61 protein-coding genes, 3 tRNA genes and 2 pseudogenes (1 of these 66 running past the window's edge) are annotated in these 57,671 nt (G+C 39.0%); 46 read left to right on the plus strand and 20 right to left on the minus strand.

What is annotated here, in order from left to right:
- Positions 1–44: 44 nt before the first annotated feature.
- The 19 genes from murJ to CYP05_RS02055 all read left to right on the plus strand — a co-directional run bounded on the left by murJ (position 45) and on the right by CYP05_RS02055 (position 20,414).
- A complete protein-coding gene (gene murJ, locus CYP05_RS01965; protein WP_103641872.1) occupies positions 45–1,445 on the plus strand; it encodes a murein biosynthesis integral membrane protein MurJ in 1,401 nt (466 codons plus the stop codon).
- A complete protein-coding gene (gene cysS, locus CYP05_RS01970; RefSeq protein ID WP_103641837.1) occupies positions 1,432–2,826 on the plus strand; it encodes a cysteine--tRNA ligase in 1,395 nt (464 codons plus the stop codon). Before murJ ends, cysS begins: the two co-directional genes overlap by 14 nt.
- Positions 2,819–4,543 (plus strand): ABC transporter ATP-binding protein, encoded by a 1,725-nt coding sequence (locus tag CYP05_RS01975; RefSeq protein WP_103641838.1) that lies wholly within the window; start codon positions 2,819–2,821, stop codon positions 4,541–4,543. The genes cysS and CYP05_RS01975 overlap by 8 nt, the downstream gene beginning before the upstream one ends.
- 52 nt (positions 4,544–4,595) lie before the next feature.
- Complete coding sequence (locus tag CYP05_RS01980; RefSeq protein WP_103641839.1) at positions 4,596–5,669, plus strand: quinone-dependent dihydroorotate dehydrogenase; 1,074 nt, start codon at positions 4,596–4,598, stop codon at positions 5,667–5,669.
- A gap of 11 nt (positions 5,670–5,680) precedes the next feature.
- Complete coding sequence (locus CYP05_RS01985; RefSeq protein WP_103641840.1) at positions 5,681–6,922, plus strand: M16 family metallopeptidase; 1,242 nt, start codon at positions 5,681–5,683, stop codon at positions 6,920–6,922.
- Between the two features lie 26 nt (positions 6,923–6,948).
- The gene (dapA, locus tag CYP05_RS01990; protein ID WP_196779711.1) at positions 6,949–7,818 is read left to right on the plus strand and encodes a 4-hydroxy-tetrahydrodipicolinate synthase; all 870 of its coding nucleotides are present in this window, start codon (positions 6,949–6,951) and stop codon (positions 7,816–7,818) included.
- The gene (locus CYP05_RS01995) at positions 7,818–8,606 is read left to right on the plus strand and encodes an enoyl-ACP reductase (protein ID WP_103641841.1); all 789 of its coding nucleotides are present in this window, start codon (positions 7,818–7,820) and stop codon (positions 8,604–8,606) included. The genes dapA and CYP05_RS01995 overlap by 1 nt, the downstream gene beginning before the upstream one ends.
- Positions 8,584–9,183, plus strand: coding sequence for a CDP-diacylglycerol--glycerol-3-phosphate 3-phosphatidyltransferase (gene pgsA / locus CYP05_RS02000; RefSeq protein WP_258031491.1), 600 nt, complete (start codon positions 8,584–8,586; stop codon positions 9,181–9,183). The genes CYP05_RS01995 and pgsA overlap by 23 nt, the downstream gene beginning before the upstream one ends.
- A gap of 2 nt (positions 9,184–9,185) precedes the next feature.
- Positions 9,186–10,082, plus strand: coding sequence for a hypothetical protein (locus CYP05_RS02005; RefSeq protein ID WP_103641842.1), 897 nt, complete (start codon positions 9,186–9,188; stop codon positions 10,080–10,082).
- 75 nt (positions 10,083–10,157) lie between these two features.
- Positions 10,158–11,267 carry an RIP metalloprotease RseP gene (gene rseP, locus CYP05_RS02010; RefSeq protein WP_103641843.1) on the plus strand — a complete coding sequence of 370 codons (1,110 nt, stop codon included), beginning with the start codon at positions 10,158–10,160 and terminating at the stop codon, positions 11,265–11,267.
- Entirely contained in the window at positions 11,264–11,902 is a 639-nt protein-coding gene (locus CYP05_RS02015) for a YggS family pyridoxal phosphate-dependent enzyme (RefSeq protein ID WP_181001151.1), read from the plus strand. Before rseP ends, CYP05_RS02015 begins: the two co-directional genes overlap by 4 nt.
- Before the next feature lie 95 nt (positions 11,903–11,997).
- The gene (locus CYP05_RS02020; RefSeq protein ID WP_103641844.1) at positions 11,998–13,758 is read left to right on the plus strand and encodes a response regulator; all 1,761 of its coding nucleotides are present in this window, start codon (positions 11,998–12,000) and stop codon (positions 13,756–13,758) included.
- 94 nt (positions 13,759–13,852) lie between these two features.
- Entirely contained in the window at positions 13,853–14,758 is a 906-nt protein-coding gene (locus tag CYP05_RS02025) for an AEC family transporter (RefSeq protein ID WP_009293909.1), read from the plus strand.
- 63 nt (positions 14,759–14,821) lie between these two features.
- On the plus strand, positions 14,822–15,118 hold the full coding sequence (locus tag CYP05_RS02030) for a pyruvate kinase (RefSeq protein WP_103641845.1): 297 nt from the start codon (positions 14,822–14,824) through the stop codon (positions 15,116–15,118).
- A gap of 9 nt (positions 15,119–15,127) precedes the next feature.
- Positions 15,128–15,790 carry a response regulator transcription factor gene (locus CYP05_RS02035; protein WP_103641846.1) on the plus strand — a complete coding sequence of 221 codons (663 nt, stop codon included), beginning with the start codon at positions 15,128–15,130 and terminating at the stop codon, positions 15,788–15,790.
- On the plus strand, positions 15,783–16,952 hold the full coding sequence (locus CYP05_RS02040; RefSeq protein ID WP_103641847.1) for a sensor histidine kinase: 1,170 nt from the start codon (positions 15,783–15,785) through the stop codon (positions 16,950–16,952). Before CYP05_RS02035 ends, CYP05_RS02040 begins: the two co-directional genes overlap by 8 nt.
- Positions 16,953–17,078: 126 nt before the next feature.
- Complete coding sequence (locus CYP05_RS02045; RefSeq protein ID WP_103641848.1) at positions 17,079–18,554, plus strand: aldehyde dehydrogenase family protein; 1,476 nt, start codon at positions 17,079–17,081, stop codon at positions 18,552–18,554.
- Positions 18,555–18,682: 128 nt separating this feature from the next.
- Positions 18,683–19,405: a metallophosphoesterase gene (locus CYP05_RS02050; protein ID WP_103641849.1), complete on the plus strand. Its 723-nt coding sequence runs from the start codon at positions 18,683–18,685 to the stop codon at positions 19,403–19,405.
- Positions 19,386–20,414 (plus strand): hypothetical protein, encoded by a 1,029-nt coding sequence (locus CYP05_RS02055; protein ID WP_103641850.1) that lies wholly within the window; start codon positions 19,386–19,388, stop codon positions 20,412–20,414. Before CYP05_RS02050 ends, CYP05_RS02055 begins: the two co-directional genes overlap by 20 nt.
- 74 nt (positions 20,415–20,488) lie before the next feature.
- Here the strand turns inward: CYP05_RS02055 and CYP05_RS02060 are convergent, their stop codons facing one another.
- Entirely contained in the window at positions 20,489–21,310 is an 822-nt protein-coding gene (locus CYP05_RS02060; RefSeq protein ID WP_002942744.1) for a YihY family inner membrane protein, read from the minus strand.
- Positions 21,311–21,313: 3 nt separating this feature from the next.
- Positions 21,314–22,036, minus strand: coding sequence for a plasminogen-binding N-terminal domain-containing protein (locus CYP05_RS02065; RefSeq protein ID WP_002942758.1), 723 nt, complete (start codon positions 22,034–22,036; stop codon positions 21,314–21,316).
- A 114-nt stretch (positions 22,037–22,150) separates the two neighbouring features.
- Between CYP05_RS02065 and CYP05_RS02070 the strand changes: the two genes are divergently transcribed.
- The 7 genes from CYP05_RS02070 to CYP05_RS02100 all read left to right on the plus strand — a co-directional run bounded on the left by CYP05_RS02070 (position 22,151) and on the right by CYP05_RS02100 (position 30,024).
- Positions 22,151–23,320 (plus strand): peptidoglycan DD-metalloendopeptidase family protein, encoded by a 1,170-nt coding sequence (locus tag CYP05_RS02070; protein ID WP_087581705.1) that lies wholly within the window; start codon positions 22,151–22,153, stop codon positions 23,318–23,320.
- Positions 23,321–23,329: 9 nt separating this feature from the next.
- The gene (gene mgtE / locus CYP05_RS02075) at positions 23,330–24,697 is read left to right on the plus strand and encodes a magnesium transporter (protein ID WP_103641851.1); all 1,368 of its coding nucleotides are present in this window, start codon (positions 23,330–23,332) and stop codon (positions 24,695–24,697) included.
- Complete coding sequence (locus tag CYP05_RS02080; protein ID WP_103641852.1) at positions 24,682–25,266, plus strand: NUDIX domain-containing protein; 585 nt, start codon at positions 24,682–24,684, stop codon at positions 25,264–25,266. The genes mgtE and CYP05_RS02080 overlap by 16 nt, the downstream gene beginning before the upstream one ends.
- A gap of 163 nt (positions 25,267–25,429) precedes the next feature.
- Positions 25,430–27,547 (plus strand): RNA degradosome polyphosphate kinase, encoded by a 2,118-nt coding sequence (locus CYP05_RS02085; RefSeq protein WP_256372124.1) that lies wholly within the window; start codon positions 25,430–25,432, stop codon positions 27,545–27,547.
- A 257-nt stretch (positions 27,548–27,804) separates the two neighbouring features.
- Positions 27,805–28,437, plus strand: a complete 633-nt coding sequence (locus CYP05_RS02090; protein WP_009293921.1) for a nucleoside recognition domain-containing protein — start codon at positions 27,805–27,807, stop codon at positions 28,435–28,437.
- A 3-nt stretch (positions 28,438–28,440) separates the two neighbouring features.
- Positions 28,441–28,896 carry a YjiG family protein gene (locus CYP05_RS02095; protein WP_103641853.1) on the plus strand — a complete coding sequence of 152 codons (456 nt, stop codon included), beginning with the start codon at positions 28,441–28,443 and terminating at the stop codon, positions 28,894–28,896.
- A 9-nt stretch (positions 28,897–28,905) separates the two neighbouring features.
- On the plus strand, positions 28,906–30,024 hold the full coding sequence (locus tag CYP05_RS02100; RefSeq protein ID WP_103641854.1) for a M20/M25/M40 family metallo-hydrolase: 1,119 nt from the start codon (positions 28,906–28,908) through the stop codon (positions 30,022–30,024).
- 59 nt (positions 30,025–30,083) lie between these two features.
- On the opposite strand, the gene CYP05_RS02105 is transcribed toward CYP05_RS02100, so the two are convergent.
- From CYP05_RS02105 to CYP05_RS02125, 5 genes are all read right to left on the minus strand, one after another.
- The gene (locus tag CYP05_RS02105) at positions 30,084–30,542 is read right to left on the minus strand and encodes a hypothetical protein (RefSeq protein WP_258031493.1); all 459 of its coding nucleotides are present in this window, start codon (positions 30,540–30,542) and stop codon (positions 30,084–30,086) included.
- 309 nt (positions 30,543–30,851) lie between these two features.
- Complete coding sequence (locus CYP05_RS02110; protein WP_103641855.1) at positions 30,852–31,655, minus strand: 3'-5' exonuclease; 804 nt, start codon at positions 31,653–31,655, stop codon at positions 30,852–30,854.
- Positions 31,652–32,299, minus strand: a complete 648-nt coding sequence (gene rpe, locus CYP05_RS02115; RefSeq protein ID WP_103641856.1) for a ribulose-phosphate 3-epimerase — start codon at positions 32,297–32,299, stop codon at positions 31,652–31,654. Before rpe ends, CYP05_RS02110 begins: the two co-directional genes overlap by 4 nt.
- Before the next feature lie 9 nt (positions 32,300–32,308).
- Positions 32,309–33,682, minus strand: a complete 1,374-nt coding sequence (locus CYP05_RS02120) for a prephenate dehydrogenase (protein WP_103641857.1) — start codon at positions 33,680–33,682, stop codon at positions 32,309–32,311.
- Positions 33,679–34,425 carry a hypothetical protein gene (locus CYP05_RS02125; protein WP_103641858.1) on the minus strand — a complete coding sequence of 249 codons (747 nt, stop codon included), beginning with the start codon at positions 34,423–34,425 and terminating at the stop codon, positions 33,679–33,681. The genes CYP05_RS02120 and CYP05_RS02125 overlap by 4 nt, the downstream gene beginning before the upstream one ends.
- A gap of 189 nt (positions 34,426–34,614) precedes the next feature.
- Between CYP05_RS02125 and rpmB the strand changes: the two genes are divergently transcribed.
- The 5 genes from rpmB (at position 34,615) to CYP05_RS02150 (ending at position 36,603) form a co-directional block, all read left to right on the plus strand.
- The gene (rpmB, locus tag CYP05_RS02130; RefSeq protein WP_002942221.1) at positions 34,615–34,806 is read left to right on the plus strand and encodes a 50S ribosomal protein L28; all 192 of its coding nucleotides are present in this window, start codon (positions 34,615–34,617) and stop codon (positions 34,804–34,806) included.
- A gap of 22 nt (positions 34,807–34,828) precedes the next feature.
- Positions 34,829–35,959: a potassium channel family protein gene (locus CYP05_RS02135; protein ID WP_009293929.1), complete on the plus strand. Its 1,131-nt coding sequence runs from the start codon at positions 34,829–34,831 to the stop codon at positions 35,957–35,959.
- A 126-nt stretch (positions 35,960–36,085) separates the two neighbouring features.
- Positions 36,086–36,292, plus strand: coding sequence for a DUF465 domain-containing protein (locus tag CYP05_RS02140; protein WP_103641859.1), 207 nt, complete (start codon positions 36,086–36,088; stop codon positions 36,290–36,292).
- A 134-nt stretch (positions 36,293–36,426) separates the two neighbouring features.
- Positions 36,427–36,501: transfer RNA gene (locus CYP05_RS02145), tRNA-Gln, on the plus strand.
- A 27-nt stretch (positions 36,502–36,528) separates the two neighbouring features.
- A tRNA-Met gene (locus tag CYP05_RS02150) sits at positions 36,529–36,603 on the plus strand.
- A 28-nt stretch (positions 36,604–36,631) separates the two neighbouring features.
- On the opposite strand, the gene CYP05_RS02155 is transcribed toward CYP05_RS02150, so the two are convergent.
- The 6 genes and pseudogenes from CYP05_RS02155 to CYP05_RS02175 form a co-directional block, all read right to left on the minus strand.
- Positions 36,632–36,886 (minus strand): site-specific integrase, encoded by a 255-nt coding sequence (locus CYP05_RS02155; RefSeq protein WP_258031497.1) that lies wholly within the window; start codon positions 36,884–36,886, stop codon positions 36,632–36,634.
- Between the two features lie 282 nt (positions 36,887–37,168).
- Complete coding sequence (locus CYP05_RS02160) at positions 37,169–37,531, minus strand: hypothetical protein (RefSeq protein WP_103641861.1); 363 nt, start codon at positions 37,529–37,531, stop codon at positions 37,169–37,171.
- Positions 37,532–37,646: 115 nt separating this feature from the next.
- Positions 37,647–38,162 (minus strand): hypothetical protein, encoded by a 516-nt coding sequence (locus tag CYP05_RS02165; protein WP_103641862.1) that lies wholly within the window; start codon positions 38,160–38,162, stop codon positions 37,647–37,649.
- 20 nt (positions 38,163–38,182) lie between these two features.
- Positions 38,183–39,646, minus strand: a pseudogene (locus CYP05_RS02170) (DNA translocase FtsK); the annotation flags it as partial.
- 273 nt (positions 39,647–39,919) lie between these two features.
- Positions 39,920–40,330: pseudogene (locus CYP05_RS10320) on the minus strand (DNA translocase FtsK 4TM domain-containing protein); the annotation flags it as partial.
- 89 nt (positions 40,331–40,419) lie between these two features.
- Positions 40,420–42,735, minus strand: coding sequence for a flagellin (locus CYP05_RS02175; protein WP_103641864.1), 2,316 nt, complete (start codon positions 42,733–42,735; stop codon positions 40,420–40,422).
- A 141-nt stretch (positions 42,736–42,876) separates the two neighbouring features.
- Between CYP05_RS02175 and CYP05_RS02180 the strand changes: the two genes are divergently transcribed.
- The 5 genes from CYP05_RS02180 (at position 42,877) to CYP05_RS10095 (ending at position 46,271) form a co-directional block, all read left to right on the plus strand.
- Positions 42,877–43,623: a YaaA family protein gene (locus CYP05_RS02180; RefSeq protein ID WP_103641865.1), complete on the plus strand. Its 747-nt coding sequence runs from the start codon at positions 42,877–42,879 to the stop codon at positions 43,621–43,623.
- 124 nt (positions 43,624–43,747) lie between these two features.
- The gene (locus CYP05_RS02185; protein WP_103641866.1) at positions 43,748–44,050 is read left to right on the plus strand and encodes an HU family DNA-binding protein; all 303 of its coding nucleotides are present in this window, start codon (positions 43,748–43,750) and stop codon (positions 44,048–44,050) included.
- A gap of 70 nt (positions 44,051–44,120) precedes the next feature.
- Positions 44,121–44,207 (plus strand) — tRNA-Leu (locus CYP05_RS02190).
- Between the two features lie 142 nt (positions 44,208–44,349).
- The gene (locus CYP05_RS02195) at positions 44,350–45,456 is read left to right on the plus strand and encodes a Cj0814 family flagellar-dependent secreted protein (protein WP_258031494.1); all 1,107 of its coding nucleotides are present in this window, start codon (positions 44,350–44,352) and stop codon (positions 45,454–45,456) included.
- Between the two features lie 239 nt (positions 45,457–45,695).
- Positions 45,696–46,271 (plus strand): hypothetical protein, encoded by a 576-nt coding sequence (locus CYP05_RS10095; RefSeq protein ID WP_258031495.1) that lies wholly within the window; start codon positions 45,696–45,698, stop codon positions 46,269–46,271.
- 61 nt (positions 46,272–46,332) lie between these two features.
- Here CYP05_RS10095 and CYP05_RS02205 read toward each other — a convergent pair whose 3' ends face one another.
- The 4 genes from CYP05_RS02205 to fliL all read right to left on the minus strand — a co-directional run bounded on the left by CYP05_RS02205 (position 46,333) and on the right by fliL (position 48,958).
- Positions 46,333–47,124 carry a cell surface protein gene (locus tag CYP05_RS02205; RefSeq protein WP_430747655.1) on the minus strand — a complete coding sequence of 264 codons (792 nt, stop codon included), beginning with the start codon at positions 47,122–47,124 and terminating at the stop codon, positions 46,333–46,335.
- Positions 47,125–47,135: 11 nt separating this feature from the next.
- Positions 47,136–47,939 (minus strand): hypothetical protein, encoded by an 804-nt coding sequence (locus CYP05_RS10100; RefSeq protein WP_103641867.1) that lies wholly within the window; start codon positions 47,937–47,939, stop codon positions 47,136–47,138.
- Positions 47,940–48,080: 141 nt separating this feature from the next.
- Positions 48,081–48,425, minus strand: coding sequence for a holo-ACP synthase (gene acpS / locus CYP05_RS02215; RefSeq protein WP_103640227.1), 345 nt, complete (start codon positions 48,423–48,425; stop codon positions 48,081–48,083).
- Entirely contained in the window at positions 48,422–48,958 is a 537-nt protein-coding gene (gene fliL, locus CYP05_RS02220; RefSeq protein WP_002942267.1) for a flagellar basal body-associated protein FliL, read from the minus strand. Before fliL ends, acpS begins: the two co-directional genes overlap by 4 nt.
- Positions 48,959–49,016: 58 nt before the next feature.
- Between fliL and ybaK the strand changes: the two genes are divergently transcribed.
- Positions 49,017–49,499, plus strand: coding sequence for a Cys-tRNA(Pro) deacylase (ybaK, locus tag CYP05_RS02225; RefSeq protein WP_103641868.1), 483 nt, complete (start codon positions 49,017–49,019; stop codon positions 49,497–49,499).
- On the opposite strand, the gene CYP05_RS02230 is transcribed toward ybaK, so the two are convergent.
- Positions 49,488–50,474, minus strand: a complete 987-nt coding sequence (locus CYP05_RS02230) for an SAM-dependent methyltransferase (RefSeq protein WP_103641869.1) — start codon at positions 50,472–50,474, stop codon at positions 49,488–49,490. The two genes, ybaK and CYP05_RS02230, sit on opposite strands and share 12 nt — an antisense overlap.
- A complete protein-coding gene (locus CYP05_RS02235) occupies positions 50,471–51,079 on the minus strand; it encodes a trimeric intracellular cation channel family protein (protein WP_087582202.1) in 609 nt (202 codons plus the stop codon). The genes CYP05_RS02230 and CYP05_RS02235 overlap by 4 nt, the downstream gene beginning before the upstream one ends.
- 117 nt (positions 51,080–51,196) lie before the next feature.
- On the opposite strand from CYP05_RS02235, the gene CYP05_RS02240 reads away from it, so the two are divergent.
- Positions 51,197–51,862 (plus strand): lipid-binding SYLF domain-containing protein, encoded by a 666-nt coding sequence (locus tag CYP05_RS02240; protein ID WP_087582203.1) that lies wholly within the window; start codon positions 51,197–51,199, stop codon positions 51,860–51,862.
- A 106-nt stretch (positions 51,863–51,968) separates the two neighbouring features.
- On the opposite strand, the gene CYP05_RS02245 is transcribed toward CYP05_RS02240, so the two are convergent.
- A complete protein-coding gene (locus CYP05_RS02245) occupies positions 51,969–52,178 on the minus strand; it encodes a hypothetical protein (protein WP_002942234.1) in 210 nt (69 codons plus the stop codon).
- A 150-nt stretch (positions 52,179–52,328) separates the two neighbouring features.
- Here CYP05_RS02245 and CYP05_RS02250 point away from each other — a divergent pair, with 150 nt between their 5' ends.
- From CYP05_RS02250 to CYP05_RS02285, 8 genes are all read left to right on the plus strand, one after another.
- A complete protein-coding gene (locus CYP05_RS02250; RefSeq protein ID WP_103641870.1) occupies positions 52,329–52,775 on the plus strand; it encodes a Fur family transcriptional regulator in 447 nt (148 codons plus the stop codon).
- A gap of 113 nt (positions 52,776–52,888) precedes the next feature.
- Positions 52,889–53,212: an HMA2 domain-containing protein gene (locus CYP05_RS02255; RefSeq protein WP_002942231.1), complete on the plus strand. Its 324-nt coding sequence runs from the start codon at positions 52,889–52,891 to the stop codon at positions 53,210–53,212.
- Positions 53,205–53,855: a ferritin-like domain-containing protein gene (locus tag CYP05_RS02260; protein ID WP_103603640.1), complete on the plus strand. Its 651-nt coding sequence runs from the start codon at positions 53,205–53,207 to the stop codon at positions 53,853–53,855. The genes CYP05_RS02255 and CYP05_RS02260 overlap by 8 nt, the downstream gene beginning before the upstream one ends.
- 31 nt (positions 53,856–53,886) lie before the next feature.
- Positions 53,887–54,198, plus strand: a complete 312-nt coding sequence (locus CYP05_RS02265; protein WP_035142523.1) for a hypothetical protein — start codon at positions 53,887–53,889, stop codon at positions 54,196–54,198.
- Positions 54,199–54,207: 9 nt separating this feature from the next.
- Entirely contained in the window at positions 54,208–54,522 is a 315-nt protein-coding gene (locus tag CYP05_RS02270; RefSeq protein ID WP_009293949.1) for a hypothetical protein, read from the plus strand.
- Positions 54,522–54,842 carry a hypothetical protein gene (locus CYP05_RS02275; RefSeq protein WP_012001864.1) on the plus strand — a complete coding sequence of 107 codons (321 nt, stop codon included), beginning with the start codon at positions 54,522–54,524 and terminating at the stop codon, positions 54,840–54,842. The genes CYP05_RS02270 and CYP05_RS02275 overlap by 1 nt, the downstream gene beginning before the upstream one ends.
- The gene (locus tag CYP05_RS02280) at positions 54,811–56,901 is read left to right on the plus strand and encodes a heavy metal translocating P-type ATPase (protein ID WP_410369097.1); all 2,091 of its coding nucleotides are present in this window, start codon (positions 54,811–54,813) and stop codon (positions 56,899–56,901) included. The genes CYP05_RS02275 and CYP05_RS02280 overlap by 32 nt, the downstream gene beginning before the upstream one ends.
- 14 nt (positions 56,902–56,915) lie before the next feature.
- Positions 56,916–57,671: the 5' portion of an alanine/glycine:cation symporter family protein gene (locus CYP05_RS02285; protein ID WP_035145198.1), read on the plus strand. The gene runs 708 nt beyond the window's last position; only the first 756 of its 1,464 coding nucleotides appear in the window; it begins with the start codon at positions 56,916–56,918; its stop codon lies beyond the right edge, outside the window.

Raw genomic sequence — 57,671 nt, forward strand, 5'->3', positions numbered from 1 at the left:
GCATCTTTTGTTACTATTGCGTTTTTAAATTTACTAGGTGGGCGATGTTTATAAAAGGCTTTTTTTCAAACTCAGTTGGCATCATGACTTCAAGGATTTTAGGGCTTATAAGAGATCTTTTAACGGCTTCTATCCTTGGTGCTGGCATATTTAGCGACCTCTTTTTTATAGCATTTAAGATACCAAATTTATTTCGCCGCATCTTTGGCGAGGGTGCCTTTACGCAGGCATTTTTACCAAATTTTGCAAATAGCAAGAAAAAAGCGATCTTTCAGGCTGAAATTTTCATCAAATTTCTACTTTTTATAGGTGTTTTGACGCTTCTTGTAAATTTATTTACGCCCTACTTTATCAAGATCATCGCAAGCGGTTTAAGCGAGCAAAATATCACAGACGCAGTGCCGCTCGTGCGTATAAATTTCTACTATCTAGCCCTTGTTTATATCGTCACTTTCATGGGTGCGCTACTTCAGTATAAAGGGCACTTTGCGACGACTGCGTTTTCTACTGCGCTGCTAAATTTAGCCATGATCGCTTCACTACTTTTGGCTCGTGGCAAGAGCGAGAGCGTGGTCGCACTTTATCTTAGCTTTGGCGTCGTTGCAGGCGGCTTTTTGCAGGTTTTAGTGCATCTAATCGCTATGAAATTTAACGCCTTAAATAAAATTTTCTGGGGCGGTTTAAGCGGATATTTTAAAGGCAAAAGAGCGCAGAGCAAAGGCTTTTTTATAAATTTTTATCACGGCTTACTTGGCTCAAGTGCGATGCAGATAAGCGCATTTATGGACACTTGGCTGGCTAGCTTTTTGGTAAGTGGCTCGATAAGCTATCTCTTTTATGCAAATAGAATTTTTCAGCTCCCACTCGCCATCTTTGCGATAGCGCTCTCTCAGGCACTCTTTCCAAAGATCACTAGGCTTTTAAAACAAAAAGACGAGGCAAATGCCCTAGTTTGGACGAAAAAGAGCTTTTACTTGATTCTTTGCGCCCTACTAGCTGCCACGATCACAGGCGTCGTGCTAAGTGAGTTTATCATCTGGCTCTTGTTTGAGAGAGGGAATTTCGTAAGGGCAAACACCATTGAATGCGCTAAGGTGCTAAGCGCCTATTTGGTGGGGCTTACGCCATTTGGACTGGCTAAAATTTTCTCACTTTGGCTTTACGCAAATATGAAGCAAAAAGAGGCGGCCAAAATTTCTATCATCTGCCTTGTGATAAATTTGATCCTAGCTGTCATTTTGATGCAGAAATTTGGAGCTGCTGGCCTTGCATTTGCAAGCTCGCTCGGGGGATTTTTGCAGCTTATTTTATACATTAGAGCCTTTGGAGCTAAGCGATTTTTAGCTATAATCGAGCCTAAATTTATAGCCGCCATCGCTATTTTGGCGGTTTTGCTCTATTTTGGTTTAACATTTTTAAAGGATATATTTAATGCGAATTTTTGATACTTCTAAAAGAGAAAAGGTTGAGTTTAGCCCTATTAAAGATGGTGAAGTTAGCATCTATCTGTGCGGTCCAACAGTCTATGATGACGCGCATTTGGGGCATGCAAAGTCAGCCGTTAGCTTTGATCTTTTAAGAAGGGTCTTAAAAGCGCTTGGCTACAAGGTCAAATTTGCAAGAAACTACACCGACATCGATGATAAAATTTTAAATAAAATGGCGCAAACTGGCCAAAGCCTAGAGGAGATCACAAACAAATATATAGCGCACTACGAGAGTGATATGGGCGCTTTAAATGTGCTTGATCCAGACTTTAAACCAAAGGCTACGCAGTGCTTGGAAGCGATCATTAACTACATCAAAGTGCTCATGGATAGAGGTGTGGCGTATAAGACGAGCGATGGAATTTACTTTGATACGAGTAAAGATAGTGGCTATTTTAGCATCAGTGGCAAGGATAATAACACCGATCTTATCGCGCGCGTGGCTAGTTTTGGCGAGAAAAGAGATGAGAAAGACTTTGTGCTTTGGAAATTTGATGAGAAGTGGTACGAGAGCCCATTTGGCAAGGGTCGCCCTGGCTGGCACACTGAGTGTGTGGCGATGATAAGTGAGTTTTTAAGCGATAAAGAAAATGATAAATTTGAGATCGACATCCACGCTGGCGGCATCGACCTACTCTTTCCGCACCACGAAAACGAGGCAAGCCAGTGCAGATGTGCCTATCATAAAAATTTGAGCAAATACTGGATGCACAATGGCTTTATAAAGGTAAATAACGAAAAGATGAGCAAGAGCCTAAACAACAGCTTTTTTGTAAAGGACGCCCTAAAAAACGTTCATGGCGAGGTGCTTAGATATTACTTGCTTACAAGCCATTATAGGGCGCATTTTAACTATTCAGATGAAGATCTAGTGGCTTCAAAAAAGAGGCTTGATAAAATTTACCGTCTCAAAAAAAGAGTCGATGGCGTGCAAGCTGGCATGGCAAATGAGAGCTTTAAAAGCGAGCTACTTGAGGCACTAAGCGATGATCTAAACGCTTCAAAGGCGCTTGCAAGCGTCGATGAGTTTGTAAAAACGGCAAATGAAAGACTTGATAATAATCCAAAAGATAAAGCATATAAGGCCGAAGTGGTGGCAAATTTAGAGTTAATAGGCGAAATTTTAGGCATTGCTATCACAAACTATGTGGAGTATTTTCAGTTTGGCGTAAGTGACGAGCAAAAAGAGCATATCCAAAAACTTCTTGATGAGCGCTCGGTAGCTAAAAAAGAGAGAAATTTCGCAAGAGCTGATGAGATAAGAGATGAGCTAGCAAAGATGAATATCTCTATCATGGATACGCCAAATGGCGCAGTTTGGGAGAGAAATAATGAATAATTTTGGCTTAAAAGATGTGCTAAAGCGCTTTGGTCCATATTTTAAAGACTATATCCCACACTTCATCTTTGCCATCATCGGCATGGGGCTTGCCAGTGGTGGAACGGCGGTAAGTGCCTATCTAGTTGAGCCTGTGCTAAATAAAATTTTCGTCGAGAAAAACGAAAAACTACTTTATTTACTGCCTTGTGCGATCATCGCCATTTATCTTGTAAAAAATATCGGAACCTTCATGCAGGCCTATTTTACGGCTTATATCGGGCAAGATACGATTAGAAGATTTCGCGAAAAGATGGTTGCAAACCTTTTAAATTTAGATATGGATTTTTTCAACGAATTTAGAACTGGCGAGCTAATCAGCAGAACAACAAACGACATCGACCGCATAAGATCGATAGTCTCAAGCATCATACCTGAGCTAACAAGAGAGTCAGTCACCATCATCGGGCTTCTTTGTGTTGTTGTTTATCAAAGTCCAAAGCTGGCATTTTTCGCCCTTGTCGTCATGCCAGTAGCGATCTATCCGATCTCGCGCCTTGCTAAAAGGATGAAGAAAATTTCAAAGCAGTCGCAAGAAAAAACATCAGACATCACCTCTGCGCTTAGTGAGATTTTTACAAATATCGAGATCATCAAAGCAAATAACGCCCAAGAATACGAGCATTCACGTTTTGTTGATGAAAATAATAAATTTTTTAGGCTAAATTTAAAAAGCGTCAAGATCGAGCAGTTAGTAAGCCCGCTAATGGAGACTATAGGCTCAATAGGCGTGGCAGCTGTTATCATCATAGGCGGCAAAGACGTCATCGACGGGCATATAAATATGGGCGCATTTTTCTCGTTTCTAACAGCGCTTTTTATGCTCTACACTCCGCTAAAACGCATCGTAAATATCTACAACAAGATGCAAGACGCCATCGCAGCAAGCGAGAGGACGTTTTTCTTGATGGATAAGGTAAGCCAGATAAAAGATGGCCAAAAAGAGCTAAACGAAGAGATAAATTTGATCAAATTTAACGATGTCCGCCTAAGCTACGGCGATAAAGAGGTCTTAAAAGAGATAAATTTAGAGGCAAATAAGTCAGAATTTATAGCCCTTGTTGGCTCAAGTGGCGGCGGAAAAAGCTCGCTTATGAATTTGCTTATGAGATTTTACGACGTAAATGGCGGAGAAATTTTGATAAACGGCATAAATTTAAAAGATATAAAAATTCACTCACTTCGCCAAAATATCGGACTTGTAACCCAGCGCGTCTATATCTTTAACGACACAGTTGCTAAAAACGTAGCTTACGGCAGAGAATTTAACGAAGATGCCGTGATAAACGCACTAAAACTAGCCAATGCCTATGAGTTTGTAAGCAAGCTAGATAACGGCATAAACACTATCTTAAATGAATTTGGCACCAACCTCTCAGGCGGTCAAAGACAGCGCATCGCCATAGCTAGAGCGCTTTATCAAAACCCACAAATCCTAATCTTTGACGAGGCTACCTCTGCACTTGATAACGAGAGCGAAAAAGAGATCACAAAGGCGATAAATAATCTAAGAAGCAAAAAGATCATCTTCGTCATCGCTCACCGCTTAAGCACGGTTGAAAATGCCGATAAGATCGCAGTTTTGAGTGATGGCAAGATCATTGATAGTGGAAGCGACGAGGAGCTTAGCAAGAGAAATGAAATTTATGCAAGGCTTAAGGGCAAAGCCTTAGTTTAAGGCGATTTTTGCTAAGATTTGCAGAAATTTTAGGCATTTTAAAGAGGTTAAAATGAGCTTAAACTACAATACTTTAAAATCTATATTTTTCAAATTTGATCCTGAAACTGCCCACAAGATCGCTGAAGTCGCGATGGTCGGGGCAAATAAAATCTTCCCTGGCTCGCTAAGCTTTTTAGCGCACAAATGCGTAGTCGATGACAACGCGCTAAAACAAAATTTATTCTCAAGCACCTATCACAACCCAGTTGGCATAGCTGGTGGCTTTGATAAAAATGCCACGATGTTCGAGGCGCTAACGGCTCTTGGATTTGGACATTTAGAATTTGGCACATTTACGCCAAAACCACAACCTGGCAACGCAAAACCTAGGCTTTTTAGGCTCATAGACGAAGAGAGCATACAAAATGCGATGGGCTTTAACAACGATGGCTGTGAGGCTATCAAAAATAGAGTAAAAAAAATCTATCCTTTTACCATACCAGTTTGGGCAAACATCGGAAAAAACAAGGTTACGCCAAACGAAGATGCGATAAAAGACTATGAAATTTTAGTAAGAGAATTTAGTGAAATTTGCGACACATTTGTCATAAATGTCTCATCGCCAAACACGCCAAATTTAAGAGCGCTTCAAGATGAGAGCTTCATAAAAGAGCTTTTTAGCGTCATTTTGCCACTAACTAAAAAGCCGATCATCTTTAAAATAGCTCCTGATATGAGCCACGAAGATGCGATCAAACTTTGTAGCTGCGCGGTAGAAAACGGCGCTAGTGGTGTGCTCGTTTCAAATACAAGCGTTGATTATTCGCTCTCTTACTCGACAAATTTAAAGGATTTTGGCGGACTAAGCGGCAAGGTGATCGCCAAAAAGTCAAAAGATATCTTTAAAGCCGTGGCAGACGAGCTTTATGGCAAGACGACGCTTATCGCGTGCGGCGGCATAGATAGCGGCGCAGAGGCTTATGAGCGCATAAAAATGGGAGCAAATTTAGTCCAAATTTTTACAAGCTTTATCTTTAAAGGGCCGATGATCGCAAGAGATATAAATTTAGAAATTTTAGAGCTTTTAAAAAGAGATGGCTTTGCCTCTATCAGCGAAGCAGTCGGCGCAAATGTTAAAAAATAGAGGGCAAGAGATTGATAAAATTTAATAAATTTAAACTAGAAAATGGACTTGAAATTTATCATGTGCCAGTAAATCCTGGCTCAAAGGTGATAAGTGTCGATGTCTTTTATAAAGTTGGCTCCAGAAACGAAGTGATGGGCAAAAGCGGCATCGCTCACATGCTAGAGCATCTAAATTTCAAATCAACCAAAAATTTACGAGCTGGGGAGTTTGACGAGATCGTAAAGGGCTTTGGCGGCGTAAATAACGCAAGCACTGGCTTTGACTACACTCACTACTTCATAAAAGCCTCAAATGAAAATTTAGACAAAACGCTTGGTCTTTTTGCCGAGCTTATGAAAAATTTAAGCCTAAAAGATAAAGAATTTCAGCCAGAGCGCGAGGTGGTGCACGAAGAGCGCAGGTGGCGAACAGACAACAACCCTATGGGATACCTCTACTTTAGGCTCTACAACCACGCATTTATCTACCACCCATACCACTGGACGCCAATAGGCTTCATAAAAGATATCGAAAACTGGAAGATCGCTGATATAAAAGAATTTCACTCTACATACTATCAGCCAAAAAACGCCATTTTGATGATAAGTGGCGACATCGGCAAAGACGAGGCATTTAGGCTGGCTAAGAAAAACTTTAGCGGCATAAAAAACAAAAGAGCCATACCAAAACTACACTGCAAAGAGCCTGAGCAAGACGGTGCTAGAAGAGCTATCATCTACAAAGATAGCCAAACGCAAATGCTAGCTATCGCTTATAAGATCCCAGACTTTAGGCATGCTGATCAAGTGGGGCTAAATGCGATAAGCGAATACCTAGCCACTGGCAAAAGCTCTATCTTACAGCAGCGCCTTGTCGATGAGCTAATGCTTGTAAATCAAATTTACGCTTACAATATGAGCTGCGTTGATGAAAATTTATTTATATTTTTAGCAGTTTGCAACCCAGACATCGAGGCAAGCGCGGTTGAGGCTGAAATTTTAAAGATCATAGATGATCTAAAGAGAAAGCCAATCGACAAAGAGGATGTTTTAAGAGTTAAAAATTTGATAAAAACTGATTTTATCTACTCATTTGAGAGCGCGAGCAAGGTGGCAAATTTATACGGCTCATACCTTGCTAGAGGCGACATAAAGCCACTTTACAAGCTTAAAAAAAACATAGATAAGATAGATGCCAAGCTTTTAAAAGAGATAGCAAATAGATATTTCAATGAAAAAACTAGCACGACAATAATCTTAAAAAAGGAATAGACGTGAAAAATTCGCTTCAAGGTGCGATGACAGCACTAGTTACGCCATTTAAAAACCAAAAAATAGACGAAGTCAGTTTTGAAAAACTGATAAAAAGACAGATAAAAAACGGTATAGACGTCGTTGTGCCAGTTGGAACAACTGGCGAGAGCGCGACTCTAACGCATGATGAGCATAGAATTTGCATCGAGATCGCAGTAGATGCATGTAAAGGCACAAATGTCAAGGTGCTCGCTGGAGCTGGTAGCAACGCCACTCACGAGGCCATCGATATCGCTAAATTTGCCCAAGCTCACGGTGCTCACGGCATCCTATCAGTCGCTCCTTACTACAACAAACCAACACAAGAAGGGCTTTACGAGCACTACAAGGCTATCGCAAATAGCATAGAAATTCCAGTGCTTCTTTACAACGTCCCAGGCAGAGTTGGCGTAGATATCTTGCCAGCGACCGTTTTTAGGCTTTTTAAAGATTGTAAAAATATTTTTGGCATCAAAGAGGCAACAGGTAGCATCGATAGATGCGTCGATCTGCTAGCTCACGAGCCTGATTTAGTAGTTATCAGCGGTGAAGATGCGATAAACTACCCTATCCTATCATACGGTGGCAAGGGTGTCATCTCAGTCACTGCAAACCTCTTGCCAGATCAAATTTCACAGCTTACTCACCTTGCGATGAATGAAGAGTATAAAAAAGCAAAACTGATAAATGACAACCTCTACACGATCAACAAAACGCTCTTTTGCGAAAGCAACCCGATACCGATCAAAGCGGCGATGTATCTAGCTGGGCTGATCGACACTTTGGAGTACCGCTTGCCACTTTGCAAACCGAGCAAAGAAAATTTCAAAAAGATCGAAGAAGTTATTAAAAATTACGAAATAAAGGGATTTTAATGAAGGACACACTAAACGAATTTAAAGGTAAAACGCTAGTCATCAGCGGCGGCACTAGAGGCATCGGCAGAGCCATAGTGGAAGAATTTGCAAAAGCTGGCGTAAATATCGCTTTTACTTATAACTCAAACGAGGAGCTTGCCAAAGAGCAGGCAAAAGAGCTTGAGGCTACATACAAGATAAAAGCTAGAGCCTACGCACTAAACATCCTTGAGCCAGAGACTTATAAGGAGCTATTTTTAAAGATAGATGAGGACTTTGATAGGGTTGATTTTTTCATCTCAAACGCTATCATCTCAGGCCGTGCGGTGGCTGGCGGATACACTAAATTTATGAAACTAAAACCAAGAGGTATAAACAATATCTTCACAGCAACCGTAAATGCCTTTGTCGTGGGCGCACAAGAGGCTGCAAAACGCATGGAAAAAGTGGGTGGCGGCAGTATCATTAGTCTAAGCTCAACTGGAAATTTAGTCTATATCGAAAACTACGCAGGCCACGGCACAGCAAAAGCAGCCGTTGAAGCGATGGTAAGATACGCTGCGACAGAGCTTGGCGAGAAAAACATCCGCGTAAATGTCGTAAGCGGCGGCCCTATCGAGACAGACGCGCTAAGAGCCTTTACAAACTACGAAGAGGTGCGCTATATGACGGCAAAGCTTAGCCCGCTAAACCGCATGGGACAGCCGACCGATCTAGCTGGAGCATGTCTATTTTTATGCTCGTCTAAGGCTAGCTGGGTGACTGGACATACATTTATAATAGATGGCGGCACGACTTTTAAATGAGAGTGAAATTTCTAAGCATAAAGGCATATTTGTGAGCTTAAATTTACCAAATTCACTGGCATTTTTTAGGATATTGCTAGCTCCGCTTATGTTTTTTATGCTCGTAAATGCGCCAGGAATTTTTACGCAAATTCATATAAGCTGGATAAACTACTTCGCAGCCCTCATCTTTGTGATCGCTTCGGTGACTGATTTTTTTGACGGCTACATCGCTAGGTGCTGGGATCAAAAGACCAAGCTTGGCGCTATCCTTGACCCGCTAGCTGATAAGATGCTGATCTTGGCTGCATTTTTGGGTCTCATGATGCTTGGCAGAGCGAGCGCTTGGGCTGTTTATCTTATCTTGGTAAGAGAGTTTTTTATAACTGGCTTTCGTGTCGTGATGGCAAGTGATGGCGTCGAGGTCGCTGCTTCGATGGCTGGCAAGGTAAAGACGGTTTCGCAGATGTTTGCGGTTGGATTTTTGCTGATGAGCTGGCCTGGTGGCGAGCTTTTGCTGTGGATCGCTGTTGCGCTTACGCTTTATTCTGGGTTTGAGTATATCTTTGCCTACGTAAAAGCAATGAAAAAGAGTTAAATTTGAGCTGCGACCTGCAAGAGATTATTTTAGAGCGCACTGCAAATTTAGAGCCAGCACTGCAAAAACAAGCGAAAAAACTAAATCAAAAGATCATCAATACTTGCTTTTATCATAATTCTAAAAATTTAGAAAAGATCGGCGGTGTGATCAGCCCTGAGCTAAACGAATTTTTATTAAGCTGCGCTTTAGAATACGACAAGACGCACGAAGATAAATTTGATACGTTTGATAACGACGTAGAGATTTTGCGTGGCATTTGGAGCGCGATGAGCTTTTCAAAAAGCCCTGAAATTTTAGACTATCTAAGCACGCAGGCTACTCGCTCGGTATCGCACCGCTCGTTTGCCCACAGATATATCTTTGAAATTTTACGTTTGCAAGAGAAGGCCGGCCGTTCGCATCCACTACTTGCAAAGCTTTATGACTATTATGATAGCTTGCAAGCAAAACTGCCTATATATGAGCTTTTGCGCCGTATAGGCGTAAGCCCTGCTGATCCTTATGATTTTAATATATCGCTAAATGCTGTAAATTTTGGCTACTGGTTTAGCAATCAAGGCTTAAGCGATGAGGAGCTAGCTGGTAAATTTCACTTAGAAATTCGCCTTTTTGCCCCTTTTATAAATGACCACACATTTGAGATAGAGTTTAGAAACGACGCTGTGCCAAGGGCTAGAGTAAATTTTAACGATGAGGGCATGAGTTTTTTGCAAGAGCTGTCAAATGACGTTTTGCCCCGCCCTGATATTTTAAATTTAAAGCCATTTGTTGATCAAGTAAAGTCACGTTTTGATCTGAAATTTGACCTAAACGATAAAGATAAAACTTATTTTAGCCTCAGCAAAGGGCTAAATAGAGCCAAAACACTCTCTTGGCTAAGAGAAATTTTCGCCTAGATTGCAAGGCAAATTTGAGAGTAAATTTATAAATTTTGGCTAAAATCTCATCAATTTTTCAAAAAAAGGTAAGTTTTGAAAGGCATTCTCTTCACGCTAGCCCTGCTTTGTCTTGGGCTTTATGCGTATTCATTTTATTTTTTAGTGACCGTTTTAGCCATTAGTTTTCTTATATTTTTTCACGAGCTTGGCCACTTTTTAGTAGCAAGATCGCTCGGCGTCAAAGTAAATACCTTTAGCATCGGCTTTGGCGAGAAAATTTACACAAAAAACGTTGGCGGCACCGACTACTGCCTAAGCGCGATTCCACTTGGCGGATACGTGCAGCTAAAAGGGCAAGACGACACCGACCCAAAGGCCAAAAACTACGACGCTGACAGCTACAACGTGCTAAGTCCTATAAAGCGCATTTACATCCTCTTTGCAGGGCCATTTTTTAACTTTATCTTGGCGTTTTTTATATACATTTTGCTTGGATTTATCGGTGTTGAAAGACTTGCGCCAAGTGTCGGACACATAGCTGAAGGCTCGGCAGCTACGAGCGCTGGCATAGCAATAAACGATAAAATTTTAGCGATAAATGGCGTAAAAATAAACGAGTGGGACGAGATCAGCAAAAACGTAAAGCTTGAACCTAGCACCATTTTAATAGACCGCAACGGCTCGTCACTAACCATAAATTTAACACCAAAGATAGGTGAAACGATAAATTTATTTAATGAAAAGGTGCAGCGCCCACTTATCGGCATCCAGCCTAGTGGCGAAGTGGTGAAAATTTATCACACAGGTTTAGAGAGCCTAAAATTTGCCTTTGGCGAGACGATCGAGGCTTCAAAGCTCATCTTTAAAAGCTTTGAAAAGCTAGTCGTTGGAGCTGTGCCACTAAAAGAGGTCGGAGGCATCGTACAGATCGCCGATGTCACTTCAAAGGCCGCTAAGATCAGCCTTAGCGTTCTTCTAACCATCGTGGCGCTCATCTCTGTAAATTTAGGCGTGCTAAACCTCTTTCCTATCCCTGCGCTTGATGGTGGGCACATTTTATTTAACATTTATGAACTAATTTTTAGACGCGAGATAAATGAGCGAGTGCTTGTTACGCTTACCTACTGCGGCTGGGCGCTGCTGCTTGGCATAATGGTGCTCGCAACATTCAATGACATTATGAGATTAAGCGGAGGTTTATGATGATAGTTTTAAAAGAGCTACTTGAAAAGATAGAAAATTTAAGCAAAGATGTTACGCTAATAGCCGTTAGCAAAAATGTGACATGCACTGAAGTGAGGGAGCTTTACGCACAGGGGCAAAGAAATTTTGGCGAAAATAGAGTCCAAGAGCTAGCCAAAAAAGAGCTTGAGCTTCAAAATTTCACTGACATCAAATGGCACATGATAGGCCGCCTGCAAAACAATAAAATCAATCAAATGATAAGCCTAAAACCGGTGCTTTGGCAAAGCTGTGATAGCTTCGAAAGAGCCCTAGAGGTCGATAAAAGGCTTAACTACAAGCTAGACACACTACTTCAGATAAACTCGGCCGATGAAGATACAAAGCAAGGTGTGAGCGTCGCAAATGCGGCTGAAATTTATGAGCGCATCCAAAGCGAGTGCAAAAATATAAATTTAAAAGGCGTGATGAGCATCGGAGCGCATGTGGATGAGCCAAAAGAGGTGCAAAAGAGCTTCGAGCTAACATATAAAATTTACGAGAGCCTAAAGCCAAAAGGCGCAACTATCTGCTCGATGGGTATGAGTAGCGACTTCGAGCTGGCGATAAAATGTGGCTCAAACATGATCCGCCTTGGGACGATGCTATATCTATAAATAAATTTGCCTCTTTTATAGAGGTAAGATCAGTTGATTTAAATAATTTATAAATTTAGCCGATATTGAGTGCAACTTCTTTAAAAGGATTTTAGATGAATGTTGCACCGCAAAAGTATGATTTTATAAATTTAGATAATTTGCAAAATCTCTCTAAAAGATTTTCAAATCATGGCAATCAAAATAGCTCAAAAGTAAATTTAAAGCAGTTTAACGAGCTTTATGAAGCAAATAAAACAGATACCATCTACATAACTGAGGCTGATATCAAAGAATACAACAAACATCTAGCAATACAAAAAGCAGAAGAAATTTTAAAAGATTACACGCAAAATTTAATAAACAGCAACAACAGAATTTACTCAGACGAACCTTCTAATGGCTTTAGCAAAAACACCTACTTTAAAAATATAAATGTCACAGATGATGCCGCCATGCTACCTGTCTTAAAAAGTGGCTACTTAGAAAATACGAAATTTAAAAATTTAAACGACTATGCTCACTCAAACACTCTAAAGACAAATTATGGCGAAGTTGAAGTTTTTCTTGACCTTTATGGCGATAACGATGAGTTGGGCGTTGGAAAGCTAGAAAACAACAGCGCACTTTTTAGCTTTGATAGCAATAATGACGGCACGTTAGATCAAAAAGATATGCTCTTTGACAAGCTAAAAGTAAGAGGATACGACAAAGACGGAAATGAAAAAATAGCAAAGTTAAGTGATGTCACGGCTAGAGTTGATCTTAGGCAGTTTATCAGCACAAATGTCATAAACCACAACCAAATAGCAAGAGAAGAGCTAAACCATAAAGCAATAATCACAAATAGCCCCGATCTTTACGTAGATACAAAAGAGATCGATCACAGACACTCCTACTATGCCTCAGACCCAAATACCTTATTTGCTGCCAAAAATAGATATGAAAAGATAGGCAAAAATGATATAAATAATTTCTTTAAAAAATATGCTCAAAATGACGGCTGGGTCGATCTAAGGCACAATAATATCTTTGGCAAGGATAGCTCTTTTAAAAATTTCGCTTATACAAAAATAGGCTTTGATGACACTGCAAGATTAAGCGAGTTTAACCCGATCATCGAGTCAAGCAAAGAGCACAAAAAAGATGAAAATTTCTCATATACAAAATTTCAAAAAGATAGTTTTATGAAATTTTATAGTGACTACAACACCGAGCTTGATGCGCACAATATGATGATAGAAAATCTTAGCGCTAATTTAAAGAAATTTGACGAAAATGCGGACGCCTACATATCAAAGCTTGAAGATACAAAATCCGCCAAAATGATCGCAATGGAAAATGAATTTAAGCAAGCAACTGGGCTTGATTTTAGCATCTCAAATCTAAAAAAGGTAAAAAAGGCTTTTACTACAAATGAAGCCACAGCTGCCACTGCACTGCGAGATAGCGATAGCGTCATAGCTATGAAGCTAAATCAAGATGGCACGATAAGACTAAAATTTGATAGCGGCAGAGAGCTAGACGTAAATGAGCTTTACAATGACACTGGCAAACTAAATACGCCAAGCGAGCTAAAAACTAGCGTAAATTTAGAGGCAAAAAAGATGGACAATGCGCAACTAAATGGGCTAAATTTCAATGATATTGCCGTCATGCAAAGTGGCAAGATCACAAGCTTAAAAGATGCTGGAGCGATCGCTATCATCAACCTATCAAATAAATTTGAGAGTAAATTTTTAATCAGCCTAAATAGCGGCAAAAGCATATCCGCAAGAGAAATTTATAATATCAGCTATCTTGAAAACGATCTAAAAAATATAGAAAAGATAGATGAAAGAGATAAATTTTACAAAAAGGTTGATGCTAGGGTTTAAATTTGAGGGTAAAATCAAAAAAAGTTTATTGTAATTTAATCTTTTGGGGCATATAATCAATTCTTTGTAAATTCCAAACTTAAAAGAGACTGCTATGAATTTCACACCACTTTTTGCAATATTTTTTATAATTGCAACTGGTTTTTTTGCTAAAAAAGTCGGCATTGTTGAGCAAAAGCACTCGATCCCTTTTGTGGATTTTGTCCTTTGTTTTGCAATGCCTGCGCTAATTTTCGACAAAATTTACCACGTAAATGTCGATGCCTCGCTTATAAACACGATCCTTATCGGCTTTGCCTCAACCGCCATTAGTGCCGCTTTGGCATTTGTCATAGGTAAGGTTTTTAAATTTACCAAAATAACAACCGTCAGTATGGTCATGCTAAGCCTTTTTGGTAACACACTATTTGTCGGTATGCCTGTCATTCAGGGCTTCTTTGGCGATGCGATGGTAAATGAGGTCATCTTTTATGATCAAATAGCCACTGGTATCCCGCTTTCGATCCTTGGACCACTCATCCTATCTTTTGCCGCACCAGAGAAGGTTTCGCTATTTCAAAATACAATGAAAATTTTAAAATTTCCACCATTTATCGCGCTCATTATGGGCCTTATCTTAAAAGAAGTCCCGCTTCCAGATTTTATCTTTGCGCCACTTAGGATGTTTGAAGGTAGCGTCACTCCAGTGGCACTTTTTGCGATCGGTGTTGGTCTTAACTTTAGTAGCATCACAAGCTCATATAAAGGCGTTAGCGTCGTGCTTTTGTGCAAGATGATCTTGCCAGCTATCGTATTTTTCATCATATTAAAAGTCTCAGGCATCCAGATGAGCAAAACTTGGGTCGTTGGCCTCTTTCAATGTGCGATGCCGACATCAGCCCTTGCAAGTGCGATGGTCATAAAAGCTGGGCTTGATAGCTCACTAGCCATCTCATCAGTAGCCATTGGTGTACTTTTTTCATTTATCACGTTACCAGTTATCTATTTTGTATTTGCGTAAATTCACACTTATTTCACACTAAGTGACTACAATTGCAACATAATTTAATTTAAAGGAGACTTTATGAAAAAGTTAATCTTAGTTGCACTTGGTGCTATGTTTATGTTTGGCGGTCTTGCAAATGCTACTGAAATGATGCAAAAGGACAAGATGGGCAAAGATGAGATGATGAAGAAAGAGCAGATGATGAAAGATGATATGTCTAAAAAACATCCTGTCAAAAAACACGAAGCTAAAAAAGAAGACATGGGCATGAAAGACGACATGAAAAAAGATGACATGGGCATGAAAAAAGACGACATGGGTATGAAAAAAGACGACATGGGTATGAAAAAAGACGAAATGAAAAAAGGCATGTAAAGGTGCTTAATGGTTAGAATTTTGCTCGTTGAAGATGATGAAATTTTACTTGATCTAATAAGCGAGTATCTGGGCGAAAATGGTTACGATGTCACCACTACAAACAATGCCAAAGACGCACTAGATCTTGCATACGAGCGAAATTTTGACCTACTTATACTAGACGTCAAACTCCCGCAAGGCGACGGCTTCTCCCTACTTTCATCGCTACGTGAGCTTGGCGTCACAACACCTAGCATATTTACCACCTCGCTAAACACCATAGACGACCTTGAAAAAGGCTACAAAAGCGGCTGCGATGACTATCTAAAAAAGCCATTTGAGCTAAAAGAGCTACTTATCCGCATGCAAGCTCTCATAAAAAGAAATTTCTCACACCAAAACGGCGAAGATATCAAAATTTTAGATGATCTTTGCTTTCACCCACAGAGCAAAACTCTAAGTAAAAACGGCGAAAATGTAAATATCTCGAGCAAAGAGAGCGACCTGCTCGCCCTATTTTTGCAAAACAAGGGCAAAATTTTAACCAAAGATGAAATTTTTAATAAAATTTGGAAATTTGACGAGGAGCCAAGCGAGCTTAGCCTTCGTGTATATATCAAAAATTTACGCCAAATTTTAGGCAAAGATGCCATTTTAAACAAGCGTGGAGACGGCTACATCTATGTCTGAAAAGACGCAAATTTTATTTAAAATTTTATCCCTATATCTTGTTAGCTCCGTGCTCTTTCTGGGCTATTTTTTCATAAATGACTATAAAAATAAAAAAAATGCGCTCATCTTAAACGAGGTCAAAATGCTAAAAGAGATAAAGATGGGCATTTACATGAAAGCTAGAATGAATGGACTTGACTCAATCTCAAGTCTAACAAAAGAAAAAGGCGTGCATGCTTGCATAGTGCTAAAAAATGATGAGAAAATTTACAAAGACTTTGACTGCCAAAAGATAGACAAAAGCAAAAATGTAAATTTGATCGGCGGTAAGGTCTCGATATTTGAAAAGATCCAATACATGGATGACAACGCCACAGACGAGCTATCGCACGCTGATATTTTTCTAGTTGGCAAAGATATCAAGGTTGAAATTTTATCTTTGCAAATTTCAACCACACTAAAGGCGCTCTTTTTCCTTTTCGCCCTGCTCTTCATCGCCTTTTACTTAGCAAAACTGAGCCTAAAGCCACTTTATGAAAAGATAGATACGCTAAATCACTTCATAAAAGACTCAACTCACGAGATAAACACGCCCCTAAGCGTCATTTCTATGAGCATAGAAACGGCTGATCTAGCGAGCCTAAATGAGCGAAATTTAAAGCGCTTTAACAACATCAGCCTTGCTGCAAAGAGCCTAGGCAGCATCTATGACGCGCTCGTTCATCTAAGCTTTAACCTAGATAAACCAAACAAAAAAGAGCTAATCGATCTAAATTTACTAACCACACAAAGACTTAGCTACTTCTCGCCATTTTTTGCCAAACGTGGGCTTAAGATAGATGCTAGCTTAAAACCAAGCTTCATAAACGCAGACCTTGAGGATATGAGCAAAATTTTAGATAATCTCCTTAGCAATGCTGCAAAATACGCAGCGCCAAATTCAAAGGTTAGCATCGTTTTAGAGCCAAATTTCTTTAGTATAAGCAACACTGGGCATGGCATAAGCAAAGAGGATCAGATGAAAATTTTTGATCGATACACGAGATTTAACGACGATCAAGGCGGCTTTGGTATAGGGCTAAATTTAGTAAAAGAGTGCTGCAAGAAAAACAACATCACCGTAAAATGCCAAAGCGAACTTGATGGCAAGACTACGTTTTCGCTCTCTTGGCAGAGTTAAATTTAAAACCACCCTACTCTAAATAATAAAATTTATTAAAAAAGAGAATTTGTGTCCAAAATTTATTTTTGATAAATTTTATTAATATTATAATCCTTTTACAAAATCTTAATCAAGGAGAAAAGTATGAAACTACTTGAAAAATACGGGCTTTTCATAAATGGTGAGTGGCGTGACGCAAAAGACGGCGCTACACTTGATGCCAAAAATCCAGCAAACGGCGAGCACCTTGCAAAGATCGCTGACGCTACCGAAGAAGATGTAAATGACGCAGTTCGTGCTGCACGTGAAGCTTTTAAGAAATTTAAACACACCACAATTAGCGAGCGAGCAAGGCTTTTAAACAAGATCGCTGATATCATTGATGAGCACAAAGAGCACCTTGCAAAGGTCGAGAGTATGGACAACGGCAAGCCAATCCGTGAGACGCTAAATGTCGATATCCCTTTTGCAGCCGAGCACTTTAGGTACTTTGCTGGCGTTATCATGGGCGAAGAAGGCAGCGCAAACGTGCTTGATGAAAAACAACTCTCTATCGTTTTGCGCGAGCCAATAGGCGTAGTGGGCCAGATCGTGCCTTGGAATTTTCCATTTTTAATGGCAGCTTGGAAGCTAGCTCCAGTTATCGCAGCAGGCGATGCGAGCGTGTTTAAACCTTCAAGCGAGACAAGCCTAAGCGTGCTTGAGCTATTTAGGCTGATAGATAAAATTTTGCCAAAAGGTTTGATAAACATAGTAACGGGCAGAGGTAGCAAGAGTGGCGAGTGGATCAAAAACCACCCAGGCCTTGACAAGCTAGCATTTACTGGATCAACCGAGATCGGCCGCGATATCGCCATAGCTGCGGCTCGTCGTATCATCCCAGCCACACTGGAGCTTGGTGGCAAGAGCGCAAATATCTTCTTTAGCGACGCAAATTTAGACAAGGCGCTTGACGGCCTTCAGCTTGGAATTTTGTTTAACCAAGGTCAAGTTTGCTGCGCGGGATCGAGAATTTTCGTAGAAGAGAGCTTTTATGACAAATTTATAGAGGCTGCGGTTAAGAAATTTAGCACCATAAAAGTTGGCGATCCGCTAGATCCTAGCACACAAATGGGCTCTCAGATCAACAAAAAACAAGCTGAGCAGATATTAGAGTACGTAGAAATCGGCAAAAAAGAAGGTGCAAAAGTGGCAGTCGGCGGCAAAGCCTACACTGCAAATGGTTGCGACAAGGGCGCATTTGTCGAGCCAACACTGCTAGTTGATGTGACAAACGATATGAGAGTGGCTCAAGAAGAAATTTTTGGACCAGTTGGCGTTGTCATCAAATTTAAAGATGAAGCCGAGCTTATCAAAATGGTAAATGACAGCGAATACGGCCTTGGTGGTGGAATTTTCACGCAAGATATCACAAAAGCGCTTCGCGTTGCAAGGTCTATGGAGACTGGCAGGGTCTGGATCAACACTTACAACCAAATCCCAGCAGGAAGTCCATTTGGCGGATATAAAAACTCAGGCATCGGTCGTGAGACGCACAAGATCATACTTGAGCACTACACTCAGATGAAAAACATCATGATAGACCTAACTGGCAAAGTTAGCGGCTTTTACGCACAGTGATTTTAGGGGGTTTTGCCCCCCCTACTTCTTTAAATTTCATAAATAAATTTTTCTTTCTAAATTTATCAGCAAATAACAATCTTTATTTTTAAGTTTAATAGACTAAAATTTGGCGCAAAGGAGAAAATTTGAGCGAGCAAATTTACATTATCGGCGACGTTCACGGCTGTTTTAATACGCTTTTAGAGCTTATCAAGCAGTTTCCAAACAAAGAAAAATCTCAAATTTGCTTTGTTGGCGACGTGATAGATCGTGGGCTTTTTAGCTGCGACGTGGTCGAGCTTATCATGCAAAATAACTATAAAATGGTAATGGGAAATCACGAGCGAAGACTACTTAGCAATAAATTTGAATTTCTAAACAACAAAGTGCCATTTGACAGGAGCTGGTTCTTTGGAAACGGCGGAGAAGAGACATATAGATCATATCTTGGGCAAAGCGTGGAGTTTAAGCAAAGGCATGTGGATTTTTTAGAAAGCAGGCCAGTTTATCTGGAATTTAAAGATTATAAAACCCAAAATGGCGAGCATCTAGTCGTCTCACACTCAGCCGTTGGCAATATGTGGGAGCTAAGAAATGACAAATATGCTAGCGAAGAGTTTAAAAGGCACCTACTCTCAGGCAGAGGCGACGAGATGCAAGTTAGTGGCATCTTTAACGTATATGGTCACACGCCAGTAAGAGAGGTAAAATTTTATAAAAATAGCGCAGATATCGATACAGGCTGCGTTTTTAATGAAGTTGGTTTTGATAAACTAAGTGCGTTAGAGTTTCCATCGATGAAAATTTATACGCAAAGAAATGTAGAGTCTTTTGAAAGGGGGAAAGAATATGGAGTTTTCACATCATAAAAACTCAAGTTTTGCTAGCAGGGTTGATAAATTTTGGAGCAAATTTGGTCAAAATTTAGATACCATCAAGCGTAATTTAGAGGATAAAAATTACGAAACAGCGAGCAAAATGACTGAAGAGGCGCTAAATTTATGTTTAGTAGATCCAACCTTTATGATAGGCCTTGTTAATGACAAGATCGATCTAGTGCTAACACCAGAAGGGATGAAATATAGGCTTTTTTGGCTTAAATTTATCAAATCACGCATGCCAAAAGAGTATGAAGCAAAGCTTACTTGCACGCTTGGCAAACAACGTGCACCGCGCGAAGTAGCCACTATACAGATGTATGGCGTGAGTGTTGATGCAAACGAGGTCATGGTCTATGCAAATTTTGAAGAAAAAAGCGTGGATATGTGCCTATACAATGAAACTTTGAGTAAGCTAAAAAGCGAAGATGAAAACAAGGCCTACACGCTAGCTTTCATACTTTGCGACAACGTTGTTGGCGAGACAGCGATGATAAACACACTTGGCGACTTTGAGATCGTAGATGAGCCAAGAGAAAAAGGCGTCGCGCTTACCGACTTTGCCGATCTTATAGATGATAAATTTGGCAAAGAGGCCTCGAGCGAACCGCTAAAGCAGTTTAGCTTTTATGAGCTTGAACCCCGCTCAGACGCACTAAGAGATGATGTATTTATGGGATATACGAGCCTAACCTCGCTACTAAATGAATACTATGACGGCAAAAGCGATATCTATAATGAAGCCTACGAGCTTGGCATAAATTTCTGCTTTTTAGTATTGTATCACGGCGGCGATGTGCAGTTTGGCGTTGATAGCAAAACTAAGATAGAAGATGAGCTTGAAACTAGCACTTTTTGCGAAGGCATGGGAGCAGCGACTGGCACTAAGCACTCTTACGTTGATCTTATCTGCTTTGATAAAGATGAGCTTGAGAAAAAGGTTAAAGAATTTAGCAAAGAGCTTGATATCAAGATAGAAATTTGCGAGTTTAAACGCTAGATACATAAAATTTTACGTAAAACAATACATATCCTGCTAGCTGGTAAATTTAAAATTGCCAGCTGGCAATAAATTTATCCTTTAAATTTAGAGCTATTTGAGAGATAGGCGCAAAATTTAAGCCCATATAAAAAGATGATCCACGAGATATATATCCACACAAAGAAGAAAAGCACAGCTGAAAACGAGCCATAGACGCTTAGATAGGTCTTGTTGTAAAGGACGTAATAGACAAAGGCTGACTTACCAAGATACCAAACGAGTGAGGCGGCAAACGAGCTAAAAAACGCGCTTTTAAATTTTATCTCGTCATTTACAGAGATGAGATATGTGACGCAAAATATCACCCAGATGATGAGATATGGCACGATGCTTAAGAAATTTATCCAGCTTGTAAATTTAGTCGAGTTTAGCATCTCTTGCACAAGGCTTGAGAGGTAAAAACTGCCAGCAAGTCCGAGTGGTGCAAGTGTGATAAGCGTCCAGTACGAGCTAAGTGCCGACCAAAAGCCCCTAGCTTTGCTAGCTCTTGTCACTTTTAAGACTACGTATTCATAATCGCTAAAAAACATAGCTGAAGTAAATATCATCGCCACAAAGCCAACTATGCCTAAATTTCCGCTATTTTGGAGGAAATTTTGCAAGTAGTTTGAGATGATCTCTTGGTTGCTTGGCAAAAGAGCTGAGAAGACAAAGTCTTGAATTTTGGCGTAATAATCCTCAAAGCTAGGCAGTTTTGTAAAGATAGAAAACGATATAAGAAGTATCGGTATGATCGATAAGATCGTGTGAAAACTAAGGCTTGCAGCGTAGTGAAAGAGTTCTTTGTCCTTAAGAGCAGCTAGCAAATTTAAACCACTCTTTAAATCGCTCTTGCTTAAGGACAAACGGCTCATTTATCAGTTATCTTCTTCAAAAAGTTTTTCGTAGTGAGCGTCGTAGTTGTTGATGTGCTCGCTATTTAGCTTCCAAAATACAGTGTCTATGTCGCTAACTCTTGTATAAAATGGTAGTTGATAGTACTCAACCTCGCCAGTTTTAAACTCTTTTAGCACCTTAAAGCTTTGACAATCAGCAAAAACGCTTCTGCCATCCATCGCGACAAAGATAAGACCAGCTGCACTTTGAGCACACATCTTTCTAAAGTCATCTCTGCTTGGATTTGGCTTGTATTCGTAGCTTAAGTATGCTCCGACAAGGTCTGGATGGATAAATATCATATTAGGAAATGCACCCAAAACCTCTTCATAAATTTCTTTATTTGGCACGACGATTAGCGAGCGGTTATAAAGGTAGTTTAGCACGACTATATCGCCACTTGCAGGTGCGATGCCAGGGAGCGGGAGAGCCTTTTGCTCAAGCAGGTCAAACACCTCAAATCTCACCTTCGCAAAGCCGGCATTTTTTGAGACAACGCTCACTCTTGCGATGATAGAGCTATCAGTGTCAAATTTATGAAGCACAACGCCGCTTGATCCGATCAAAATTTCAGGACTATCAACTATCGTTGCTGTGCCGTCACTCTCAACGCTAATAAGAGGAGTTCTATACTCATTTAAAGAAAAATCAGCCCCAAAAGCAAAGCCAAAAAACAGCGATAAAATAACGATTATACGTTTCAAAAATATCTCCTAAGTTTAAATTTTTAGAGCGATTATAGCCTAAAATGCTTTATCTTTTGCAAAATTAAAGCAAGTTTTAGTTAAAATCCCTCCCAGCTTTTTAAAAGGATATCGATGCCTCGTATTTTTGTGATTTTTGCAATATTATGTATAAATTTATATGCCATAAAACCAACTGTCGATGAGCTTAGTTGGCCAAATGGCAGCAGCTTTTTAAATTTCCTAGAGACAAATAAAATCCCACTTTCACTTTACTACAACCTAGCAAGCGAAGATCAAGAGCTAACAGAAGAGATCATCGCTGGCACAAAATATCAAATTTACAAAGACGATAACGGCGAGGTTAAGCAAGCCCTCATCCCTGTTAGTGACGAGCTTCAGATACATATTTATAGAGATGACAAGGGCAAATTTCAGCTTGAGTTTATCCCGATCTTATACCAAAGCGAAGATAAAGTTTTAGCCCTAAAAGTCGATAAATCAGTCTCTGAAGATATCTTTGACTACACTGGCTCTGGCACGCTAGCGCTTGGTTTCAAAGAGGTTTTTAGCGGCAGCGGGATCGATTTTAAAAAGATAAACAAAGGCGATACGATCGCTATCGTTTATAACCAAAAACTACGCATGGGACGCTCTTTTGGCACACCTGAAATTTACGCAGCGATGATAGAGACTAAAAACAAACGCTACGTGATGTATAAATTTGAAGATAAATTTTATGATAAAAATGGCAAGAAAAATGATAAATTTTTGCTCGTTCGCCCTCTTGCAAACGCTAGGATCACATCAAATTTCACTCTAAAAAGATGGCACCCGATCCTTCAAAGATATAGAGCGCACCTTGGAGTTGATTACGGTGCTCCAAAAGGCACACCGATCAAGGCTGCAGGCGATGGTACGGTCAAATTTGTCGGACAAAAGAGCGGTTATGGTAGAACCGTCATCATCTCTCACGCTGGCGGCTACGAGACACTTTACGCACACCTAAATGGCTTTGCAAAGGGCATAAGAAGCGGTCTTAAAGTAAAACAAGGCACGCTAATAGCATACGTTGGCACAAGCGGCATGAGCACTGGCCCACACTTGCACTTTGGCCTCTATCTAGGTGGCAAGCCGATCAATCCAGAAAGCGCCATCAAGGTCGTAAAAAATATAGAAGACAAGAAAGAATCGGCTAAATTTAAAGCAGTCATAAATAGAAATGATGAGCTGATAAGACAAGCTCTAAGCAACGACAAAGAGTATCACAAGGTGGAATTTTTCCCTAACGTAATAGATTTTTAAAGGTAAAACTTGAGCCAAGAACTAGAAGAAGCAAAAGAGCTGATAGATCAGCATTTAGATGAAAATTTAGAAGACGGCGAGCTCTCCCCTTACGAGCTAGCCCAGCATCTTAAAACACTTAAAAAGCACGATGAAGAGCTTTTTGCCAAGTACCTTGAAAAGCTAGATCCTGAAATTTTGGGTGACGTGGCGATAGAATTACCTGATCACATGCTAAAAGACGTGATCGACACGCTCCCAGCTGAAAAGATCGTAGAAGCGCTTGAAGAGCTAGAGAGTGACGATGCGACCGACCTACTTCAATACATCGAGGATATCGACGAAGACAAAGCTAGAGAGCTTTTTAACGAGCTAGATAAAGAAAATCAAAACGAAATTTTAAGACTTAGAAGCTACGATGAGGATAGAGCTGGTGCGCATATGCAAACAGAGCTATTTTCAGCTCATCTTGAAGAGAAGCTTGGCAGCGCAGTTGCAAGACTAAGACAAGAGAAGCAAGAAGGCAAACTAGAAAATGTCTCACAGCTTTTCATCATCGATAAAAATAGCGTCTTGCAATACGCCATCCCACTTGAAGATCTCATCCTCTTTGACTTTACAAAGACGCTAAAACAAAATATCGAATCAACCCAGATCGATCACTACAAGCCTCACATGGCAAACGATATGGATCTCATGCAAGATGTCGCTGATATGTTTCAAGAGTACGATCTAAACGTTATCGCAGTTACAAGTAGCACTGGAATTTTGCTAGGTCGTATCACGTATGATGATATCCACGACTACATCCAAGAGAGCGCAACAGAGCAAATTTATAACCTAGCTGGCGTTGATGACGAGTCAGAAGAGGACGATACGCTATTTAAAGCGGGTCGTGGCCGTGCGGTTTGGCTTGGTGTAAATTTACTAACAGCACTTTTTAGCTCATCTATCATCGGACTTTTTGATGAGACGATCGCAGCTTACGTCGCACTTGCCGTGCTTATGCCAATAGTTGCTTCAATGGGTGGCAACACTGGCACGCAAGCACTTGCCGTTACGGTTCGTCGTTTGGCACTTGGCGAGATAGAATTTAAAGATGCAAAGAGCGTTTTAAGGCGTGAGGTGACGATCTCACTCGTAAATGGCCTCATCTTTGGCGCTATCATGGGCGTCATAGCCGCTGTTTGGTTTGACAAAGGCATGCTTGGCGTGGTCATTAGCCTTAGCATGGTTACAAATTTATTCTTTGCTGGCTTTTTTGGCACGATCATACCTTTGACGCTAAGGCGCTTTAACATCGATCCTGCCGTTGGCTCGGCGGTCATTCTTACTACATTTACTGATGCGATAGGATTTTTTAGCTTTTTAGGACTTGCAAAATGGATACTACTATAACAAATTTAGAAATTTTACCTCTTGGTGAGTCAAAATACCTAAAGCCATTTAAGATGAAATTTAAACAAAATGGCTTGCAAAGGGACTGGGACTGCGTAAAAGTGATGAATAGCGTCAGTATATTTTTATATCACGAGCAAAAAGATGCATTTTTGTTTGTCAAGCAGTTTCGCCCAGCTGTTTGGTACTCGCAAGAAAAAGAAGGCATCAAAATAAATGAGCAAGGCTTTACTTATGAGCTTTGCGCAGGGCTTATGGATAAGGGACTAAGCGAAGAGCAGACCGCTAGAGAAGAGGCAGTCGAAGAGGTCGGATACGAGCTAAAAGAGATGGAGCGCATCACGATGACGTATGGCGCTTTTGGCTTTGGTGGCAACATGCAAACGATGTTTTACGCAAAGATCGATGAGAGCATGAAGGTAAATGCAGGCGGTGGCGTCGATGGCGAGGATATCGAGCTAGTTTTTATAAAACGAGAAGATATGATGAAATTTGCCTTTGACGAGAGCAAGGTCAAGGGCTTTGGGCTCATCTTTGCCTACTTGTGGTGGGAAAAATTTAAAGGCTAAAAAGAGACCTTTTTGATAAGCGCAAAGACAATAACCGCCACAACAAAAATGCCAACTAAAATAATATAATCCGACATAAGAAACCTTTACGTTTAAAATTTACACTATTGTAACTAAAATTTTAACAAAATAAGAACTTTATAACCGCACATATCATAAAATAATCAAAAATTATAAGGAGAAAATGATGAGCGAAAACGAAACTCTTTTTATCAACCGCGAATTAAGCTGGCTACGCTTCAACTCAAGGGTGCTCGCTCAGTGTGAAAAGGATATACCTTTACTTGAAAAGCTAAAATTTATAGCCATTTATATGACAAATCTTGATGAATTTTATATGATAAGAGTGGCTGGACTAAAGCAGCTCTTTGCAGCTGGTGTGACGACAAGCAGCAGCGATGGCATGAGCCCACTTGATCAGCTAAGAGAGATCAGAAAATATCTTCAAGATGAGCAAAATTTGGTCGAAGCTCACTATAAAAGCACCGTCGATGCGCTTAGCAAAGAGGGTCTTTTTATCAAAAACTATGACGAGCTTGATGATAGCTTAAAGCAAAAATGCGACGAATACTTTTTCTCAAACATCCTGCCAGTCATCGTGCCAATCGCTGTTGATGCGACACATCCATTCCCTCACCTAAACAACCTTAGCTTCTCGCTAGCCGTAAAACTTGCTGATATCGAGCATCCTGAAATTTTAAAATACGGCATGATAAGAATTTCAAGAGTTTTGCCAAGATTTACCCAGCCAAGTAGTAACGTCTTCGTGCCGATTGAGACGATCGTGCACCGCCATGCAGAAGAAATTTTCCCAGGATATAAGCTTATTAGTTCGGCTGCTTTTAGAGTGACAAGAAACGCTGATATCGTCATCGAAGAAGAAGAGGCGGATGACTTTATGATGATACTTGAGCAAGGGCTAAAGCTTCGTAGAAAAGGGGCTTTTGTGCGTATGCAGATAGATAAAGACGCTGACGCTGATATCTTAGAGTTTTTAAATTTTCACATGAAAATTTTTCATAAAGATATCTACTTTTCAAGCATCCCGCTCACACTTAGCTCTCTTTGGGAGATAGCTGGGAGCAAGAACTTTAGCCACCTAGCAAACCCGCCCTACGCCCCAAAAACCCTGCCTCCATTTGGCAACGGCGTCTCAATCTTTGATGCCATAGATAAAGAGGATGTGCTGCTAGTTCATCCATTTGAGAGCTTTGATCCAGTCGTTAGCTTTATAAGAGAGGCTAGCAAAGATCCAAAGGTGATCTCGATACGCATGACGCTTTATAGGGTCGATAAAAACTCGCCGATCATTCAAAGCCTGATAGACGCTGCAAGCGACGGCAAACAAGTAACTGTAATGGTCGAGCTAAAAGCGAGGTTTGATGAAGAAAATAACCTCCACTGGGCAAAGGCACTTGAAGATGCTGGCGCACACGTGATATATGGCATCACAGGCTTTAAAGTCCATGCAAAAGTTAGCCAAGTGATCCGCCAGATCGGCGATAAACTCAAATTTTACATGCACTTTGGCACTGGCAACTACAACGGCAGCTCAGCTAAAATTTACACTGACGTGAGCCTATTTACGAGTAAAGAGGAATTTAGCCAAGATACAACCTCGTTTTTTCACATCCTCTCAGGATATAACAAAAACCGCCGTCTAAACGCCCTTAGCATGTCGCCATTTCAGATAAAAGAGCGCATCATCGAAAAGATAAGAGTGGAGGCTAGCAAAGGTAGCGAGGGCAGGATCATCGCCAAGATGAACGCGCTAATAGATGAAGACGTGATAAACGAGCTTAGCCGTGCTTCAAACGCAGGCGTGAAGATCGACTTAATCGTCCGAGGTGTGTGCGGACTAAGACCTGGCGTAAAAGGCAAAAGCGAAAACATCAGAGTTCGCTCGATCATCGGCAAATACTTGGAGCATGCTAGAATTTTATATTTCAAACACGCCAATCCAAAAATTTACATCTCAAGCGCTGACTGGATGCCACGAAATTTAGAGCGCCGCTTGGAGCTCATGACGCCTATCTTTGAGCCAAGACTTCAAGAGAGACTGCTTGAAATTTTAGAGCTTCAGTTAAGCGATAACGACCTAGCATTTGAGCTACAAAATAACGGCGAATACACGAAAGTAGCTAGACGCGAGGGCGAAAAAGTGATCTCTTGCCACGAAGTTTTAGAAAACTACATCTCTAAAATTTACAAATCCGTCAAAAAAGACACAGACAAAGCAAAAGCAGATATGCTTGCAAGCAAGCTTTTAAAAGAGAGCTAAAAAATAAATGGCTTTTAAATTTAAGTTTAGAAGCCATTTTTACCATAAATCCTAAATCTTAAATCCAAATTTTTAAAATTTCATATACTTTAAATTTACATTTTAAGCCTTTGTAGTGCTAACTTTTATCACATAATAATTTTTATATATAAATTACTCATAAAATTTCATAATTAATTATCGAATTTTATATTTTAAATATTACATAAGCATAGGCGTTATAATATTTAAACAAATTCCAAATCAAAGGAGGCTTTATGAAAGAGAGTAGTGATACTAAAAAACTCGTCATCGGTACGATCACTCTTGCAATTGCGATCGTTTTCTTTGGAGGTTTTTTACAAAACACCTATGGTGGCATCTTTGACTTTAGCAAACTTGCTGGTCAATTTCCAGAATGGTTTAAAACAGGAAGTGGCACTAGCGCAAAAGGTGGCTTTTTATTTGCCCTTAGTCTTGCCCCTGCTGTCATGCTCGCACTTGGCTTTGTTGCTATTTTTGAGAAATACCATGCACTTTACGCAGCTTCAAGACTGCTAACGCCTGTTTTAAAGCCACTTATTGGCATACCAGGATGTTGCTCTATCTCTTTGATAGCAAGCACACAAAGCACCGACGCAGGCAGCTCAACGGCTAAATTTTTGCGTCAAGATGGCCTCATCTCACACAAAGAGCTTCTCATCTTTGCAGCGTTTCAGTTTAGCGCTGGTGCGATGATCACAAATTTCTTATCTTCATTTGCTCCGGTTTTACTAGTGACTGACAAAGCTGGCAACACAGCCCCTGCTACCATAGCCATGGTGCTTGGCATAGTCTTTGTCTTTAAAATTATTGGAGCAAATTTGATGAGACTTTATGTCAAAAAATTTGTCAAAGATGATGAGGAGTAAGAGATGACTGAAAATAAACTAATAACCGACGTATTTGTAGAGGGCGCTAGAAAAGGCTGGGACATCGCCGTAAAAAACACCATCCCAAACGTGCTTATGGCCTTTGTCATCATCCATATCCTAAAAGTATCTGGCGCGCTTAGCGTGATAGGCAAATTTCTAGGATTTATCATGCTTCCACTTGGTCTTCCAGGTGAGTCCATAGCCGTTTTCATGGCTGCATTTTTGAGCTGGGGCGGCTCAGCAGGCGTGCTAGTCGCACTTGTGGGAGATGGTACGCTAAATGCAAACGATATCGCTGTCTTGCTTCCCGGCATGGCGCTAGTTGGCTCGACTGTGCAGTACATGGGGCGAGTTTTAGGCGTGCTTGAAGTACCAGGCAGACACTATCTCGTACTTTTTGGAATTTGCATTCTAAATGCCTATTTAGCGATGTTTGTGATGAGCTTGATCGTATAAGGATTAAAGATGAAAGATAGTGAAATAGACAAATATTTGGCCGATCTAAAGGAGCTAACCGACATCGAAAGCCCAACTTCAAGCATCGACGGCGTAAATGAAGTTGCGGCTTGGTTTAAAAAAAGAGCCGAAATTTTAGGCTTAAAAAGCAGAAGCATAGAGCTTGGCACCGACAAGGTCGCTCCTTGCCTTTTCATCTCAAACGACCTTGAGGCAAAAAGCTACGACTTTTTATTCATCGGGCACATGGACACCGTTTTTCCTGTGGGCACAAAGGCTGAAGTGCCATTTAGCAAGATAGATGAGCGCATAAATGCACTTGGCGCGATCGACGATAAAGGCGGCAGCCTGCTCTCGCTTTACGTCATCAAAGAGCTTGATCTTAGCAAACTAAAGATCGGTCTCTTTTTAAACTCACACGAGGAGACTGGCTCAAATTTCGCCAAAGACGCCATAAGAGAGCTAGCCAAGAAGTCTCGCTATGCCCTAGTCGTCGAGCCTGCAAGAGAAGATGGCTCGATGGTAGCCACTAGAAAAGGCGTGATCTCTTATGTGTTAAATTTCCGTGGTGTTAGCGCGCACGCTGGCAACCACCCAGAGCGCGGCCGTTCGGCTGTGGTGGAGGCTGCAAATTTCATCGTTGAGCTCTCAAAACTCACTGATTTTAAGGCAGGCCATACATTTAATAGCATAATGACAAAAGGTGGCGACGCCCAAAACGTCGTGCCAGACTTTGCTAGCGTGACATTTGAGATGAGATATCGCCACGCTAGCTCGGTGGAGTTTTTGCATAAGAAGATGGATGAAATTTTATCTCATCCGATAGTGCCAGAAGTGAGCTGTGAGCGCATACTCATAAACGAAGAAGGGCCGATGATAGACGAGGTAAATTTACCAAATATCAAAAAGGTCTTTGACGAGGCTGCGAAGGCCACTGGCACAAAGGTCACTTGGGTCGATGCTGGCGGACTAAGTGATGGCAACATCAGCGCATCAGTAGGATGTCCTACGATAGACGGCCTTGGTCCAACTGGCGGCAACATGCACACAAAAAACGAGTATCTAGAGATAAACTCAGTCGTCAAAAAGTGCAACCTCATAGTTGAAGCGATCAAAAAACTTTCGTAGTTTAGGCAAGCTATATGCTTGCCTAATTTTTAAATTTATAACGAAGTAGTAGTCAAAACCTACCCAAATATCTCAAATTTATGAAACAGCTCTGGCTCATCTTTTACCACGCCTCGCTTCACAAGCTCAGCCACCACTTCGCGCTCGCAGTCAGTTTGCATAGGCCAGCCACGCGTGTAGCCCTCAAGCTCACTCTTGCTCGTCGCATCCACGCAGAAATTTTCACCATCGATATTATTTCTCACGCGCCAAAGCAGCATATATTGGTTTTCTAGGTAGTTTTGCATATCCACTACGACTAGAAGCTTGAAAAACTCCCTAAATTCCAAAAGCTTAAAAAATAGCTCTTTTACAGGGCGATCTTTTTCAAATTTAATCACACAAATAGGTGTTTTACTCTGCTTTTTAAACTGCCTAAGCTCCTTAACATTTGGCGCAACGCTTTGAAATTTAGCCAAAAGTTTATCGTTGCTTAAAACCGTAAATTTAACTCCAAATTTAGCCAGCAGCTTTAACAAAAAGAAATTTATTCAATTTAACGCAAGCTCTAAATTTAGCTACAAAAGCAACCCGCCTAGTAAACTACGTCATCAGTAGCGACGGCTTGGCTATGCTCATACAAAAACAGGCATTCACGAGAAATTTATCACAATGGCAACGTTGTTTTAAGGCTTTTACAAAGATCGGCGTGCGCGCTGATAGACCGCGGCGTTATTGAAAATATGAGATGATCGCAAATCGTGAAAAGATAGACGATCTCGTTTAAATAGGTCATAGCTAAATCAGATTTCTAAATCCCAGCCAAGAGGCTTAAATTTAAACCAGCCCTACTCCAAAGCTTTTAAAACTGACTCTGGTTTTAGCTTTACGCTTGGGGCATTTTTGCTAAAGCTTATGAGATCCTCTGTCGTTTGGATACTAAAAGGTAGGCGCGTTAGGCAGACTTTAAAGATTTCAGCTGCTGCTACCGCGTCATTTAGGGCTCTGTGGTGGGTGTTGTTTATGCCAAGGAGTTCTTTTAGCGAGCCAAGGCCGTATTTTTGCGAGGCGATGGTGCGGCGGCTAAGATCGATGGTGCAAAGCTTTCTGTTTAGCAGTATGCCAAGACCGATCTCATTTAGACTATGCGAGATAAATCCGTAGTCAAAATTTACGTTGTGGGCGATAAAAACGCTAGTTCCAAGAAAAATTTTAAACCGCTCCAGCACGTTTAGCAAATTTGGCGCACCGACTAGATCGCTTGCTCTTATGCCAGTTAGCTCCGTGATATTTTCAGGCACCACACTAGCTGCCACAAAGCTTTCAAAGCGCCCTATTTCAGTGCCATTTTTCATTTTTATAGCGCCTATTTCGATGATCTGGCCATTTGTCGTGCCACCAGTCGTTTCGATATCAACCACGCAAAATTCCTGCTCGCTAATATCTCTAAATCTCGTGCCAAGCTCGATCTCGTTGCTTTCATTTCTAGTGATGTCAAGCCCGAGAGTTCGCCACATATCAAGGTCTCGCACATCAATGAGCGATGAAATTTCCTCGATATCACTAAATTTCAAGATAAACTCGTGATAGCCTAAATTTTGCCTAGCTAAAATTTCAATGCTATTTTCTAAATGCTGTTTTTTTGGTTTCAAAACTCAAGCTTTATGGCGCGAATGGCTTGTTCGTATGAATTTGATGAAAAGATATAGCTGCCAGCCACCAAGACATCAGCTCCAGCCTCTTCAAGATCAGGCGCATTTAGTCCATTTACGCCGCCATCTACTTCGATGAGGCACTTGGCGTTTTTGCGCTCTATTAGCTCTCTTAGCGCCCTTGTTTTCTCAAGCACGACTGGCATAAATTTTTGACCACCAAAGCCGGGATTTACGCTCATTAATAGCACCATATCGACTTCATCTATGATATGCTCGATCGCACTAACTGGCGTGTGTGGATTTAGCACGATGCCAGGACTTACGCCGTTTTTTCTGATGTGATCGATGAGCCTTAATGGATGCTTCTCTTCTTCTATGTGAAAGGTTAGAAATTTTGGCTTTAGCGGCAAGAAAAGGTCGGCAAAAAATGAGTTATTTTCAACCATCAAATGAATATCAAGTGGCTTTGTAGCAGCCTTTGCAACGGCACTTACCACGACTGGCCCGATGGTTAAATTTGGCACAAAATGCCCATCCATAACATCAACATGCACCAGATCGCACCCAGCCTCGCAAATGGCTCTTATCTCAGCTGCCAAATTTCCAAAATCAGCCGACAAAATACTAGGTGCAACGTACATTTTAAATCCTTATTTACTTATAAATATAAAGCCCGTCTCCCCATCTTTCACATTTAGTCTGGTTATAATCCCTACACTACTACGATCAAAAAACATTTCATCAGCCAGAAACTTAGGTAGGCTAACTTTTACTTCTATCTCTTTTTGCCAGAGTTGGGCTAAAATTTTATTTGTAATGATACTAAAAATTTGAGAATATCCGCTTAAATAACCATCTAAATCATCTTCATCTGACATAAATATTGAACAAATTTTATCAAGTCTTTGTTTTTTTAACCCAAACAATATTCTAATATCAATATCGCCATAAAATTGGACACAAACACGCAAGAATTCGCATTCGTCTTCTATATCAAAGGTGCCGGCTTTTGTATCTACACACAAAGTGTCTTGCTCAACCAAAGACGAAATCGTCTTACTCACACATTGTATAACATAAGGTGAAATTTGTGTAGCTGCTTTACTTATATTTATTGGCTCTATATCAAAAGTTCTCTTTTCAAGATATAAAACAGAATTATCTTTATAAAAATCATACAAATTTTTATATATTAATATGTTTGAGCCCTTCAAATTTGTTGTCAATTCGTTTGACAAATTTACTTCATTGACACCACAAAGCGATATAAAAGCACCATTTTTTTGAGCAGTATTTGCAAGGTTGATTAAAAAATTTGCACCTCTTATATTTAAAGCACATGCGATATTTACCCATAAGATAAAAAATTTATATCCGATTCTTAGCATAATATTATGCGTTTCTAGATCAAAATTCTCCACAAAGTCTGAGTCTATAAATCCTCGCACAGAATAAATTACAATCCCGCCTTTTATAAATGTATCTATTCGCTTTTGGCTTAATTTAACATGGTTTAGTGGCGATACCACACAAGTAAACGAACTTTTTTTACTATTAAATTCGTTAATATCTTTTGCTTCCACTACATCATATGTACGGTCTTTTAAATATTCTGCCAGATAGTGCCTATACTGCTCAGTTGGGTTATAAACAAGCACTTGAGAATTTGTCTCACTTATAAATTTATTTAGAAACAAATCAGCAATTAGCTCGCTTTCAAAAAGTGAAATGTTTAGGATATTTTTTACAGTTTTGATCATTAGTTCATAAAAAATCTCATTGTAATCGCAAATAGCAAGTGTAATACCAAGTTTCTGCGCTTCTTCGCTTAAATTTTCAATAGCTCCGCTAAGCCAAAGAGGGCTAAAAAAAGTAACATTTTTTAAAGAAAGCAATATAGCATCAACATTGCGCGAAGATATTTGACTAATATGCTTATCGCTTAGTTTTAACGGAGCCATATTTACTTCTAAAAATCCAAATGGCCTCACAATGGCTATTGAGCCGTTAAATGTCAGCTTCATTTTTGTAGCGCTTTTTTTATAAATATTATGCTTTGCATATCTGCATGAACACTAACATCTAAAATTTTATCAATGCCAAACTCATAAAACTCAGGTCTGCTGGCTTCATAAGAAAGTAAAATTTTAAAATAGTAAAGCATTTTTCGATCATCTTCACTCAGTGAATTTTGTTCCATATTCATCGCTTTTAGCACGATCTCCCAAAGGCTAAAGCCGTACCTCTTTTGTAAAATTTTATTGTAGCTTACATCGGAGTATAAAACTATATCAGAAACAGGATATGGATACATCGAGAAAATTTTTTCGCAAATTATCAGGCAAGCCAAAGAATAAGAAGCCAATGGCAGATAGGCACGAAATTTATCATCAAAAGTATTTATGATCCTTACCCAATCAGATAAAATTTTAGAGTTGAATTCGATTAAATCAATAATTTTTAAATTAAATACTCTGTAAGTTTTAGGAGATTTTAAAAATATAAAATAAGAAAGCACGATTGATCTAAAAAGATCGATACCTAGCATATTTGCTGCTACTGTTATATCTTTGCCATCATAAGGAATTTCAAGCTTGATACGTTTAAAGACAGATTCAAAATAGACCCTAAATGAAGCTGTGTTTTCCAAAATAGCACTTGCTGCAACCAAATCACCAGTAATCAAACATTGCTCTACTTTATCAAAAAGGCTTGGCATCTGTAAAACAATATCAACATTTTTTTCTATTAATTCTCTACTAAGCATACTAAATCACTTAAAATTACTAAAAATTTTTAATTTTTTTATAATAATATAATAAAAAATATTATTTTAACTAGATTATGAATAAAAATCAACTTAATCTTTAACAAAAAAAAAAAAAAAACGATTTAAGCAATACTTTGGTTTTGTTTAGATAAAATCAGCAGAAATTTTTGTTTATAAGGAAAAAAAATGTCAAAAAGATGTGCGATAACTGGTAAAGGACCAATGGTAGGCAATAACGTGAGCCACGCCAACAATAAAACTAAAAGAAGATTTTTACCAAATCTTAGAACTATCCGTGTTACTCTAGAAGATGGCACAACAAGAAGAATAAAAGTTGCTGCTTCTACTCTAAGAACTATGAAAAAGCAGTCAAACTAAGAGATAAAATGAAGAGGAATTTATGTCTTTTCTCTCAAGACTTTTAAAATTCCTCAACTGGTCAAACTCCGCAAAACCAGAAATAAGCCTAGATACTGAGCTTTACGAACAACTAAAACCTTTTAGATTTCCACTAATTTCAGTGGTACTACTGTTACTTTTTGGAACACTAGGTTATATCTTTATAGATAACTTCTCTCTCATAGATGCCTTTTACCAAGCAGGTATGACCTTCACGACGGTCGGTTTTACCGAAGTTGCGCCTATAACTCCAAAGGGGCGAATTTTTACTATAACATTTATCCTTGTTGGCTTCATTATTTTTACGCTATCAATCGGTATCGTTGTAGAAGTTTTAAAAAGAGGCACATTAATTAGCATTTTAAAGGAAAGGCGTATGCTTTACAAGATCGCAAGACTAAAAAACCACTTCGTTATTTGTTATCACAACCTCTACACGATCGAGCTTAGCGCTCAGTTTCGTGAAAATCACATACCATTTGTAGTGGTCGATGACAGAGAAGATATCGCAGAATTAGCTCAAATTTACAAGTATCCATACTTCATAAAAGCTCAGCCTCATACTCAAATCGCCTTTTTAAAAACGCATCTATCAAGCGCAAAAGGCTTAATCACTCTTAGCCCAAATATCGCTGATAATATCGCGCTTATAGCTTCTGTTAGACTTTACGAAAAAGAGATAGGTCGCAAAAAACCTTACCATATCATCACAAACTCCGATAGTGAAGATGACACACAAAGGCTTAAAAAACTTGGTGCTGACAACGTCGTGAGCCCATCTCGCCTAGTCGCACAGCGCCTAAGTGCCATGAGCGTAAGACCTGATATGGAAAATTTACTCGAGCAATTTCTATACACAAAAAGCTCGCCTATCGACATAGAAGAAATTCTTGTGCCTGACTACTCTTGGATAAGGTTTAAAAGACTAAAAGAGACGCACCTAAGAAATATCACAAATGCTGACGTGGTAGGCATTAGAGACATAAATAACAAATTTATCCCAATGCCAAATGGCGACACTCTAATCGGTACAGGCACAAAGCTTTTAGTCATCGGCACAGTTGATGGCATACGTCTAACCAAACGCCTAGTAAAGAGCAAGCACAAGCCAGAAGAGCTAAAATACGTTTAGTTTTTGCATTTTGTGATAAATTTGGCTTAACCGCTATATGCTAGAAGCTTTTATAGATCTAAATTTGGATAGCCAAACATTTACAAAGCCTTGTTAGAATTTATAAATTTTTTACAGGAGCTACGTATGTTACACGAATACACTGATCTCATAAACGAGTTGAAAAAAGTTGATGTTCATTTTGCCGCACTTTGCAAAAAGCATGACGATCTAAATGAAAAGATAGATAGCAAAGCAGCGCAAGTCTCTGAGCTTGATGCCTTGAAAAAAGAAAAACTAAAACTAAAAGATGAAATTTACGCTCAAATTTTAAAATATAAAGAGCAAAAATAAAAAAACCATTTCCAAACCATTTTTTGCTTTTAAATCTTGGTTTGGAAAATTTTATTTCTAATAAAAATAATTTTTTTACAAAAAACCTTGACAAATGGCATTAAAGTCTATATAATTACAACTCTTAAAAACATTGGGGTATCGCCAAGCGGTAAGGCAACTGGTTTTGGTCCAGTCATTCAGAGGTTCGAATCCTCTTACCCCATCCATTTTTAAAAATCCCAAATAACTCTTGTCGCGGAGTAGAGCAGTGGTAGCTCGTCGGGCTCATAACCCGAAGGTCGGCGGTTCAAATCCGTCCTCCGCAACCAAATACCAAGGACTTTTACCACCTTTTAACTAAACACCAACTCCCACACCATCACGTATATCATCAACATTTAGATGCACGTAATGCAGGCTACTTTTAATATCTGTGTGACCCATAAAAGCCATCAGTTTATGAGCATTAAATCCCTTCAAACTCACTAACCTAGAAGCTACTGTATGGCGTAATACGTAAAGTCCGTGAGTGTTTCTAGTCCCTAAATATCCAAGATGGTTTCTCACAGCCCACCACATACGATTTGCTGTATCGTGATTTAGGTGGGTTATAGGACACTTATCAAGTGGTAGGTCTTTGCAGTTATTATAGGATTAATTAAAGTGTCAAATTTATTTCGTTAACGTCAAGAGCATTGCTTTTTTGTAGTTATGATATAGCTTCTTTTATGTATCAATTAGCACGTTATGCGAATTTGTTTCATAAAGAGTTTAAATATTTTTGTTAGCTATTTCTAAAATTTATTTTTGAATTTTTTACGATAGTTTTAATTTGCAAACTTTCATTATCCATTAAATTTAGTACTTAAATTCAAAAATTAACACATGGCTTTTTTATATCTTATTCGCAACACATCTAGCAAGTTCATCTTCGTTATCGCCCGGATATTCACTCCAAAAATCAATCTTCAAAATTTTTCCTAACTGCTTTGAATTTTGCAAATCATCCAGCCAACGACCATCTATATAATCAACCTTTTTAACTTCTGAGAGTAGAATTTCTTGTGTTTTTAGCTCGTAAGTTTTTCTAACAAATGTTCCATCGTAATCATCCTCTTCTTGTGCATCATTTAAAGATTTATACTTTTCTATACACTCTTCGTATCTCTTATACTCTTCATTGCCATAGTATAGCAAATTTACACTTTTATCTATCCTATGATTTACAAAGTCCATTAGCACTATATACTCTGGCACAGGACCGTTATTAACACTACTAAAATACCTTACAAGCTTAAAATCTTTTCCATCTAATGCAAAAACATATTCCCAGTGTCCATACCTGCCATGACCATAGAAAAATTTTAGCTCACTATTTTTTCTCTACTGCAAGCTCTGGTGGATAATAAACGCCACCATCTTCATTTGGACTCTCAAATATATCTTTCTTAGTTACTACAGACTCATATTTATCACCATTTGAGAGCAAGATCACGACACCACGACGATTTTTATTTACTATTTGACACCATTTATTGTCTTTGGTACTCTCATCGCAACCATCGCTAAACGGCATAAATTTTTCCTTAAATGTTTCTTGAGTTACTACAACTACATCCTCTATACCATCTTTATTTAGATCACCCTTGATGGCATCATATAATGCAGTTTGGTTTGGCAATGATACTTTCACTGCCGCTAGCATCTTATCATCTAGCTTGGATAAATTCTCTATCTCATACTCATCGCCAGAAAAAGGTATGCTCATCTTCTTTAGAGTTTTTAGCATAGATGTTGAGTTTTTCTCTATGTTACTCGCATTAAGATCTTTAGCAAAGCAGAAATTTAGTGCAAAAAGAATACAAATGAGAACTCCAAATTTAAACATTTTTATTCCTTTATCTTTATTTAAACCAAAATTTCTCTTTGGCCTTTTGCGTTTACAGGGCTTAAAACGCCCATTTTTTCCATCTGCTCGATTATATTTGCAGCTTTGTTATAGCCAATTTTTAAGCGTCTTTGTAGGTAGCTGATCGATGTTTTTTGCTCACTTAAGATGATCTCTTTTGCCTCTTCATAAAGCTCGTCAAGCTCATCTTCGCCTAGCGCACCAGCAACTGAGCCTGCACTAGAGCCCTCTTCTGCTAGAAATTTCTCATCGTAAATCACATCTTGTTGCTCTTTTAAGAAATTTACGATTGTTTCTATCTCTTTTTCACTCGCAAATGGCGCATGAAGCCTGATCACGCCAGGGCTTCCAGGAGGCGTAAATAGCATATCCCCGCGTCCTAGCAAGCTCTCAGCTCCCATTTGATCAAGGATGACCTTACTATCGATCCTCTGCCCTACTCTGTAGCTTATCCTGCTTGGTAAATTTGCCTTTATAAGGCCAGTCACGACGTCGACACTTGGGCGCTGGGTCGCTACTATCAAGTGTATGCCACTAGCCCTTGCCATCTGCGCTAGGCGTCCTATATAAAGCTCCACGTCTTTACCACTAGTCATCATAAGATCGGCCAGCTCATCGATGATCACGACGATGTATGGAAACTGCTCGCCGCCCTCGCTCTTCATCTTTTCGTTGTAGCTCTCTATATTTTTTGTGCGAGTTTGGCTCATTATCTTATATCTTCGCTCCATCTCAGCGACCATGTTTGAAAGCGCTGTGATCGCCTTTTTAGCCTCTGTGATAACAGGCGTCAAAAGGTGCGGGATGTCGTTATATATGCTAAATTCAAGCATCTTTGGATCGATCATCATTAAGCGTAAAGTTTGTGGGCTATTTCTATAAAGTAAGCTTAAAAGCATCGCATTTATGCCCACACTCTTGCCTGATCCCGTTGTACCTGCGATTAGTAAATGTGGGAGCTTTTTAAGGTCAGTCACAAAAGGAGCGCCCACGATATCTTTGCCAAGAGCCATGGTTAGCGGACTGCTCGCGTTTTTAAAGACTTCACTTTCTAAAATTTCTTTTAGATAGATCGTCTCTAAATTTTGATTTGGCACCTCGATGCCAACGACATCTTTGCCAGGGATCGGTGCTTGGATACGGATAGTTTGAGCTTTTAGCGCCATCGCTAGGTCATCTTGCAAGGTGAGTATTTTGCTCACTTTGATGTGTGGGGCTGGGCGAAACTCAAATGTCGTGACGATAGGACCAGTATAGGTTCGCACCACGTCGCCATCTATCTTAAATTTACGCAGTTTATCTAACAAATTTGAAATTTGCTGGTCGATCTCTGCCTCATTTATATTATGCGAGCGCTTTGGAGGGTCGTTTAGAAATTTAAGTGGCGGCAGGACAAAGTCTTTTGGTTTTTCGACCTTGCCGCGCTCTATCTGATCAAGAAGTTTTTTATTTTCAGCCACTTCATTTAAAATTTCAACCCCACTTATGGTTGCAGGTCTGCTCTCTTGTGCCGGCTCCATCTCTGGCTCTGGTTCACTCTCTAAATTTGGCTCATCATCATTTAGCACCTGAGCGTCTATAAGCTCTTCTTCTTTTATCTCTTCGGCTTTTGGCTTTTTGCGCTCTATCTTTGGTAACTGCCTTGCCCTTACCTCTTTTACGCTTCTGCTTTTTTCTTCATAGCCATTTGGCTCTTTATCTACAAAAGCCTTTCTTAAAACGATGATAAAATTTTCTCTAAAAGCAAGCCCAAGAGAGATGATAAATATCATAAGTATAGCAACCGCAGTGCCGATAGCGCCGATGACTTCTTTTAGCGCTGAGACTATAAAGCCGCCTATCACGCCGCTATTTGCTCCAGATGTTGTGAGAGCTTGAAACATCAAAAATGCGATAAAAAATAGAAAAATCCCAACTACAAACTGGGCAAAATCAAAGTCAAATTTCTTAAAATTTTTATATACAAAATAGCCTAAAACGATAAGTAAAAATGGATAAACATAGGCTATAAGGCCAAAATATTTAATATTAAAAACGCCAAGGCTTTGTCCAAGTGAGCCTACAAAATCAGCAGTCGGAGCAGCCGTAGCGATACCAAAATATATAAAAAAACAAACAAAAATAGTAAATAATATATGTCTTAAAATTTTAGATCCTTTTGTTAAAAAGGCTTATTATAGCACGCTTGAGTTTAATTTTTAAAAAATCAGCAAGCTAGGCCTGCTGATTTATCATTTTAGTTTAGGTAGTTTAGCAAGCTTAGTTGATTTATTTTAGCGCTTGCTTGAAGAGTAGCTTGATATGAGAGTGAAAGCTGTGTAAATTTAAGATATGACTCTGCATAGTCTGCGTCTATGACGTCATTTTTAACGGTTAGCACATTTACTTTCATGACCTCCGCACGCTGATTTGTCGCAGTTAGTAGCTTTGTTTGAGAGCCTATCTTTGTAAGCTCTTTATTTGCGTGATCTATCAAGTGATCTAGCCTTTTTAAAGCGCCCTGCATGCCGGTATTTCGCGGATCGTGATTGTTAGCATCTGCTCTATAGTAGCCATTTCTAACGGCAAATATCATATCATCAAGGTCTTGAAAAACGCTTGTGCTTGGCTCGTCTATCGTTAAAGCATTATTTTCGTTAAAGCTAAATACTGAGCCCTTGCCTTGAGGGTGGCTTGCAGCGCCAGCAGTGTTCATGCCAGTGCTATCTCCATCAAATATATCTCCATTTTTCGCATCATACATGGTTAGCTCTATATTTGTGACAGATTTTGTCTTGTCAGTTAAAACCATTCTGCCACGATCGTCTAAATTTACCTCTACTGCGCCTTTAGTCTTTGATAAGGCGTCTTTATAGGCATTATAGTTTTGATCTCTTCTTACCTTTTCGATATCTGTATCAAAGTTCGCATTTTCTGCGTGTGGAGGATTTGGGATGTTATCGCTTGCAGCCATCGCTACGATATCCATTAGCTGACGATATGTAAAGTCGCTTGCGTAGGTTCTGTAACTGCCAAATTCATCTGAGTTATAGACGGTCAAATTTCTAGTTGGAGATACCACGCCAGCAGCTGTTGTTGATGTTATTTGAAACTGCACTGGGGTATTTACGCCACCTGCTTCGCCCATTTTTACTTTGATGTCATACATTGTGCCAGTGATTGATTTTACTTGAAGACCTATCTCTTGATTGTCTATATTGTAAAGCTCTCTCTTTCTAGCATCAACATCTTTTGGGTATAAATTTCTATTATAGCTCTCTTTTGTGCCAGAGACCTCGCTTAGCTTTGTCTGATCAGTTGCAAACTCACCAGTTCTTCTAGCTACTTGAGGTAAATTTGCTATTAATTCATTATCCTTTCGCTCAAATCTAACCTTGTCATAGTCAAATGCGTTTGTTAAATTTCCATCTTTATCAAGGTATTTGCTCTTTGTAAATTCAGTTATATGAACCGTTTTTGGCACAGCATTTGCCATATTTTCAAGACTTTGTAGCGAATTTACCGTATCAAGGGTATTGTTTGGAGCTATCGCACCACGATTTGCCGCCACAGAAGTAGCTGCAACCATGTGAAAGTCTATCGTTTGATTACCTTTAGTAAGGTCTTTTATATTAAATTGTCCGTCGTTATTTATGCTCACATCGACAACTTTTGTCGTCTTTGTGTTGCCAAATTCCATACCGATCTTCTCCATCAAACCAGCCATTGACGTATCAGCACTCATCTTAAATTTGCTAGTAAATGTCGTGCCGTCTGGCTTTTTGCCCTGCATGAAAAAGTATGTGTCAGGAAAATTTACATTTGAAGTATCCAAAAAGTCGAAATCAGGCTCGATCGTGCCTTTATAAGAGCCGTCACTGCCCACGACTGAGTCGCTAGCGTAGTTTAGACCGATCATATTTTTTATCTTGCTATTTTCGTCAAGATATTTTGGCGCATAAGAGATGTCTGTTCTAGTTTGATCAGCCAGCATCACGTTTGTTGTTAAAATTTTGTTGTAGTCGCCATCTTTTCCTAAAAATAGATCAAATCCCGGGATGTTGTAAGGTAGCTCTACCTGCGCACCGGCTGAAGTTTTCATATAGTCGCGGTTGCCTTGATATTTGCCTGAGCCATCGATCGGCTTGGTATCTACGGCACTTCCTGAGAATAAAAACTGCCCATTTATAGAGGTATTTGCGATATTTACAAGGTGGTTTTTGATGCCTTGAAGGTCGTTTGCCAAAGCTTCAAGAGAGGTTGTGCTATGCACGTCGCTGGCTGCTTGAACGACTTTTGTTTTAAAATTTTCAAGCTGTTTTTCAAATTCTTTCAGCGCATTGTCCGTGTTTTTTGCAAAATTTACTGACTTACCAGTAGCATCTGCCACTTGAGTGAGAGTGGTCGCTTCATAATCAAGCCTCATCGCATCGTTATAAACCGCAGCACCGTCGTATGGATCTTGGATTTTAAGTCCGTTTGAGAGCTGCTGATAGCTTTTATTTACGCCAACCATATTTTTTTGATAGTCGTGCAAAGTCTGACTAAAACGTAGTTGATTTGTAATTCTCATAATTTTTCCCTAAATTTTTATTCACTCTAAGCAAGAATAATTCCGCTTTGTGATATATCGGTGAAAATTTGATTTTTTTTAGTGCAAAAAAGTTTTATTGTATAATCTGCCAAAATTTACATATATAAAATAGGAAAGAAAATGGCGCTAAAAATCCTCTTCTCACCAAGCGAAAGTAAAATTTCTCTAAACACAAGCGATAAATTTGATGGTAAAAATTTGATATTTTCTGAGCTTTTTAGCAAAAGGGCTGAAATTTTAAAAAGATATGACGAGTTTTTAAAAAGTGCAAATTTAGACGAGATAAAAAAACTTTTTGGACTAAAAGAGCTTGAGGATAGCGAGCAACTGCGAGAAAGCCTATCTAAAAAGGGTAGCATAAAAGCTATCTTAAGATATGACGGCGTTGCCTACAAGCACCTAAACTACCGCGGACTAAGCGATGACGCTCAAAAATATATAGATAATAATGTTTTGATATTTTCAAATTTATTTGGGCCAATTTTAGCAAAAGATGAGATAGCTGAATACAAACTAAAGCAAGGCGAAAAGCTAGCTGGCTTTGATATTTCTAAATTTTATGAGCAAAATTTTAGCAAGGCAATCGATAGCTTTTTAGAAAATGATGAAATTTTAGATCTTAGAGCTAAATTTTATGAGAAATTTTATGTGGTAAAAAAAGAATTTACGACATTTTGCTTTTTAAAAAACAAAAAGATACTAAGCCACCATGCAAAAGCTTATAGAGGTGAGGTTTTGCGCCAGATCGCAAATGCTAAAGTGACAAACAAAGATGAGCTAATGGCTCTAAATTTTGAAAATTTAAAGCTTGTAGATATAAAAAAGATAGGGCTAAAAAACGAGCTTACGTTTGAAATTTGTGAGTGAAAGTTCAAATTTTGGTCTTTTTTACTAAAAAAATGCAAAAAAAGAGCTAAATTTAGGGAAAAAGTATTGTATTTTTTTTTAAAAGAGTGTAGAATTGCCGCATAACTTCTTAAAAGGATGGTTCATGAAAAAAGCTGAATTTATTCAAGCGGTTGCCGACAAGGCTGGTCTTTCAAAAAAAGATACTCTAAAAGTTGTTGATGCTACTTTGGAGACAATCCAAGCGGTTCTTGAAAAAGGCGATACAATTAGCTTTATAGGCTTTGGTACTTTCGGTACTGCTGACAGAGCTGCAAGGAAAGCTAGAGTTCCTGGAACCAAGAAAGTAGTCGACGTTCCTGCTAGCAAAGCAGTCAAATTCAAAGTTGGCAAAAAACTTAAAGAAGCAGTTGCTGCTGGTGCTGCTAAAAAAAGCAAAAAGAAATAATTTTCTTTTTCGGGGAGCAAGTCTCCCCTTTTCTTTCTTCTCACAAATTTAAAATTTCAATCTTAACTTAGCCCGAGTGGTGAAACTGGTAGACGCGTCAGACTCAAAATCTGATAAGGGCAACCTTGTGTCGGTTCGAGTCCGACCTCGGGCACCATTATACAATATCTTAAAAAAATCAAAGAAATACAACGACATATAGTTATATGTAATTATTTTTACATAATTACATAGTAATAAATACTTAATCACTGGAACACCTTCTGCTTTAAAATATACAAGAAGCTAGGAGGCAAGCCATGAATAATATTAGCATCTTAGGCACAAATGTAAATTCATACACTAAGCAACAACACAAACAAGATAGGTCTACAAATTTTAGTGATCTTATAAAGCAAAATGCCAAAGAAAAGATTAGCGAGCCAAACCAAGAGCCAGCTAAATTTACTTATATCTCTTCTTCACAAAATAGCCTCGTCTCTTTAAATTTTAACGATCTTCAAGCTTATGGCTACACAGTAGATAAAACTGGCTTTATGGGAGCTGATTTTAACAAAGCAGCAGGTTTGCCACAAGACTTTAAAATCCATAAAAGCACGCTTGATGAGCTTAGTAGATTTGCCGAGCGCAACCATGTGCTAAACCGCATCAAAAGCAATGACGAGCAGATAAAGATCTTTGACAACATCGATATGGCTGACACCATAAAGCACTACTACAGACTATTTGATCAAATGACCTCTGCTTTAGGCGATGATAAAAAGAGCTACACCCTTGCAGATATAGGCAAACTACCAAAAGGTTACAGCACGAAAGGCACTCACTATGATGCCAAAGGACACCTGCTAAAAGATCTATCAAACTCTACTATCTCAAACATCTACTCTAGCACTGATGAGCTAAATAGCGCTAAGTCTCTTAGCAAAGAGCTTTCAAGTGCAGGCGTTAGGCTCATAGTAAAAGAGGTTGATTTTACGATGAGCGAAGCAGGCGATGAGTTTAGCTTCAACCCTGATATGTCGGTATATCAAGCAGATGAAGGTTACAGCAAAGAAGCTCTTTTCATGGGATTTTTACGTAGTTCTAGACCACTACCTAGTGATAGTGCAAAGACTAAGCTAAGTAGCGCTGCCTTAAATGATATCTCAAGCACTGGAGAGCATAAAGAGTATTTTGTGGATTTTGAAAAAGTGGGTAAAGATAGCGAGAGCATAAAAGCGCTCATAAAAGAAAGACTTAAAGAGCTAACGCTTTTAATGTATGCAAGATCAAAGAACACTAGCGCAGAAAGTGTTACTTCAAACGAATATGAGAAATTTAAACCAACTAGCGAGGATATAAATTCTCTAGCAAATTCTTGGAGTGAGAGGATAAGCTCTATCAGCAATACTTTTGTGTATGGATAAGTCATATATAAACTAAATTGTTGAAAGGTCGATTTAGTTATTGATTATACTCTAGCCCATAAAAGCATTAAGCCTAAGTAGGTTGAATGTATATTCTTTAGCTGAATGTGTGTTAGTGTATAAAACAGCATTGCTGGATAGGTGGTAGCAAGATGCTCTAATGCAAATTAATACCATAAAAAAGAATTAAAACCTATGAAAGAGATGCTGGAATATCTAAACAAAGCGAGACCTTAACAATGCTTAATAATATAACCTATTCGCCAAATCTAAATAACAATTCACTATTTGAAGGAAAAGAATTCGCAAGTAGAGTTAATTATAAGAAAGTGATGGGCAATAGCACAAACTTTACTGGAGCTTTTAAATCCTACAATGATGATAAACAAACCATTTGGGGCAAAAAGTCAGATGATGATCTAGAAGGACAAAAGATACGTCAAACTTTAGAAAGATTTGGTGTGTCTTTTAGTAATGAGGGTCGCGAGCTTCTCGAGTCGTCTAATATAAGTGTAGATGAATTTATTGAGAGGTATTCTAAAGTTATAAATAGGAGTATGCCACAAGAGATTGGTGATGATAGACTAATGGATCAAAAAAGCGATCATGAAGAACAAGACAATCAAACTGATACACAAAAACAAGAAACCTTTAAGCCTATGCAAGTAACTAAGAAATTTAAAACTTATGATATGCAAGCTGACGAGAAATTTAAAGAATTCTACAAATTTATAAAAACTGAATTTGATAATGGCGAAAGCATATTTGAAATTTTAGAAAAAGTCGCAAATAAAAAAGTGGATAAAACCGTATAGAGGGTCAAATTTAAAGCAATCACTACTTTATACAATAAATAAGATAGCTATTTTTTATCCATCAAGCCATCTTATTTAAAATTTGCTTCTTGTCTATCTTTTGCATAAGCTCTAAGACATCTATGCCTCTTTTTTCTTTGAAATTTAAAAGCTCTCTTGCATAGAGAAATTTCTGATCCTTATTTATATCATAGGTCTCATACTTCTTCTTAACCTGCATAGGTTTAAATTTTTTCTCAGCCTGCTCTTTAGCAAAATTTGCATTGTATTCTTGCTCTTCTTTGATTATCTGCTTCCTTTGTTCTTCAACATCCTTTGTTGCTTTTTCTCTTGCTTTGGCAAATAAAGTTTTAAATTCATCTATGCCTAGATCAGTCCTTTTTAAGAGGTTAAGAGATTCATTGTTATAGTTTGGATATAGAGAAGACATGCTGTCCATAAAGGCTCTTAGGTCAGCCTCCTCTTCTTTTGTGCCAAGACCTATCATCTTACCTTCTATTGTTGGTTTGCCGTCTATAGAGTTATCCCTCAGAAAATCCATATAACCTTGAAGCTCCCAATCTATCGCTTTTTCTATGGTTTCTGGATATTTTCCGTATAGAGCCCTTCGCTCTTCTGATGAGTATTTGTTTGATAGCATACTATCTATTTTATCTATGGTTTTTGTTATCCAGTCTTCCGTTCCTTCTTCTATACCGATTATCTTATCTAGTCCAGCACCAAATGGTCCTTGCATATAAGCATCAACTTTAGCTTTCTCATCTTCTGCAGATAAATTTTTATTGCCGTGAGCTATGTAGTCATCTAAAATTTCTTTGTATTGCATCGATCCATTATAGGTAGTAATAAACATTTCAGCTCCCCTTATGCCGTCTTATCCACTTTAAGCTTTGCCACTTTTTCTAAAATCTCAAACATACTCTTGCCACTATCAAATTCACTCTTTATAAATTTATATATCTCCTTAAATCTCTCATCGGCTTCAAGCTTATAGGTTTGAGATTTTTTCGTAACTTGTATAGGTGCAAATTTCTTCTCTTTCTTCTCTTCTTCGTTTTGTGTTTCAAGATCATTTATGGAATTTATGGTCTCTTTTGCTAGCTCCTCGTCAAGCTCTAAACCAAAGCGCTCATTTAGTGCAAATTTAGCCCATTTGCCTTTAAACTCATCAACACTCATATCGCTATCAAGTAGTTCAGCTGTCTTACTACCGCCAAAAGCTATAAAAGAGAGGATTTTTTTATTTGCAAACTGATCTATAAAATCATCAACGCTAAGCTTTTTACTATTTAATGGATCTTTAAAAATCCCCTTTGGCTCAAATGCTGGATTTCTCTCAAGCCCTAAAACACCGCTATCATCTATAAATTTCTTTAGCTCATCTATCTCATCTTTTGAAAAAGTGTCGTCATAGCCCATTAGCTTGCCAAGTATGCTTACTCTTGGCTCTCCTTCACCTTTTACAAATCCAGTGAGTGAGTGATCATATCTGTCGTATTCTCTTGCTCTTTCTTTGTCATCTAGCCTTGCATACTTAGTAAATGTCATACCATGACCCATATCGTTACTAAGTATCTCGTTTATATCGTTAAATTTAAAACCCATCTCCCTTGCTATGTTCTCTCTTGAGAGATAGTTAGAGGTTGAAAGATTATTAGAAATTTGCATTTTACTGTCCTTAGTTTTTATGATCACCAAAGCGTTACATCAAATTTCGTCTTTTTTGTAAAAAAGTTTATATAAGTATTTATTTGCAAATTAGGCTTTACATCAAAAAAGTAGCTAAAAGTTAGAAAAAATAGATAAATTTCAAACTATCATCACTGCAGCTACGGCAAATCCGCCGTCGTGAGTTATACTAAGGCTTGCTTCTTTGATATTAAAATTTGTATAAATTCTTGGGCTAAATTTTATCTTTGGTGCGTTTCTTGCGTCTTTGCTGAGCACAATGTCTAAAAAGCCACACTCTTTGCTGATGCCCACACCAAGGGCTTTGCTAGCTGCTTCTTTGGCCGCCCAAAATCCAGCCAAAGTCGCATCATTTTTTGCTAGCGCGATCTCATCATCGCTTAAAAATCTCTTTAAAAAAAGTTCGCCGTGACGAGCCTTAAGTCTTGAAATTCTATCTATCTTAACGATATCGATGCCTATCATTGCACCACAAAATCAGTAAAAAATATGTTTTTGATGTAGCCATCATTTAGCACTTCATTTAGCTTGCCGACGATTTCGTCTTTTAGTCTATCCTTGCCCTTTGCAGTGCTTACTTCTTCGTATGTTTTAGAAGAGAGCGTTCTTATAATGATATCTCTTAAAAGTGCCTTTTTCTTATCAAGCTCGGCAGTTAGTAGCTCGTCGCTTTGCTCTAGATCAATCTTAGTTTTAAGAAACCTTGATCCATTTTCACTAAGTAAATTTACGACAAACTGATCAAGCGGATATATCGGTCCCATGTTCGAATAGTCGTTGCCACCGCGTTTTGCTTTATTTTGAGCGGGTGCTGGTTGAGTTTGAGTCTGAGCTGGTGTTTGCGCCATATTTGCCTCTTTTGGCTCGTCAGAACTAAGCATCAAAAACGCCACTAGCCCTCCGATAACTAGCAATAAAACAAATATCGCGATGATGATTATCATCAAAGCGCCATTGCCACCTTTTTTTGCTTTTTTCTCTTCAACTTCTTCAGCCATCTTTCCTCCTTTAAGTTTTGGCTATAATTATACAAAAAATTCACAAAAATGAGAAAAGATGATACATAAAACCAACGCCGCTAGGCTTTTAGACAAGCTAAAAATAGAGTATGAGATACTTGAGTACGAAGTCGATCTAAACGATCTTTCAGCCGTTCACGTAGCAGCTAGTACCAAGCAAGATATAAAGCAAATTTATAAGACGATCGTCTGCCAGTGCGAGCCTAAAAATTTTGTCGTCGCTTGCTTGCAAGGCGATCTGGAGCTTGATCTAAAAGCACTTGCTCATGCATGCGGGGCCAAACGCTGCGAGCTTATAAATTTAAAAGACTTAGAGAAGATCACCGGCTACATCAGAGGCGGCTGCTCGCCACTTGCTATGAAAAAGCACTTTGCGACCTTCATCGATGCGCGAGCAAAAGAGCAAGAGTACGTGCTAGTAAGCGCTGGAGTAAGAGGCAAGCAGATAAAGATAGCTCCAAACGACCTTTTGAAGGCTTGCGAAGCGGATTACGCTGATATCGCCAGGCTAGCCCTTTAAAAACTCTATAAATTTAAACTTCTCGCCTAAAAACTCAGGCGAGAGTAGAAATTTTGCCTGTTTTGCGGCATTTTCGTAGGCTTGCTTGCTGCCTTTTTCAAGTACCAAAGATAAAATTTCATCCACGCCAAAGTCGCAAACCAAAGCATCATTTTGTTTTTTAAATTTAAGTATCAAAAAACCAGCCTCGCAAAAAGCCTCTTTTACCTGCTTAAAACAAAGGCTATAAGTTAGATCTGAGCTTTTAAAATATGGCTCGAGGTTTGAAATTTCAAATAAAGAAAAAACTTGATGGTCTTTAAAAACTCTTAGACTAAATTCATTTTTTGGTTCAAATTCGCCGTAGTCAAAGCTTAAAAATCTCACCTTTTTTGCCGCATTTGCAAGCTGGAGCGCAAATTTAGCGTAGCTAGTTGATATCTCGCCCTTTTTTATGCCAAATTTCTTTGCAAGGGCTAGTAAATTTTGATCCGCTTTTTGCCAGTGAAATTTTAGATCGCTATCCACAAAAAGCATATTATCTGCGTCTATCACCTCACAGCTAAATGCGTCAAGCAGCTCATTTGATATGACAAAAATTTCATCAAACGAGCACTCGTCTAAATTTTCATAGTGCCCTACTTTAACCTCGTCACCAAAGCGTTTTTTGAAGGTTTCAAGCTGTTTTTTACGTAAAATTTCATGAGGTTCGATGATGATAAACTCTAAATTTGGCAAAATTTCTGGCTCAAGTGTAAATATACCTTGCGCAAAATCAGCCAGCATATCGCCAGAATTTGCGCCGATCTCTACGACCTTGCAAGAGCTAGAAATTTCGCCGTTTTTAAGTAGCTTTACAAAGTAGTTTGCAAGGCAGGCACCAAAGAGGTAGCCAACACTTACATTTGTGTAAAAATCACCCTTTTTGCCGATATCTACGCCAAATTTATAGTAGTTTTCATTGACCCAGATATCAAAAAACTCGCTAAATTTCATAGATCAGGCAGCTTCCAGCCCCTATAAAATGCAAACATCCTGACTGTTATGCCAGCAGCTAGCAAGAGCATGGTAAAAAATATGTTGGTAAGGCCTAGATGATAGAGGATAAAGTAAGCAAGTCCCACGCCAAGGCTTATCGTGCCGTAAAGTCCTGTGCGCAAAAACCATGGGACTTCATTTAGCAAGATATCTCTTAAGATACCGCCACCAACGCCGTTAAAAAAGGCGATCATCATGACGCCAAAGATGTTGTAGCTATACTCAATGGCAACCATCGCTCCAACGATAGAAAAACAGATAACGTCGATCGCATCGGCAAATATAAAGACAAATTTCTTCTCCAAACCATCTCTTTTTATATGCAAATTTGTGATCCTAGATACAACAAGCATAAAGATGACGACGCTTACTGGCATGTAGTGAGTGAATGAATAAACTGCCCTGCCAACGAGCATATCACGCACAATACCGCCTCCAAGTGCGGTCAAAAATGCAGACAAAAAGACGCCAAGCCAGTCACACTCTCTTTTTACTGCAAACAAAAAGCCACTAAGCGCAGCTGATGCGATACCGACGTATTCTACAAAAAGTATTAAGCTCATATTTTTTCCTTAAAAATGGGCATTTTATAATGAAATCTCATAAAATTTCATTAATAAATTTTTAAATAATAGTTTATTTTAGGCTATAATAACAAAAATTTTAAATAAGGAAATTTGATGAAAAAAATTCTAACTTTGCTCTTTTTGATCGGCTCATTTTTTGCGTTAAATTTAAACGCTGACGTGATCCAAAATCAAAAACTAAAAAACGCGATAAACATTTTAAATGCTTTTGGCACTAGAAATTTAAAACCAAATACCAAATTTACAGGCATCAAAGCCATCGCTATCATCCCAGACGTGACAAAAGCAGGTGCGATCATCACTGGCTCAAAAGGCAAAGGCGTATTTATCGCTAAAAACGACGATGGCGAGTGGTCAAGCCCATTTTTTGTAAATTACACATCTGGCAGCATCGGACTTCAGCTAGGATATAGCTCAGCAGATATGATCATCTTGTTTAAAAACTCAGAAGCCTACGCAAGCTTATTTAACGCAAAAGATACGATCAGCCTAAAAGCAGAAGCAACTGGCGGCGTTGGCAACGAAGTGGCGATAGCTAGCGATTTGCCTGAAATTTCAGCATTTGTAGAGGAGCGTGGCAAGACTAGTGGAGCTTTTGTTGGCGTTAGCTTAGACGTGGCAAGACTTAAGATAAATGCACAAGATACAAACGACTACTACGATAGAATGTATGAATTTGAAGATATCTACAATAACAGCCCAAAAGCTAGCAAATATACAATCAAATTTAAAGAGATAATCTCAAAATACTTTTTATAAAAACCTCGCAACTTGGCTCTTTCAGAAGAGTCAAGCTCTTTTTTGACATTTTAAAGATTTTAGAAATTTAATTTATAAATTAGCAAGATTATGGCTTAGCCTTTTGCTAAACCATAAATAGTGATACAAAGCGTTTTTTAGGGATCGGAGAAAATTGAGTCATATATTCAAACGCCTCTTCGTAGTCGCCGTCTGTGTATTGCGCGACTTGCTCGATAAGCTCGTAAAGCTCTTCGTCATCCATCGAGTCAAAGCTGCCTCTATTTTCCAAAACCTCTAACAAAACGGCGTCTAATTCTAGCTCGTCGTAAGTCATTTCGTTCCTTAATTCTGATTTAAAAAATGCGAAACTATACCAAAAGAAGCTTATAAAATACTTTACTTTAAATTCGTAAGAAATTTTATGCATTTTTTAGTAGCAAAGTTGTAAAATCTTTACTTTCATTATCAATTTGATAGGGATTTTGTGGAAGACTTTGAACTATTTTACAAGCATTTTAACGAGTTTTTAAAAGCTTTTGGTCAAAAAGGCTCTGAGATAAAAGAGCAAATTTTGCGTGTGCTTTTTGCTAGCAAGTCACATCTAAATGCTCAAGAAATTTGCCAAAAAATTTATGAAACTTACAAAAATGAAATTTCAATGACTTCTATATATACCTTTTTAAATTTTCTTGAAGAGCACCATTTGGCAAATAGTTTTGAGCAGAATGGTGTTAAAAATTACGAGCTAAATTTAAAATCCTCTCACGATCACCTGATATGTGAAATTTGTGGCAAAGTGGTTGATTTTGAAGATGAGATGATAGAGCAAAGACAAGATCAAATTTGTAGCCAAAGATCGTTTAATGCTGAGTCTCATAAGATGATACTTTATGGAATTTGCAGTGATTGTCAAGCAAAAAATGGGATTTAAATTTATCATTTCATTTTACTTTTTGATAATGAAAGACAAAAAAATTTCAGATTTGTTTAAGTTACATAATAGATAATACGACATCAATATAAAAGGAAAATAAAAGGAAACAAATGGATATAAAAACACAAACTTTAGCACAAGTTGCAAGCTATTTTTCGATGATAGCTCACACAAATGGCAGACTAAGAGTAAGGGTTAGCCCAAAGATAAAAGAGCTAAGCAGTAGCGTAAATTTAGCCAGTTTAGATGACATGATAGCTCAGATAAATGGCATAAAAAATGTTAAATTTAACAAGATAATCGGCTCTGTAACGATCGAATACGATCATGAAATTTTCCCTAAAAATCTCTGGGAGGATCTCTTAAAAGGGCAAAATTTAGAAGAAATTTCAGCCAAAGTAAATGAAGTAGCAAGAGAAGTAAAATATGCTTAACGAGCTTTTAAACGCCTCTTATACGAGCGAAAAAAACGCACTCAGGCTATATGAAAGTCTAGCTTCATTTGGCGAAGTATTTGATCAAATCGCAAGTGTGAGAAAAAATGCTATCGTCTTGATAGAAAAATTTGCAAGTGCGCATGAGTATGAGCTTGTTTGCGAAAATGAAGCTATCTTTTTGCCAGCAAAAAATAAAGAAGATGCGCTAATAGAGGCACTAAACTATGAAAATGAGCTAAACAAAATGTATGAAAAATTTTGTGAAAGCTTAGACGATGAGGAGCTAAAAGATCTATTTTTTAGACTTTGGGCTACTTCAAATAATGAATATATCGCCTCTTTAAAGCACTGCTTAAAAGAAATTTATAGCGGATGTGAGGCAAAAAATGAGCTAAATTTAAATGAAATTTCACAAAATTTTGAGCAAAATGGCATAACAAACATTTTAGAAAGCTATCAAAATGACTTTAATGAGATAACTAAAAGCTTGCAAAATATCGCAAGTGGTAAGGCTGATAAAAGCGAGTTGGCAAAGATCACAAACAATCCAAATTTCTCGTTTTTTAGCGGACTTGCGCTTGGGGCATTAGGCATTTCAGTAGTTAGCAAAAATTTAAATAAGGATGAAGAAGATGAATAATTTACAAAATCAAACAAAGAAAGGATTTAAAATGGCATTACCATTTTTAGCAGGTTTAGCAGTAGGCGGTTTAGCAGTAGTTGCTTGGAGTAAAAGAGATAAGATCAAAGAGTGCGCCAAAGATGGCTTAGATAAAGGCAAAGAGGCTGCAAAAGATCTTTATAAAAAAGGTAAAAACGTCGCAAAAGACGCAAAAGACTTCATGGTCAAAGAAGAGAAAAAAGCGAAACGTGGCGTTAAAAAAGTAGAAAAAGAGGCTGAAAAAGTGGTTAAAAAAACAAGAAAACCACGTGCTAAAAAGCCAGCAGCTCCAAAAGCTATCACACCAAACGATATAGCTTAAGGATAGATAATGCAAGAAAATAGTCTTTTTACACTTTCAAACACAAGACTCCCATTTGATCACTTCATCAGTGGAGCCTTGATCGCTGGCATGGGTGCGGCCGCGCTTGGCTTTAGCGACTATCTAAACAACAGAGCAACTAAAAAAGATGTCGCTAAAAAGATAGCAAAATACGCCGTAACTGGCGGTTTTGTAGGTGCTGTTGGCATTCATGCTTCAAATTTGATAGCGCAAAAAAAATATCTAAACGCAGCGGCTTTTACTGCAGCTGGCATCGGCGGTCTTTTGATAGCTGAAGAACTAATAAAATTGGAGAGTAAATAATGAATAACCCTTATATCAATGAAGAAAACGCAAACGAAGTAGCAGCAAATGACGCAGCAGCAACTCAGCCAAGTGCAGTTGATAATGCGATAAACAATGCAGCTCAAAATTTACCATTTGTACCTGAAAATTTTAACGCAGCTGGCTTTGTAAAAGGCCTACTTTTAGGCGGCATAGCAGCTTATGTGCTAACCAATCCAAAAGCACAAGAGTGCGTATTTAAAGCGATCATCAAAGGTGGCGAGCTAATAAACGCTGGCATAGAAGAACTAAAAGAGCGTTTTGAAGATGTCAAAGCAGAACTTGACTCACAAAAATAAGGTCACTCTAGCTCACAAGAGCAAAAATAGAGCGAGGTTTATTTGCGAGAGCCTAAACGCTAGAAGCGATGTTAGCGCCATCGAGGCTGCGATCTCAGAGCGAACCGATGCAAAAAGCGTGCGTGTAAATAAATACGCAAAAAGCATAGTTGTCGAGTTTGATAAGAGCTATGAGAAAATTTTAGATTTTATAAAAAGCTATGATTTTCCAACCAAGCCAAAAGATGAGAGCCTGCCTAGCAAAGCAAATATCTACAAAGCTGCTGCTGCACTTGGAGTAACGCCATTTATGAGTAATAAAACTCTAAAATCAGCCGTAACTCTTTACGCCACAGCTCCAAATTTAATAGAAGGCGCAAAAGAGCTAAGGCATGAGGGCATCACCTCAAAAGTGCTTGAAGCAACAGCTATTGGCACAAGCCTTGCAATGGGTGATCATTTGGCTGCAAATAGCACAAATTTGATGATAAATATCGGCGAATACATGGAAGAAAGTGCTAGCCACAGAAGTGATGATCTCATCAAAGAGCTAGCCAAACCAAACATCGAAGAGGTCTGGGTCGAGCGAAATTTAAACGGTGAAAAGACACTTGAAAAAGTAAAAACCGAAAATTTAAAAAAAGGCGACATCGTAGTAGTCGGAGCTGGAGAGACGATAGGCGTTGATGGCTACATCGTCGAGGGTAATGCTGACGTCAATCAAGTCTCAATGACTGGAGAAGCAGAACCCGTGGCAAAAGCTAGAGGCGACCGCGTCATAAGTGGCACTGTTGTCGATGAAGGTAGGATCAAAATTTGGGCTGAAAACGTAGGTAGCGACACCGCAACCGCAAGGATCAAAGAGTACATCCAAACTTCACTTAATGAAAAATCAGCCATCGGCGTAAAAGCTCTAAAACTAGCTGATAAACTAGTGCCAGTCACACTCTCTCTTGCTGGGCTTTCGTATGTTATAAACAAAAATATGAACAGCGTTGCAAGCGTGCTTCAGGCTGACTACTCTTGCGCGCTTAAGCTTGCTACGCCAGTTGCGTTTAAGTCAAGCATCTCAAAGGCTGGCAGAAACGGCATCCTCATAAAAGGCGCAAAGGCGATCGAGGCTCTAAGTTCGGTTGATACATTTGTCTTTGACAAAACCGGCACTCTAACTCACGGACGCCTAAGTGTGGTTGAAATTTACTCTTTTAAAGATGGATTTTCAGAGGCTGATATCTTAAATTTAACCGCAAGTGCCGAGGAGCACTACTTCCACCCAGTGGCTGAAGCGATAGTTGAGGCTGCAAATAAGCGTGGATTTAGCCATATTCACCACGACGAGGTCGAATTTATCGTGGCTCACGGTGTAAAAACTGCGATGCATGGCAAAGAGGTCGTTATCGGCAGTAGGCACTTTTTAGAAGATGATGAGATGATAAGCTTTAAAGCTCACGAAGCGCTTATAAACAAGGCTCTACAAAGCGGTCTAACCTTGCTTTACGTAGGATACGACAAAGAGCTTGTTGGCGTCATAGCCATGAAAGATGATATGAGAGCAAACGCTAAAGATATGGTGGCAAAACTACGAAATCTTGGCGTAAAAGAGATAGTTATGCTAAGTGGCGACATAAAGAGCAAGGCTGAAGAGGTAGCGCGCGAGCTTGGGCTTGATAGGGTCTATGCTGAGTGCTTGCCAACGGACAAAGCAGCGATCATCGAAGAGCTAAAGAGTGAGGGCAAAAAGGTCGCTTTTGTAGGTGATGGCATAAATGACGCGCCAAGCTTAACAAAAGCAAATGTTGGCATAAGCATGCACAAAGGTGCTGATATCGCCAAAGCAACAGCTGATATAAGCCTTTTAAAAGATGACATCATGAGCGTAGCGCTTGCAAAAGAGCTTGCTAATAAAACTATGAAGTTAATTAGCTCAAATTTCCGCTCGACCGTTGGCGTAAATACAGCCATACTAAGTGCCGCAACGCTTGGCATGCTAAATCCAATAGCAACTGCCATGCTTCACAATGGCACGACGATCTGGCTTCTGCTCAACTCAATGAAGGGCGTGAAGATCAAGTCAAAATAAATTTGAAAGGATAGATGGTGTTTGAGAATTTCTTAAACTTTTTAAACGGCAAAATGGATGTAGCCAACGACTTTTTATATGGATATTTTTTGGTTATCATCCTTGTAGCTTCAGGAATTTACTTTAGCTACCTTACCCGTTTTGTGCAGTTTAGGATGTTTTTTGAAGCTTGCAGAGTTCTGGTAGAGAAAAAGGATAAGTATAACAAGCACCATCTAACGCCGTTTCAAGCACTGATGATCTCGACTGCTTCGCGTGTCGGCATCGGCAACATCGCTGGAATTTCAGCTGCCATCGTCGCAGGTGGTCCAGGAGCACTTTTTTGGATGTGTTTGATGGCGTTTTTAGGCTCAGCTTCAGCCTTTATCGAGAGCACTTTGGCTCAAATTTATAAAACCAAAGATGTCTTTGGCTTTAAAGGTGGCCCAGCTTACTACATCAAAAACGGGCTTGGCATAAAGTGGCTTGGCTCTTTATTTGCCATCATCCTCATCATCACCTATGCTTATGGTTTTAACGGGCTTCAAAGTTACACCATGACCTCTGCTTTTGAAATTTACTACGACAAAGCAGGCAGCAACATCACCTTTGCACAAAGCGGCTTGCCTATTGGCATCGGACTTATCCTTACAGCATTTACGGCTGTGATGTTTTTTAGTAAGAGCCACATCATCGGTAAAGTTAGCTCATACATCGTGCCTTTTATGGCGCTTACTTATATCTTGCTAGCTATCATCGCGATCGTTTTAAATTTCAAAGAAATTCCAGCC

This window comes from Campylobacter concisus (assembly GCF_002913545.1).
GTDB classification, from domain to species: domain Bacteria; phylum Campylobacterota; class Campylobacteria; order Campylobacterales; family Campylobacteraceae; genus Campylobacter_A; species Campylobacter_A concisus_AV.

Coding starts and splice junctions, on each gene's coding strand:
- CYP05_RS02015 (WP_181001151.1), top strand. CDS start 11,264: ATGATGATAGTTTTAAAAGAGCTACTTGAAAAGATAGAAAATTTAAGC.
- CYP05_RS02275 (WP_012001864.1), top strand. CDS start 54,522: ATGAATAACCCTTATATCAATGAAGAAAACGCAAACGAAGTAGCAGCA.
- CYP05_RS02205 (WP_430747655.1), bottom strand. CDS start 47,124: ATGTTTATTACTACCTATAATGGATCGATGCAATACAAAGAAATTTTA.
- fliL (WP_002942267.1), bottom strand. CDS start 48,958: ATGGCTGAAGAAGTTGAAGAGAAAAAAGCAAAAAAAGGTGGCAATGGC.
- murJ (WP_103641872.1), top strand. CDS start 45: ATGTTTATAAAAGGCTTTTTTTCAAACTCAGTTGGCATCATGACTTCA.
- CYP05_RS01995 (WP_103641841.1), top strand. CDS start 7,818: ATGAAGGACACACTAAACGAATTTAAAGGTAAAACGCTAGTCATCAGC.
- CYP05_RS02240 (WP_087582203.1), top strand. CDS start 51,197: ATGAAAAAAATTCTAACTTTGCTCTTTTTGATCGGCTCATTTTTTGCG.
- CYP05_RS02030 (WP_103641845.1), top strand. CDS start 14,822: ATGAAAAAGTTAATCTTAGTTGCACTTGGTGCTATGTTTATGTTTGGC.
- CYP05_RS02080 (WP_103641852.1), top strand. CDS start 24,682: ATGGATACTACTATAACAAATTTAGAAATTTTACCTCTTGGTGAGTCA.
- CYP05_RS02055 (WP_103641850.1), top strand. CDS start 19,386: ATGGAGTTTTCACATCATAAAAACTCAAGTTTTGCTAGCAGGGTTGAT.
- CYP05_RS02165 (WP_103641862.1), bottom strand. CDS start 38,162: ATGTTTAAATTTGGAGTTCTCATTTGTATTCTTTTTGCACTAAATTTC.
- CYP05_RS02175 (WP_103641864.1), bottom strand. CDS start 42,735: ATGAGAATTACAAATCAACTACGTTTTAGTCAGACTTTGCACGACTAT.
- CYP05_RS02035 (WP_103641846.1), top strand. CDS start 15,128: ATGGTTAGAATTTTGCTCGTTGAAGATGATGAAATTTTACTTGATCTA.
- CYP05_RS02020 (WP_103641844.1), top strand. CDS start 11,998: ATGAATGTTGCACCGCAAAAGTATGATTTTATAAATTTAGATAATTTG.
- CYP05_RS02125 (WP_103641858.1), bottom strand. CDS start 34,425: ATGCTTAGTAGAGAATTAATAGAAAAAAATGTTGATATTGTTTTACAG.
- CYP05_RS02180 (WP_103641865.1), top strand. CDS start 42,877: ATGGCGCTAAAAATCCTCTTCTCACCAAGCGAAAGTAAAATTTCTCTA.
- CYP05_RS10100 (WP_103641867.1), bottom strand. CDS start 47,939: ATGCAAATTTCTAATAATCTTTCAACCTCTAACTATCTCTCAAGAGAG.
- CYP05_RS02060 (WP_002942744.1), bottom strand. CDS start 21,310: ATGAGCCGTTTGTCCTTAAGCAAGAGCGATTTAAAGAGTGGTTTAAAT.
- CYP05_RS02095 (WP_103641853.1), top strand. CDS start 28,441: ATGACTGAAAATAAACTAATAACCGACGTATTTGTAGAGGGCGCTAGA.
- rpmB (WP_002942221.1), top strand. CDS start 34,615: ATGTCAAAAAGATGTGCGATAACTGGTAAAGGACCAATGGTAGGCAAT.
- CYP05_RS02280 (WP_410369097.1), top strand. CDS start 54,811: ATGTCAAAGCAGAACTTGACTCACAAAAATAAGGTCACTCTAGCTCAC.
- CYP05_RS01980 (WP_103641839.1), top strand. CDS start 4,596: ATGAGCTTAAACTACAATACTTTAAAATCTATATTTTTCAAATTTGAT.
- cysS (WP_103641837.1), top strand. CDS start 1,432: ATGCGAATTTTTGATACTTCTAAAAGAGAAAAGGTTGAGTTTAGCCCT.
- CYP05_RS10095 (WP_258031495.1), top strand. CDS start 45,696: ATGCTTAATAATATAACCTATTCGCCAAATCTAAATAACAATTCACTA.
- CYP05_RS02040 (WP_103641847.1), top strand. CDS start 15,783: ATGTCTGAAAAGACGCAAATTTTATTTAAAATTTTATCCCTATATCTT.
- CYP05_RS02255 (WP_002942231.1), top strand. CDS start 52,889: ATGGATATAAAAACACAAACTTTAGCACAAGTTGCAAGCTATTTTTCG.
- rpe (WP_103641856.1), bottom strand. CDS start 32,299: ATGTACGTTGCACCTAGTATTTTGTCGGCTGATTTTGGAAATTTGGCA.
- CYP05_RS02265 (WP_035142523.1), top strand. CDS start 53,887: ATGGCATTACCATTTTTAGCAGGTTTAGCAGTAGGCGGTTTAGCAGTA.
- CYP05_RS02090 (WP_009293921.1), top strand. CDS start 27,805: ATGAAAGAGAGTAGTGATACTAAAAAACTCGTCATCGGTACGATCACT.
- CYP05_RS02185 (WP_103641866.1), top strand. CDS start 43,748: ATGAAAAAAGCTGAATTTATTCAAGCGGTTGCCGACAAGGCTGGTCTT.
- ybaK (WP_103641868.1), top strand. CDS start 49,017: ATGATACATAAAACCAACGCCGCTAGGCTTTTAGACAAGCTAAAAATA.
- dapA (WP_196779711.1), top strand. CDS start 6,949: ATGACAGCACTAGTTACGCCATTTAAAAACCAAAAAATAGACGAAGTC.
- CYP05_RS02230 (WP_103641869.1), bottom strand. CDS start 50,474: ATGAAATTTAGCGAGTTTTTTGATATCTGGGTCAATGAAAACTACTAT.
- CYP05_RS02045 (WP_103641848.1), top strand. CDS start 17,079: ATGAAACTACTTGAAAAATACGGGCTTTTCATAAATGGTGAGTGGCGT.
- CYP05_RS02135 (WP_009293929.1), top strand. CDS start 34,829: ATGTCTTTTCTCTCAAGACTTTTAAAATTCCTCAACTGGTCAAACTCC.
- CYP05_RS02120 (WP_103641857.1), bottom strand. CDS start 33,682: ATGAAGCTGACATTTAACGGCTCAATAGCCATTGTGAGGCCATTTGGA.
- CYP05_RS02025 (WP_009293909.1), top strand. CDS start 13,853: ATGAATTTCACACCACTTTTTGCAATATTTTTTATAATTGCAACTGGT.
- CYP05_RS02195 (WP_258031494.1), top strand. CDS start 44,350: ATGAATAATATTAGCATCTTAGGCACAAATGTAAATTCATACACTAAG.
- CYP05_RS02100 (WP_103641854.1), top strand. CDS start 28,906: ATGAAAGATAGTGAAATAGACAAATATTTGGCCGATCTAAAGGAGCTA.
- CYP05_RS02260 (WP_103603640.1), top strand. CDS start 53,205: ATGCTTAACGAGCTTTTAAACGCCTCTTATACGAGCGAAAAAAACGCA.
- CYP05_RS02140 (WP_103641859.1), top strand. CDS start 36,086: ATGTTACACGAATACACTGATCTCATAAACGAGTTGAAAAAAGTTGAT.
- CYP05_RS01975 (WP_103641838.1), top strand. CDS start 2,819: ATGAATAATTTTGGCTTAAAAGATGTGCTAAAGCGCTTTGGTCCATAT.
- CYP05_RS02235 (WP_087582202.1), bottom strand. CDS start 51,079: ATGAGCTTAATACTTTTTGTAGAATACGTCGGTATCGCATCAGCTGCG.
- CYP05_RS02245 (WP_002942234.1), bottom strand. CDS start 52,178: ATGACTTACGACGAGCTAGAATTAGACGCCGTTTTGTTAGAGGTTTTG.
- pgsA (WP_258031491.1), top strand. CDS start 8,584: ATGGCGGCACGACTTTTAAATGAGAGTGAAATTTCTAAGCATAAAGGC.
- acpS (WP_103640227.1), bottom strand. CDS start 48,425: ATGATAGGCATCGATATCGTTAAGATAGATAGAATTTCAAGACTTAAG.
- CYP05_RS02270 (WP_009293949.1), top strand. CDS start 54,208: ATGCAAGAAAATAGTCTTTTTACACTTTCAAACACAAGACTCCCATTT.
- CYP05_RS02070 (WP_087581705.1), top strand. CDS start 22,151: ATGCCTCGTATTTTTGTGATTTTTGCAATATTATGTATAAATTTATAT.